Origin of the sequence: Streptomyces sp. NPDC002809 (assembly GCF_040295435.1) — a bacterium.
Taxonomy (GTDB): domain Bacteria; phylum Actinomycetota; class Actinomycetes; order Streptomycetales; family Streptomycetaceae; genus Streptomyces.
In genome coordinates this window covers 57672-112740 of sequence record NZ_JBEOVJ010000018.1, presented here as the reverse complement: position 1 = coordinate 112740, position 55069 = coordinate 57672, and the positions used below count along the sequence as shown (strand labels likewise).

Genomic DNA, 55069 nt, shown 5'->3' with positions numbered 1-55069 from the left:
GTCGAACACGCGCTGAGCGCGGCGATGCCGGACCTCTCGGACCTGTTCGAGGTCGGCGACTCCTCGAAGTTCGCCGTCGGCCAGTGGTGGGCCGTTCAGGTCGACCCGGTCGCCGGCGGCGGCGGTGACGAGCGCGAGCTGCAGAAGCTGGTCGAGATCACCGAGATCGTCGACGCCGGCCATATCCGGATCGGCTACCTCAACGGCTGGGAGCTCGCCGAGGGCCGCACCCTCACCTGGACCCTGATCGAGCCGGTCCGCGACACCCACATCCGCAACATGGTCTTCGAGGGCGCGGGACCCGACGAGTACACCGGCTCCCACCCCGTCAGCTTCGAGTACGCCGTCGGCTGCGACGTCTCCGGCATCCACGCCACCGGCACGTTCTGGCCGGTCATCATGCGCCGCTGGTGCACCCGTTTCCGCACCGAGGACTGCTCCCTGAAGAACCCGCCCACCGTCATGTACGGCGGCGCGGGCTACCTCACCCAGCAGATCTACTGCCTGTACGGGCGGGTCGCCGACTGCACGACCAGCAATGTGCGCCACCTCAACGACCTCACCGCCTCCGCCTACTGCACCGTCGTGAACTGCCACGGCGACGGCGACGACGCGGGCGGCAACCCCTTCACCACCCACGGCCAGTACGAGCACGACCTGCTCTTCGACGGCAACTCCGGACTGATGGACATCGCCAACTCCGGTGCCCAGTGGGGCATCTCCGCCAAGCGGATCACCGTGCGCAGACACGTGTGCTCGTGGTTCACCGCCAACACGAAGATCACCGATCTGACCCTGGAGGACATCACGGTGATCGCGCGTCCCACCTTCGACCAGGCAGGGACCCTATCGGTGAACGCCGACGGCGCCCAGGTGCGCGGCTGCACCGCGAAGACCTTCGCGGTCGCCCAGCGCTCCGCCCGCTCCACCCGGCCGACCACGATCAGCGACTGCTCCTTCGAACTGCCCGCCGGCGCCGTCCTCGTCCAGACGCCCGTCACCGCGCCGGTGCACTTCGTGCGCTGCACGTTCGAGGGCGTGGACGGTGCCATCCTGCGCGGTGCGGGCCCGGTCCACTTCACCGACTGCACGGTCACCGGCGCCGAGAACGCGGCCCCGCTCTCCGTCGGTTCCGCGGACCTGCGGATCGACGGCGGTACGTACGACAGCACAGGCATCGAGCTCAGCGGCGTGCGCGACCAGCGGATCACCGTGACCGGCGGGGCCAGGTTCACCGGCGGCAACAAGGCCGGGGCGCTGCTCGGCCGAGCGGACGGCCCGGGGAAGGCGACCTGGGACATCACCGGCCTCAGCAGCGCGGCCGCCGGACCGGACACCGCACACATCCGGATCGCCGACGGCACGAACCACTACGCGGCCACCGGCAGCCGCTTCACCGGCGGCACGCTGCATCTGGCCCCGGAGGCCCTCGCGTCGGTCCTGCACACGACGTGCGTGGAGGACGGCACGCGCCGCAGCGCGATGCCCCCCGCCGGCGACACGGTGCGCACGGACGGCAACCTCATCCTGTGAGCGCCCTCATCCGCACGGCGACCGCCGCCGACGATCCCGCCCTGGCCGCCTTGTGGCGTCGGTGCTTCGAGGCCCCGCACATCGCCGCCCTGCACGCACTCGACCCGGAACGCCACCGTCACACCTTCGTCGCCGAGAACGCCGAGGACGGCGGGATCGACGCCGCAGTCGTCTATGTGCCGCGGCTGATCCGTGACGCGGAGGGCACCCCGCAGCGCGTCGGCGGCATCGGCAGCGTCGCCACCCGCCCCGAAGCCCGGGGACAGGGCCTGGTCAGGCTGCTGCTCGCGGCGGCGGAGCGCACCATGACCGCCGAACAGTGCGCCTGGTCCCTGCTGTTCACCGGCACGCCCGGCGTCTACCGGAGCTCGGGATGGCAGGAGTTCGACAGTACGTACACCGAGGGGACACTCGCCCCCGCGGCCGTCCCCGGGGCCTTCCCGGTCCGCGCGGCCACCCCGGAGGACGCGGTGGAGGTGGCCGCGCTGCATCACGCGTACAACGCGAGCCGGCCGCTCAGCTCACTGCGGGCGCCCGAGGACTGGGCGGTGCGAGTGCCCGCGTGGTACGGCCCCGCCGAGGAGTCGCTCGTCGCGGTGGACCCCGTCTCCGGGGCCCTGACCGGCTGGATCGTGGCGCAGCACACGGGCGACTGCGTGGAGGTGCGCGAGTTCGCGGGCGCGGTCGAGTGCCTGAGCGCGCTGCTCGCTGCCGTCGGTTCACGCGGGCGGGCGGCGGGGCTGACCCGGGCCCGCGTCCGGATCCCCGGTGCCCCGGGAGTGGCTGCCGCCCTTCCCGCCCTCCTGCGGGATGCCCGGCAGGTGACGGAACGCGTGGGGATGGCGCGGCCGTTGCACGCCGCGCCGGCCTCCGTGCGGGCCACTGTCACGGCGCCCGGGGCCGTCCACTGGTACGGCGACTGCTTCTGATCGGCGGGGGATCGGGGCGGCGCGGCCGCGGCGACCTCCGGGACGGCGCACAGCTGACGCGGCAGGCGTCGTGCGTGTCCGCCCTGTACCAAAGGCCGATTGACCGGCGGGTTGGCCACCGGAAGGATCGTCCGGGCGGGGACGGGGAGCGGACACGCACGGCTCATCCGCCCACCGCAGACGCACGGGACGGGTGACGGGCGGCACGGAAGGAGGGGCTGTTGCGATGTCGATCCAGCTGATGAGCGAAGCGGGTGCGGTCGGCGGCCCCAACGAGGACTTCGTGGCCGCGGAAGGCACGACGGTCGTGGTGCTCGACGGCGTCAGCACCGTGCCGGGGAACGGGTCCGGGTGCCACCACGGCACGGCCTGGTTCGCGGGTGAGCTTGCGGGCCGCCTGCTGGAACATGCTCAGGCGCCGGAAGGCGGCCTCGACGACGCGCTGTACCGGGCCTTGACCGACGTCGTCGGGTCGCACGGTGATGCGTGCGACCTCTCGGTGCCCGATCCGCCGGCCGCGGCCCTGGCCGTGGTGCGGGAGCGCCGAGGGCGTATGGAGTACCTGGTCCTGTGCGACTGCACGATCGTGGCGGACGTGGCCGGGACCGTGCGGCGGATCACCGACGACCGTCTGTCGGGGCTCGACCTCCCGGAGCGCAGGGCCGTGCTGGAGGATCCGACGCCCGCCGCGTACGCCGCGTTGCTCGAGGCGAAGAGGCGGCGACGCAACACGCCCGGCGGCTACTGGGTGGCGGCAGGCGAACCGGCTGCCGCCTGGGCGGCGGTGAAGGGGAGCTTTCCGGTGGGTGACGTCCGGCGCATCGCGCTGATGACGGACGGGGTGTCGTGTGCCGTCGACCGCTACCGGCTCATGGACTGGGCTGGGCTGCTCGACACCCTGGAGGATGAACCCACCGCTCTCGTACGGAGGATCCGGGAGGCGGAGCAAAAGGCGTCCCGCGGCACGCGGAATAGTCTGACCAAGCTTCACGACGACGCGACGGCGGCGTATTGGCGCATTGCTTGATATTGCCTGTGGGTCTGCCTTGCGTGCGCCACGGGTCGCGGCGTGCTTGTAGGTACGGGATCGAGGAATCGGATGGCGATGAGTAACGTTCCTGAACTTGTTCTTGAGACCATGAAGTCCGCGGAGGCGCGCGGATTCGAGCTGTCCTGCGAGGAGACGGTGGGCAGACTCCTGGCCGCTCTCGCAAGTGCTGTTCCTCCCGGCGGGCGGGTCCTCGAGCTGGGCACCGGCGCCGGCGTGGGTGCGGCCTGGCTCGTCTCGGGGCTCGCGCACCGAAGTGACGCGACGGTGCTCACGCTGGAGCGGGATGAGGAACTCGCTGCATCGGCGCGGGAGTTCGCATGGCCCGAGTGGGTCGAGGTACGGGTCGCCGACGTGGAGAAGGAGCTCCCGGAGCTGGGACGCTTCGACTTGGTCTTCGCCGACGCCGAAGGCGGGAAGTGGTCCGGACTCGACCTGACCGTGGCGGCGTTGCGGCCCTCGGGAATGCTGGTCGTCGACGACATGGACCTGTCCCGCTACCGGTCCGCCGCGCACCGTGAATCGGTGACCCGTGTACGCGACTCGATTCTCTCCGATCCGCGTCTCGTGGCGGTGGATCTCCCCGTGAGCAGCGGGATCATGGTGGCTGCCAAGCGTCACGACTGAGACGCGACGACGGGCCGGTCCTCATCGCCGCCGATGTGTTCCACGGGCGACCCGGGGAATTCCGCCCGTTCTCCTCCACGGCGTCCTCCGCAAGGCCGTGCGCGATTCTCTTCCCTCACTCCAGGAGACGACTGATGAGTGATACCGGGCTGGTTGATGCCCCGGCCACGGACATGAGCTCTTCTCAGGACCTGCTGTCCTGCTACGAGAAGATGAGTCTCATCCGTGCGTACGAACACCGCATGATGGAACTGCGGACGGCGCGCGAGGTGGTCGGGCCGGTCCATCCGTACGTCGGCCAGGAGGCCGTCGCCGTCGGAGTCTGCGAGGCGCTGGAGCCGCGGGACCAGTTGGTGAGCCACTACCGCGGCCATGGGCACGCGCTGGCCCGGGGCACGTCACCGATCGCTCTGACCGCCGAACTGTTCGGCAGGAGCACGGGGTTGTGCGGCGGCAAGGCGGCGGCACTCATATCCGACCCGGCCAACAACATCCTGGTCTCCAGCGGCCTGGTGGGTGCGGGCGTTCCGATCGCGGCCGGTGCGGCGATGACGGAGCAGGTGCGCGGCACCGGCGGCGTGGCCGTGGTCTTCCTCGGCGACGGGGCACTCGGCAGCGGGGTGGTCCACGAGACCCTCAACATGGCCGTGGTGCAGCGCCTCCCGCTGATCATGGTGTGTGAGCACAACGGCTACCAGGGCGGCACGCGCACCGAGGAGGTGTACCCGGACGCCTCGCTGCTCAGGGTGGCCCGAGGACACCTGATGCGTGCCGTCTCGGTCGACGGCAACGACGTGACGGCCGTGTACCGCGCTGCGAGCGAGGCGGTCTCGGCGGCACGGGCCGGTGAGGGCCCCTCCTTCATCGAGGCCCGCACGTACCTGACGGAGTTCCATCTCCAGTTCGACAGGCCGTCGACGGAGAAGCGCCCGGAGGACGAGCTGCGTCACTGGCGGGCGCGCGATCCACTGACCCTGCTGGCCCGGCGGCTCCTGGACGGCGGCGTCGCCCAGGAGGAGCTGGACGACGCCCGGGCACGGTCAGGGGCCGTCGTCGCGGATGCCGTGGAGCGGTCCCGGACCGCGCCGTGGCCCGAGCGGCGCCAGGTCTTCACCCACATCCGGCCGGAGGCGTCGTGAACGAGTTGGCCGTGCTCGACCTCGTACTGGAGGAGGAGATGCGGCGGGACGAGCGCATCGTCCTTCTCGCAACCGGTACGTCCCCGTCCTGGCAGCGGGAGTTCGGGCCTGAGCGCATCCGCACCTGCCCCATATCCGAGCAGGCCATGACCGGCATGGCGGTCGGGGCCGCGATGACCGGACTGCGGCCCGTCCTCGACCTCAACCGCGCGTCCTTCACCTTCCTCGTCATGGATCAGCTGGTCAACCACGCCGCCAGGCTGCACTACATGTCCGACGGCGGATACCGGGTGCCCATGGTCGTCACGTCGGCCACCCGCGGCCGTCAGCAGCTCGGCCCGCAGAACGAGCAGTGCCCGTACGGGGTGTTCATGCAGCTTCCCGGGTTTCAGGTGGTGGTGCCGGGGTCGGCCGAGGACGCGTGCGGTCTGCTGCGCACAGCCGTCCGGGACGCCGGCCCGACGATGTTCTTCGTGGCGCCGGAGCTGGCGCGTGGCGTGCGCCTGGCGGCGGCGCTGGCCGCCGAGCCGATCCCCTTCGGCCGGGCCGCGACGCTGAGCTCCGGGTCGGACGTGACCCTGCTGGCCATCGGCGGTGCCGTGAAAGTCGGCGTGGAGGCGGCCGCGCTGCTCGCCTCGCAGGGGGTGCGCTGCGATCTGATCGACCCCAGGACCCTCGTTCCCCTGGATGTCGGCACGATCGCAGAGTCGGTGCGCCGCACCGGCCGCCTGGTGTTCGTCGACGACGGGCCGCGGTCGGGTGCACCCGCCCAGATCCTGTCCGCGCTGTACGACGTGGAGGGGGTGGCCGCGCGACTGGGCGGCAGGGTCGAGTTCGTGTGCTGCCCCGACGTGCCGGTGCCGTCGACCCCGGCGCTGGAACAGCACACGTGGCCGCTCGAGCAGGACGTGGTGGACGCCGCGCTGAAGCTGCTGAAGGCCGACCGGTGAGTTGGGCGGAGGTGGCCCCGACCGCCGCTCCGGCGGCCGCCGTCGTGGACACCCGGTCGCGGGCGGCGCCGGTGCACCGCCTGGAACGGGGCTCGGCGTTCGCCGTGCGGGCCGAGGCCGCGCGTCTTGAGAGGGCGGGCCAGGACGTGGTGCACCTGGAGCTGGGGGAGCCGGACTGGCAGCCACCGCCCGCAGTGATCGACGCGTTCCCGGCCGCCCTCGCCGATGGTGGCCGGCGGTACACGGAGGCGGCCGGAGAGCTTGACGTACGCCTGCAAGTCGCGGCCAGTTATTCGGAGTTGATGGGCTCGCGGGTCGACCCCGGTCGCGTCGTGCTGATGCCGGGCAGCAACATGGTGCTCTACCTCACGCTGCTGGCCGTCGCGGGGCACGGGGACGAGGTGCTGTTGCCGGATCCGGGATTCCCGCCGTACGCGGAACTGATCCGGCTCGCGGGCGCGGTTCCCGTGCCCTATCCGTTGCGTCGTGAGGCGGGCTTCCTGCCCGACGCGGACGAGATCGGTTCCCTGGTCACCAGGCGCACCCGGCTGATCATCGTCAACTCCCCGCACAATCCGACGGGTTCGGTGATTCCCGGCGCACTGGTCGAGGAGATCATGCAGGTCGTCGACCGCCACGGACTGTACGTGGTCTTCGACGAGGCCTACCGGGAGTTCAAACCCGGCGGCGGCCGGCCGTCCCTGCACGGGGACCGTGCGGAGCACCCGCGGGCGATCTTCATGGAGTCCCTGTCCAAGAGCCACTCCATGTGTGGCTGGCGGGCCGGGATCGCCATCACCGCGCCGGAGCTGGCCAAGGACCTGGCGGACCTGATGGTGAACACCACCTGCTGCATGCCGTCCGTGGTCCAGAGGATCATCCCGGCCGCGCTGAACAGCCGGGAGTGGGTCACCGGGCGTGTGGCCGAAGCGGCCCGGCGCAGACGCCTCGTGCACGGCGAACTCGCCACCATGCCCGGAATCCGGTCGGAGGCGGTGGGCGAGGGGTTCTATCTGTTCCCCGACATCAGGGGAACGGGACTGTCGGACCGGGAGTTCTCCCGCCGCCTGCTGGCCGGGGCGGCGGTGTCCGTGGTGCCGGGCGGCACCTATGGCCGGCAGGGCGCCGGGCATGTCCGGATCGCGTGCACGGAGTCGGTCGAGCGGTTGACCGAAGCGATGAGCCGAATGCGAGTCTTCCTGGAAGGAATGGCATGGACACGCTCAATCCCTTAGGTCATCGGAGCCTCAGCGGTCTGGACGAGAGCGGGGCGCTGGGTGAGCCGCATGTGCTTGTCGACGCCGACAACGCCACCCTCGTGCTCCGCGACACCAACGGCCGGGAGCGTACGTGCTCCGATTTCATGTCGGCCTACGCCTCCGTCAACTTCGGCCACCGCAACCGGGAGGTGGAGGAAGCTCTCACCCGCGGGTCGGACCTGGCGGCGCTCTTCTACCCGGAAGAGGCGGAACTTCTCTCCCGGCGGCTGTGCGCCGCGGTCGGCGGCGGCGCGCGAAAGGTTCTGTACCAGGTGGGCGGCAGTTTCGCGGTGTCCACCGCCTTCGCGCTGGCCCGCAGGCGCAGGCCGGGCCGGATCCTGGCCATCGAAGGGGCCTTTCACGGACTGGGCCTGGACGCGCTGGCCGCGACCACCGTGCAGCGGGACATCGCGCTGCAGGACACCGGGCTGTCCGCGCTGCTGTCCACGCAGATCGAGCACCTGCCCGTGGGCTCCTTTCCGGAGACCTGGCAGGACATCTCCGCGGTCATCTACGAACCGGTCCAGGGCGCGAACGGCTATGTGCCGCTCGATGCCGGCTGGCTCGCGGAGCTGGAGGGAAGGGCTCGGAAGAACGGTGTGCTCACCATTTCCGACGAGATCCAGTGCGGATTCCACCGGCACGGCTCGCTGAGTCCGTCACGGGCGTGGGGGCTCGCCCCGGACATCGTCCTGTTCGGGAAGTCCCTGACCAACGGGACGTACCCGCTCTCCGCCGTCGTCTATCAGGACGAGCTGGAGCGGTCCGTCGCCGGGCGGGTCCACCTGGCACACACCTTCCAGACGGCAACTCTCGGATTCCGCGCCGCACTCCGGGTCTTCGGGTACCTGGACAGCAACCCGGTGGCCGGCATGGGTGAGCGCATAGCGGAACTCTTCCGCGACCGGGCCGAGAAGTGGTCGGCCGACGGTCTGGTGCGCGACCTGCACGTCACGGGCCCGGCTCTGTCGTTCGAGCCGGCGAGGGTGGCCGGCAGTGAGGCCGTGCAGACGGCGTTCGACTGCGGAGTGCTGATGCTGTCGGGGGGCGCCCGAGGCCGGCGGATCCGGATTGCGCCCCCTTTGACCACGCCTCTGGAGCAGATCATCGCAGGTCTTGACGTGGTGGGCGGAGCGCTGGCAGGCCGTCGGGCGTGAACCGTCCCACCCCTTGGAGAACTCAGGAGGGCACATGGAAAGCGCCACATTCTACGACGAGCTACGGGGATCCCTGCTGTCGATGCAGCCGGACCAGGAGGACAAGCGGGTCGTACTGGAGGGGCTCGGGCACGATGACAATCTCTTCGATCTCGGTCTGGTCACCTCCTTCTCGGTCATCCGCATGATCGTTTTCATCGAGACGCTGACGGGCTGCTCCCTCGACCTGGCCGAGCACGACATCGAGAACTTCTACACCATGCGCGGCCTGTGGGATCTCGTCCAGGCGGAGGGGGCCACCCGATGACAACCGTGTCCTCGAAGTACAGCGAAGAGCAGATCGCCGCCTTCCGGCGCCGCTTCGCCGAGGTGTCCTGCGCACAACTCGCGGACAGCGCAGCCGAGTTCACCAACCCGCTCGCCCTGCCGCTGGTGGCACGCAACGGCCGGCCCCGGGTGTGCGGACCGGTCTTCCCCGTCACCACGTCGGACGACATGCTGCCCTGCCTCCAGGCCCTGGCCGCTGCCCCCGCGGGCTGGGTGATCTTCATCCACAACGAGATCAGCCCGTCCGAAGGGCTGGCCGGCGACATCTACGTCGCCTCCGCCGAAGTGCAGTGCCTGGGCGGAATCGTGGTGAACGGGGCGGTACGGGACCTCGAGGCCCTCGCCGACATCCCGGTGCCGGTCTTCTCCACCGAGGTGAACTTCGTGTCGGCGAGGACCACCTCCGTACTGGCCGAGGCCGTTCCCGACACGGTGGATGTGGCGGGATGCCGCTTGACCCCCGGGGACTGGATCTTCGGCGACGAGGACGGCTTCCTGCTCCTGCCGGAGAGCCATGTATCGGCCGTTCTCGCCTCGGGCACGGTACTGCGCGTACGGGAGGACCGGCTGCGCCGGACGATGCGCGAGCAGCAGCGGACACTGGCCGATCTCACGGGCCTCGACGAGTTCGTCGCGGGTTCCGGTCCACTCAAGTTCAACCCCTAGCCGAGGAGGCCGCACGTGTCCACCAGCACGAGGGACAGCCTGCGGGGGAACAGGCCCGTCGACGGCATCGACTTCGCGGCGACGGAATTCCAACGGGACCCCTGGCCGTCGTACGACTGGTACCGGGAGCACGAGCCCGTGCATCTGTCGCAGCGCTATGGCGCCTACTTCGTCTTCGGCTACGAACATGTGCGCCGGGTGATGACGTCGCCCGACTTCACCGCCTTCCACCCCTTCCGGGTCAGCCGCCGGGCCTTCGGGCCGACCATGCTCGACCAGGAGGGAGAGCACCACGCACGGCTGAGGTCGGCGGCGGCCGGTCCCTTCCGGCCTCGTACGGCCACGGAGTTCGGCCGCCGCGTGGTGGCGCCGCTGGCCGAACGGATGCTGGACGACCTCCTGAGGCAACGGCGTGGCGACTTCGTCGCCCGGCTCGCCGAGCGGCTGCCCATGGCGGTCGTCTGCCACGTCATGGGCCTCCCCGACGGCGACTCCGGCCGGCTGCGCGACCTGATGCGGCCCCTGGTGGAGTACGTGGATCACGGCACTGTGAGCCTGGAGCAAGTCGTCGCCGCGCGAGGCGAGTTGCGGGAGTACCTGCGTGACGCGCTGCCGGCGGACCCGGGCGCCGACGGCCTGCTGAACGCGCTGGCCGAGAACGGGACTCTCAGTGAGGCCGACGTCGTCAACACCTCCGTACTGCTGCTCGCGGCGGGTACGGAGACCACGGCGGCCGGCATCACCAATCTGCTCAGCCGGGTGGCCGCCGAGCCGGAGGTCTTCCAGCGACTGGGCGAGGACCGCTCCCTGGTCCCCGCGGTCGTGACCGAGACTCTGCGTCACGAGCCTCCTCTCCACGTCACCCTGCGCTTCGCCTCCCGGGATGTGGCACTCGGCGGCGTCGACATCCCCGAAGGCGCGCCGCTCCAAGTGGTGCTCGCCAGCGCGAACCGCGACCCTGCCGTGTACCCGAGTCCGCACGTGTGGGACCCGGAGCGGACGGCCAGGACGCCGCTCACCTTCGGCATGGGACGGCACGTCTGCCTGGGCATGGGACTGGCCCAGCAGGAGCTGGAGATCGTGCTCCACGGCGTGCTGGACCGGGTCGGGGAACTCGAGCTGTCCGGCGGGCCGTTGGCCACGGCTCAGGGCCGCACCTTCCGCGCGGTCCGCGACTCCGAATGCGTCTACCGGCTCCGCTCCGCGAGCGACGCGGGCGGGACGACATGAGTAATGCGGTGAGGGCGACATGAGCGACGTGGTGACCTGGCAGGCGCCGACGCCGCTGGCACCGTCCCAGCGCCGGGTGTTCGAGGATCTCCTGTCCTACTGCCTGCCCGGCGACGGAAGGTTCTGGCTGGAGCACACGGAACCCGGGGCGAGGGTGCGTTACGTCGCGGCGCCCGGTCACAGCACGGAGGCGACCGCCGCGCTGCTCGACGAGGCCCACGCGCGGGCGGCGCTGGAGACCGCGCGCGCACCGCACGTGCTGTACGAGTTCGACGGTTCCTCCGGTTCCGGTGGACCTGCGTCGGATGCGACGTGGGTGGGGCCCGGACTGCGCGTCGGCGGAACGGATTCGGCGCGGTTGGTACGTGCGCTGGACACCCTCCTCCTCGGACTGGCGGACGAGGTGGGGGCCATGGAGAGGCTCGTGCCGCACCTGGTGTCCTGGGAGACGCTCCGCCGCACCGGATACACGCGCAACTTCCCCCAGCACCTGACGGCCTGCGCGGTGGTACGGGAGGACTTGCGGGCGCTCGACCGGCTCGCCCAGGCACCGGACGTGGTGGCCGCGGCGGCCGAGCTGACGCCCGCTCCCGTGGCACTGGCACCCGCGGTGTGCATGAACCTGTTCGCCGGACTCGCGGACGGTACGTTGCCCGCCCCCATCACTCTCACCGCCCGCGGCATGTGCGGTCGGTACGAGGCGGGGGCGCGGGCCGTCGCCACTCGCCTGTGGTCCTTCGACATGAGGGAGCTGGTCTTCGTCGGGGACGCCGTCGGTGCCAAGTCGTTCCGCGACACCATGCTGAACGCGGTCGCGGACCTCGCCCGCGACCTGGGTCTGCCGAGCACGCTCACGACGGCCAGCGATCCCTTCTTCACCTCCGAGCGTGCCGACCTGCTGGGATTCCAGTCGGCGCTGAGCCTCAAGCACGAACTGCGCGGACTGCCGGCGGACGGCTCGTCGGCGGTGGCAGTCACCTCCGTCAATCTGCACAAGCAGCATTTCGGGGTCGAGTTCGGCATCACCCTGCCCGACGGCACACCGGCCCACTCCGCCTGTGTGGGGTTCGGCCTGGACCGCTGGGCGGAATGGATACACGGCCACCTCGGCGCCGATCCGGACAACTGGCCCGACGTCCTGCGGGCGGCGATCACCACTCCTGGCAGGCGCCGAACCGACGAAAGGCCCTAGGTGAACCCGTCCGACACGCTCACGGTCGACTTCGACGCCGGACCGGACAAGGAAGGCCCGACGAGCTGGGCCCAGCTCAAGACGTTCCACCGGCGCGCCCGGTACCCGCACGACCGGTACAGCTCCTTCCTCACCCATGCCGCCGAGCTTCCGGTCGCCACGTCACGGAGCGGGGTGGCCGGGGCGGTTGCCGCCCTCCTGGTGGCACACGAGTCCCTGCGCACGGTGTACGCCGACGACGGCCGACGCCAACACGTATCGGGAAAAGGCGTGTTGACGCTCGCGGTGCACGACGTGCCCGACGACGAGGAGGCGCGCGAACGCGTCGTCGAGTCGCTCACTCACAAGCCCTTCGACTTCGCCCGGGAATTCCCCCTCCGAGCGGCGGTCCTGGCGCCCGGAGGCCGCCCGGCCCGGCTGGTCGTCGTCTACTCGCACATCGCGGTGGACGGCGAAGGCCTCCGGATCGTCATCGAGGACCTGCACAACGCGCTGGCCGGACGAGGGGAACACGGCGGTTCCGAAGCCGCGCAGCCGCTCGAACTGGGCCTGGAGCAGCAGTCGCCGGCCTGGCAGGAGCGCAACGCCGCCGCCCTGCGCCACTGGGACAAGGCCATGGAGCGCGTCCCGCAGTCCATGCTCGCCGTGCCGGTGGCCGCCACGGGCGGTGACGCCGACCGCTACGTCTGCGGGGTGCTGGAGTCCCGCGCCGTCGCGGAGGCGCTCCCCGTGATCGCGGCCAGGACCAGGGCGAGCACCTCCGCCGTCATGCTGGCCGCCACCGCCGCAGTACTCGCGCACCGCGCCGGTCTGCCCCGGTGCGCGCTCACCGCGATCGCCGCGAATCGGAACACGCCGGGCACGGCGCGGTACGTCGGCACCATCTCCCAGGACGCGCTGATCCTGCTCACTCCCGGCGACGGGACGTTCGACGCGCTGGTACGGCGGGCCTGGGCGGGGAGTCTCGCGGCGTATCAGCACAGTCAGGTCCATCCGCTGGAGCTCTGGGACCGGATGGAGAAGGCGGGGTCCCGGCGGGGCATCCGCTTCGCCAGGGACTGCGTGTTCAACGACCGCAGCGTGCCGGGCGGCGTCGAGGTGGGTGACCAGGCCGCGCCCGGAGAGGGGTCGACCATCCGAGTGGACCGGGCCACGTTCATGCCGGTCCGGTTCTTTCTGCGCGTCGTGCGCACGGACGGCACGGCAGAGATCGCCCTGTGGTGCGACACCCGCTACCTCCCGGAGCCCGATCTGCGGGCGTTCCTGACCGGAATGGAGAGGCTCCTGGTGGCCGCGGCGAAGGAGGAGGTCCCCCTTGGCCGGCTCGAGGAGATCAGCGGAGTCGTGCCGGTCCCGCGCGGTCCGCAGTGGCAGCGGATCGCCGCCTCGCTGGTCGACGTGGACGCGGTCCGTGGACTCGTCGAGGCCGTGGCGCGCGGGCACGGCTCGGCGGTCTTCGTGACGGAGGCGGCGGACCCGGACGGGGGGGAACTGGTCGCGTACGTGGACGCCTCGGGAACCTCGCTGACACCGCAGGCTCTGCACCTGGCCTGTATGGCTGCCCTGCCCGGCTTCGACGGAGCCATCGCGCCGACCCGTTACGTGCTGTGCGACGGAGCGCCCAGGGACACCGCCGACGAGGCGGCCTGGCTCTCGGTGCCCGTCACGTCCACGGGGGACGGCCGGGCGCTCGCCCCGGCGAGTGAGACCGGAGAGTGAGACCGGCGAGTGCGACGCCGCGCCCCCGGGCGCACGGCAGCACCCACCGCGAACAGCACCCACCGCGATCAGCACCCGATGCGATCGTGGACGGCTCGTTCATCCGGGGGCGTCGACCCGTACGAGGTCGCGGACGGCGGGCACGGCCAACAGCGCCGCGCAGGTGCAGAGGGCCAGCCCGGAGCTCACCAGGAGCACATGGTGCGTTCCGACGACTCCGGAGACGGGGCCCGCGATCAGCTGGCCGACCGGCATCATGGCGACGGAACCGGCGACCTCGTAGGCGGAGATGCGGTTCAGGACGTCGTTGGGCAACTGGGTCTGGATGCTGGTGGCCCACATCACGCTCCAGAAGGCCATGGCGGCGCCTGCCACCGCCCATCCGAGCACGACCGCGGCGAAGGGGACGCGGGCCCCGACCGTCAGCGGCTCCAGGGCGAACCCGAACAACGCGATGGCCCCGGCGCGCAACGGGTGTACCGGCCGGATGCGCAGTGCGAGCAGCCCACCGACCGCCATACCGGCACCGAGACCGGAGTTCACGATGCCGTACGCGCGCTCGCCGTGCTCGGTGATCAGCTCCGCGGCCGCCAGCGGGATCGTCGGACCCCACACGGTGACCATGAAGACCATCCAGATGACGATGACCGACCAGATCCACGTGCGACTGCGGAACTCCTGCCAGCCGCCGGCCAGCCCGGCGAAGAACCCCTTCGGCCGGGTCTTGACGCGGGTGGGGGAGCGCAGGAGCCCCAGACACAGGGCGCTGACCAGGTAGGTGGCGGCGTGCACCGCGAACACCCAGCCCACGGAGGCGACTCCGATCAGCACGCCGGCGAACGCGGGCCCGAGGACGGCCATCACCGACTCCCCGGTGCGGATGACGCCGTTCGCCTTCTGCACGTCGTCGGTGATGCCGGGCACGGTACTGGCGATGCCCGGCTGGAAGAAGGCCGCGCACACGCCGTTGACCGCGCCGATCGCGCAGAGGTGCCACAGGGTGACGTTCCCGGAGAAGAAGAGTGCTGCTGCCGTGGACTGCGTACCGACCCGTACGAGGTCGGCACCGATCATGAGGCGCCGGGCGCCGAAGAGGTCCGCGATCACGCCGCCGAAGATGACGAATCCCGCGAAGCAGGCGGTGTACGCGGCCAGCGCGAGCCCGACTCCCCCCGCGGCGTAGCCGTGCCGGACGAGTCCGGCGGCGAGTGCGACCGGAAGCATCATGTCGCCGAGCCTGGCCATGGTGCGCGCGGTGAAGAACAACGCGAGGTCGGGAGTCCAGAAGCCCTTGGGCCCAAGGGTGTTGTCGGCCGCGCTCCTGGGCGGCCGAAGAGGGCGTGGCGGTGATGACGTCATGGCTCTGTCTTAACAGTGCCGTGGCGGGGCGGGCTGCCGGAGCGAAGGACAGGTGACCCGGGTCACGGAGCGAAGACCTTGCCGGGATTGAAGATGCCGGCCGGGTCCATGGCGTGTTTGACCCGCCGGTGGAGGTCGAGTGCGGCCGGTCCCAACTCATCGGCCAGTCCCCGCATCTTGAGCAGTCCGACACCGTGCTCGCCGGTGACGGTGCCGCCCATGACGATCGCCTCGTCGACGATCTCCGCCAGGGCTTCGTGGCCGCGGCGGCGGCCGTCCTCGTCGCCGCGCGCCACCACCACCATGGGATGCAGATTGCCGTCCCCCGCGTGCGCGAGGCCGGCGATGCGCACACCCCGGTCGCCGGCGATGCGCTCGATGCGCCCGAGCATGTCGGGCACGCGCATACGCGGTACGCAGACGTCCTCGGTGAGCACCGAGCCGAGGCGCTCAAGTGCCGGGTAGACCAGTCGCCGCGCCGCGAACAGGGCCTCGGCCTCGGTTTCGTCGGAAGACTGCGCACTCGACGTCGCGCCCGCCGAACGGAAGGCGCGCAGGACGGTGTCGGCCTCCTCGGCACCGGCCGTCCCCGGGGCGTCGGTCCGGGCGAGGAGCAGTACGTTGCCGCCGTCGGCCAGGCCCATGTTCTTCCACTCGTCCACCGCCTGGAGGCAGTAGCGGTCGACGAGTTCCAGTGCGCTGGGAACCACACCGGAGGCGGTCACGGCGGCGACCGCGCGTCCGGCGGCGGCCAGGTCGTCGAAGTAGCCGAGGACGGTGCGTTCCGGGGAGCGGGCCCCGCGCAGTCGCAGCGTGATTTCGGTGATCAGTCCCAGGGTTCCCTCGGAACCGACCATGAGAGAGGCGAGTTCGTACCCGGCGGAGCTCTTGGCCGTGCGGTGGCCGAGCCGGACCACCTCGCCGCGGCCCACCACGGCTTCCAGCGCCAGCACGTAGTCGCGCGTCACCCCGTACTTCACGCAGCACACGCCGCCCGCGTTGGTGGCGACATTGCCGCCGATGGTCGACCACGGAGAGCTGGCCGGATCGGGTGGATACCACAGTCCCCGCTGTGCGCAGGCGTCCCGCAGTCCGTCGTTGATGACACCGGGCTGCACGACCGCGACGCGTTCGTCCGGGTCGATGCTCAGGATCCCGTTCATCGCCTCGAACGAGACCACCACGCAGCCGGGCACCGCGTTGGCTCCGCCCGAAAGGCCGGTACCCGCACCGCGGGCCACGACGGTGACACCCCGCTCGGCGCAGCTGGAGACCACTGCCGCGACCTCGGCGGTCCCGTGCGGTCGTACGACGGCGGCGGGTACGGAGTAGGGGGCGCCTTCCGCTTCGTCCCGCGCATAGGAGGCGAGGAGGGCGGGGTCGGTGACGACGCGCCCGGGCGGAAGGGCATGCACGATTTCCAGGACCGTTTTCTCCAGGGCTGTTGTGTCCACGCGAGTACGGTATCCGCGGCCCCGGCAACCCTCAATTGTCCTTTGGTACGGCCGGACATGTATGCACCAAAGGCCAATTGAGTTGGTCTTGTCTTGCGGTGAGACTCGCCGGAGCGTCATCCACGAAGGGGGGATTCTCATGGCGGCAGTGATCGAGGGAATCGGGGGATGGCTTCCACCCCGGATTGTCACGAACGAAGATCTGTGCACGACGCTCGACACCACTCACGAATGGATAGAGACCCGGACCGGAATATCTGAGCGGCGCATGGTGTCGAATGGCCTGTCGACCCGTGATCTGGCGGTCGAGGCAGGCGCGAAGGCCTTGAAGTCGGCCGGTAAGGCGACGGTCGACGCCGTCGTTCTCGCGACCACGTCCTTCGACCGGTTGTGCCCCGCGGTGGCGCCGGAGGTCGCGCATCTGCTCGGACTCGGGACAGTTCCTGCCTTCGACCTGACCTCGGCGTGCAGCGGCTTTCTGTACGGGCTCGCAACCAGTAGCGGGCTGATCGCATCGGGCGTGGCCGACCGCGTGCTGTTCATCGGGGCGGAAGCCTTCACCACTCTGGTCAACCCCGAGGACCGCAGTACGGCGCCGATCTTCGGGGACGGCGCGGGTGCGGTGGTGCTCCGCCGGGGCGACGCGGACGAGCAGGGCGCGCTCGGGCCCTTCGACCTCGGCGCCGACGGCGCGCGCGCCGATCTGCTCGCCATCCCCGCAGGCGGTTCGCGCCAGCGCTCGGCTTCGGCGGGACTCGGCCACGCCGAGGTCCCGGCCGAGGACTGGTATCTGCGGATGGAGGGCCGGCCGCTCTTTCAGCAGGCCGTGGAGCGAATGGCCGAGTCGTCGCGGGGCGTGCTGGCCCGCAAGGGGTGGTCGGTCACGGACATCGACTGGTTCGTGGGCCACCAGGCCAACGTCCGCATCGTCAACGCCGTGGCGGACGAGCTGGAACTGGAGAGGAACCGCGTCGCGGTCAATATCGACCGGGTCGGAAACACGCTGTCCGCTTCGGTTCCGCTGTTGTTGAACGACATCGCGCATTCCGGCGCCCTCCGGCCCGGCCACCGCGTGCTGCTGTCCGCGTTCGGTGCCGGCCTTTCCTGGGGATCGACCGTGCTCACCTGGCCGGACATCACGGTCGAGGGTGTGCTGTAGCCCGATCACCGACATTCAAATCAAGCCATGTCTTCCGGGAGGAAAAGAATGAGCTCTGTCCAGGATTCTGTCATCGAGGTATTCGTCAGCAGGTTCGACATCGACAAGGATTCGATCTCGCCCAGCGCGACCTTCGACGATCTGGGCCTCGACTCGCTTTCTCAGCTCGAACTCGCGACCGCTGTGAAGAAGCGGCTCGGAGTGGAGATCTCGGACGAGGAACTCTCCGAGATCTCCGTGGTCGCCGACCTGGTCTCCCTGGTCGAGGAGAAGGGCGTGAATGCCCGATGACCCCTTTCGCCGCCGCGATCACAGGAATCGGCCTGGTGACGCCGGCCGGGACGGGGGTCGAGGAGAACTGGCGGAACGTCCTCACGGCGAAGAGGACGGCCGCCCGTGATCCCGGACTGACGGGCCTTCCCGTGGACATCGCATGCCGCGTACCGGACTTCTCCCCGGCGCGCAGCGGGCTGCGCAACGCCTGGCAGTTCGACAGGTACGCGCAGTTCGCCATCGTGGCCGCGCGCGAAGCCCTGGCGGATGCCGGGCACGAGCCGGGCGCTTGGGCGGACAGCGCCCGAGTGGCCGTGGTGATCGGATCGGGTGCAGGCGGTACGGCGACACTCGAGGCCCAGCACAGGATCCTGCTGCAGGAAGGACCTTCGGAGGTCTCGGCCCTGACGCTGCCCATGGGGCTGCTCAACATGGCGGCCGGCCAGCTGGCGATCGACGTCGGCGCCAACGGTCCGTGCCTGGCGCCTTGTTCGGCGTGCGCCTCCGGTGCCAGCGCCATCGGGATCGGGCGCGAGATGCTGCGGACCGGTGTCGCCGACATCGTCATCGCCGGTGGCGCGGAGGCTCCCGTCACGCCCTTGTACGCGTCGACGTTCGCCCGCATGCGCGCGCTTTCGCGCCGGACGGACACACCGGAGACGGCGTCACGGCCCTTCGACGGGACACGGGACGGGTTCGTCCTCGGGGAGGGTGCCGGAGTGGTCGTCCTGGAGTCCGAGGAGCACGCCCGGGCGCGCGGGGCGCGTACGTACGGCAAGGTGATCGGCTACGGCGCTTCGGCCGATGCGCATCACGTGACGTCCCCGCACCCTGAGGGGCGGGGCGCGGAACTGGCGGTGCGCGCGGCGCTCGCCGATGCCGCCGTGAGCGGATCCGACGTGCGGTACGTCAACGCGCACGGCACGTCCACTCCGCTCAACGACGTCATCGAGGCCGGTGTCATCCGCCGCGTGATCGGCCCCGGCGCCGCGGTCAGCTCCACGAAGGGCGTCACCGGCCACCCGCTCGGCGCGGCGGGCGCCATCGAGGCGGCCTTCGCCGCGCTCGCCGCGTACCACGGGCTCATGCCGCCGACGGCGAACCTCGAGGATCCGGACTCCCGTATCGACGTGGACCTCGTCCACAAGGAGCCACGCGCGGGCTCCGTCGACATCGCGCTGAGCAATTCCTTCGGCTTCGGCGGCCAGAACACGGCTCTGCTGATCGCCCCTTGACCTCGAAGCCCCCACCGACCACGCATATGAGGAGACCGAGACGCGATGACCAGCACCACAGTTTCGGGCCCGGCCGAATCCGGCGAGGACGACACCGCCCGGGCAGAGCTGACCCGGTTGCTCTTCGACGGCGCCTACGAGGACGTGCACGCCGACATCCGGGCGCTGTTGCTGGACCCGGTCTTCGACGCCCGTGACGGACTGAGCCTGCCCGAGGCGGGGCGCCTGAGCTACGAGCGCTCCCGCTTCGTCCACGGGCGCATCGAGCGGCCGCTGGAGATCCTGAAGAACCCACGCCGACTGTTCGCCCTGGCCGAATGGCCCGCCCTGCTGGACGTGTCGACGTTCTCCCTGCTGATGGTCCACTACAACCTCTGCCTGGGCACTGTGGCGGAGCACGGCGGCGACCGGGAGGACCTGAAGGACTACCTCGAGGAGCTCGACAGCCTGGAGTCCTTCGGCCCGTACATGGCCACGGAACTCGGCTACGGCAACAACGTGGCGGCCCTGCGCACGGAAGCGGTCTACGACCGCAATACCGAGACCTTCGTGATCGACACACCTGACCCGCTCGCACAGAAGTACATGTCGTACAGCGGTTTCCAGGATGTCCCGAAGGTCGCGGTGGTACTGGCCAGGCTGAAGGCCGAAGGAAAGGACCACGGCGTCTACCCCTTCGTCGTCCGCATCAGCGATGCGGCGGGCCTGTGCGAAGGCATCCACGCCGTGCCCTGCCCGGAGAAGCCCGTGCAGGGTCTCGACAACGGCCTGACCCGGTTCGAGCAGGTGCGCGTGGAGCGCCGCAACCTGCTCCTCGGCGACATGGGCGAGTTCACGCGGGACGGTGCCTTCAGGCCGGCCGCGGGCAATCAGCGCAAGCGGTTCCTGAAGGCGATGAGCCGTATACAGCCCGGCAGGCTCTGTGTGTCCGGCGCGGCCGTGGGAGCGGGCCGGGCGAGCGTGTACATCGCCCTGAGGTACGCCGCGCAGCGGCTCACCAACGCCCCCGGCCGCAACGACATGCCCGTCCTCGAATACCGAAGCCACCAGCTGTCCCTCTTCACACAGCTGGCCAAGGTCTACGCGATGACCTTCCTGCTCAACCACGCCAAGCGGCGTTACGTGAGCGAGGCCGGCGAGGTCTCGGCCGAGCTCAACGTGCTGATCGCCCTCACGAAGACCCTCACCACCTGGGAGATGACGGAGACCGTCGCCGTCTGCCGCGAACGCTGCGGAGCCCAGGGCATCTTCAGCGCCAACCGGATGGCGGACTACGGCTCCCTGCTCCAGGGCCTGGTCACCGCGGAGGGCGACAACCAGGTGCTGCTCGCGACCACCGCGGGCCAGATGCTCGCCCGACCGGCCGCCGGGACCGGGACCGCCGCGGAGCGCCGGGCCGAACGTGGTCCCGACGGCCTCCTGGACCTGGGCCTGCTGGCGGGGATCCTGGGCGAGAGGGAGCGGTCGCTGCACGAGGAGGGCCGCGCCCGGATGACGGACGGCGACGACCGCACGTACTTCGAAGCGTGGAACAGCACCATGAACTCCGCGCTGGCCATGGCCCGTACCCAGGCCGTACGGGTCACGCTCGGCTGCTTCACCGACGCCGTCGCCGAGGCGCACGAGCCGTCCGTCCGTGCCGCCCTGCACGAGCTGGCCCTGCTCTACGCACTGACCGAGCTCCAGCGCGATGCGGGCTGGTACCTGGCGCAAGGCGCGCTGACCGCTCACGAGGTGCGGGCGCTGCCCGCTCTGATCGACGAGACGTGCACACGCGTACTCCCGCACACGGCGCTGCTCATCGACGGCTTCCGGCTGTCGCCCGAGCTGCTCCGCTCCCCGATAGCCGCGGACGACTACGTCTCCGCCTTCCAGGCACTCACCGGGGCCGGCCCCTTCGCCGCCGCGACAGGAGAGAGGTGACCATGGCCCGGCACGTGTACCACTGCCCGCTGCGCTGGGCGGACATGGACGTCTACGGAATCGTCAACAACGTCAACTTCCTCCGGTATCTGGAGGAGGCCCGCGTCGACTTCGTCTTCCGCATGGCCCCGACCGAGGGCGACGCCTTCTTCAGGGACGGTTCCGTGGTGGTGAGCCACGAGATCTCGTACAAGCGGCAGCTGGTTCACCGGCACGAGCCGGTCGAGATCGAGATGTGGGTGTCGCGGCTCCAGTCGGCCACGGTCGCCGTCGACTACGACGTCAAGGACGGCGACACCGTGTACGCGTCCGCCTCGACGGTCATGGCTCCCTTCGACTACAAGGCAGGACGCCCACGCCGGCTCACCGAAGCGGAGTTCAACTTCTTCGCGAAGTTCCTCGAAGAGGAGGAGTGAATGCGCCTGCTGCGGATCGGACCGGCGGGGCAGGAGCGCCCGTGTGCCGTCCACACGGACGGCACGGTGCGCGATCTGTCGGCATGGGTTCCCGACTGGAGCGGCAGCGCACTCGACCCCTGCCGGCTGCGTGAACTCGGCGAACGCCTGGCACACGAGGGTCCGGGGCTGCCCGTCGCCGGGCCGGACGAGCGGGTCGGCCCGCCCGTGCGGCCCGGCGGACATGTGCTGTCCATCGGCCTGAACTACCGGGCGCACGCGCTGGAGGCCGGGATGGAGGTGCCGGATGAGCCCTACGTGTCCAGCAAGGCGCCTTCGACGGTGGTCGGGCCCTTCGACGGCCTCGTCATTCCGCCAGGCAGCCGCAAGACGGACTGGGAGGTGGAACTCGCCGTGATCATCGGGCGACGTGCCCAGTACCTTGCCGACCCGGACCGTGCCCTCGACCACGTCGCCGGATTCTGCACCGCCAACGACGTCTCGGAGCGTGGCTGGCTGCTGGAGCGGGGCGGGCAGTGGATCAAGGGCAAGTCGTTCGAGACCTTCACCCCGCTGGGGCCGCACCTGGTGACCCCGGACGAGGTGGGCGATCTGCGGTCGCTGAGGCTCACCTGTCATGTGAACGGCCGGCGGATGCAGGACGGCCACTCCGGTGACATGGTCTTCGACGTCGCCCATCTCATCTGGTACCTCAGTCAGTTCCTGGTGCTTCAGCCGGGAGACGTGGTGCTGACCGGTTCGCCCGCAGGCATCTCCCTGGCCCGGCCCGACGTGGACTTCCTGCGCCCCGGAGACCTCCTTGAGGTGGAGGTGGCAGGGCTCGGCGCACAACGCCAGCGATGCCGCGCCTTCGGCAGCGAGAAGAAGGCCGTCACCGTCCCCGGCACGCTGCCGGCCTCGGAAGGAGACAGCTGGTGATGCCCCCTCGGACCCGGACCCACGACGATCAGACGGTACCCGGTGACGCCCTGAGCCGCCTGGCCGAACTGCGGGAGATCAAGCGGTCGGCGCGTCGCGGACCGAGCGAGCGGGCCACCGAGGCCCAGCACGCCAAGGGCAAACTCACGGCGCGGGAGCGGATCGAGCTGCTGCTGGACCCAGGATCGTTCACCGAGGTGGAGGCCCTGCGCCGCCACCGCGCCACGGGATTCGGCCTTGAGGCGAAGAGGCCGCACACGGATGGCGTGGTCACGGGGTGGGGCTCCGTGGAGGGCCGGACCGTCTTCGTGTACGCCCACGACTTCCGCATCTTCGGCGGTGCGCTGGGTGAGGCGCACGCCGAGAAGATCCACAAGATCATGGACATGGCCGTGGCGGCCGGCGCGCCACTCGTCTCCCTCAACGACGGTGCGGGCGCCCGCATCCAGGAGGGCGTCGGCGCGCTCGCGGGCTACGGCGGAATCTTCCGCCGCAACGCCCGCGCCTCGGGCGTCATTCCGCAGATCTCGGTGATCCTGGGCCCGTGCGCCGGAGGGGCCGCGTACGCCCCGGCTCTGACCGACTTCGTCTTCATGGTCCGCGACACGTCGCAGATGTTCATCACCGGGCCCGACGTGGTCAGGGCGGTCACCGGCGAGGAGGTCACGCAGAACGGGCTCGGTGGCGCGGACGTGCACGCCGGGACATCGGGCGTCGCGCACTTCGCGTTCGCCGACGAGGCGACGTGCCTCGCCGAGGTGCGCTATCTGCTGTCGCTGCTGCCTTCCAACAACAGGGAGACACCCCCCGTCTGCCCGACGGCCGACCCTCCTGACCGTCGCTGCGAGGACCTGCTCCGCATCGTCCCGACCGACGGGAAGATGCCTTACGACATGCGGGAGGTCATCGAAGGGATCGTCGACGACGGCGAGTTCCTTGAGGTCCACGAGCGCTGGGCGCCCAACGTGATCTGCGCTCTGGCACGACTCGACGGCCGGACGGTCGGAATCGTGGCCAGTCAACCACTGCGCCTCGCCGGGGTGTTGGACATCAAGGCGTCGGAGAAGGCCGCACGCTTCGTGCAGATGTGTGACGCCTTCGACATTCCGCTCGTCACGTTGCTCGACGTGCCGGGCTTCCTGCCCGGTGTGGCCCAGGAGCACGACGGCATCATCCGGCACGGCGCCAAACTGCTCTACGCGTACTGCACCGCCACCGTGCCCCGCGTCCAGCTGATTCTGCGCAAGGCCTACGGAGGGGCGTACATCGTGATGGACTCCCGTTCCATCGGGGCCGACCTGTCCTTCGCCTGGCCGACCAACGAGATAGCCGTGATGGGCGCGGAAGGCGCCGCCAACGTCGTCTTCCGCCGGCGCATCGCCGAGGCCGAGGACCCCGAGGCGGTACGCGAGCAAGTCGTCAAGGAGTACAAGGCGGAGCTCATGCATCCGTACTACGCGGCGGAGCGCGGCCTCGTCGACGACGTCATCGATCCCGCCGACACCCGCGTCACCCTCGTGCGCGCGCTGACGATGCTGCGCGCCAAGTGCGGTGAGCAACCGGCGCGCAAGCACGGCAACCCACCCGTCTGAACCCCCAGCCCACCCCGTCCCCGAGGAGCCCCATGCCGGTCGAGTTCACCCACCAGCCCGCCGTCCCGACCCCGGACTCCGAGCGGGAGCGGCTGATGGCCGACCCCGCCTTCGGCGACGTGTTCACCGATCACATGGTGACGATCAAGTGGGCGGAGGAACGCGGCTGGTACGACGCCCGGGTCGAGCCGTACGGCCCGATCGCCCTCGAGCCCTCCGCCCAGGTCTTCCACTACGGACAGACGATCTTCGAGGGCATGAAGGCGTACCGCCGCCCGGACGCGTCGGTGGTGTCGTTCCGGCCCTACGAGAATGCCGCGCGGCTGAACTCCTCCTGCCGGCGGATGGCGATGCCGCCTCTCCCCGAGGACACCTACGTCGAAGCCCTGGAGCGGTTGGTCGCCGCCGACCAGAAGTGGGTTCCCCGCCGGGCCGGGCACAGCCTGTACCTGCGGCCCTTCGTGATCGCGACGCAACGGTCCATCGGCTTCTACCAGCCGTCCACCGAGTACCTGTTCGTGGTGATCGCGTCGCCGGCGGCCGCCTACTTCAAGGCCGGACCCCGGCCCGTCTCCGTGTGGGTGCCGAGCGAGCACGTCCGGGCGGCGCCGGGTGGCACGGGTGCCGCGAAGTGCGGCGGCAACTACGCGGGGACGCTGTTGGCCATGGAGGAGGCCAGGCAGCAGGGATGCGAACAGGTGGTGTGGCTGGACGCGGTGGAGCGCCGCTGGGTGGAGGAGATGGGTACCAGCAACCTCTTCTTCGTCTACGGAAGCCGGCTGGTCACACCCGAGCTGACCGGCACACTGCTGCCGGGCGTCACCAGGGACTCCCTGCTGACCCTGGCAGGAGATCTCGGGTACAGGGCGGAGGAGGGGCGGATCAGCATCGATCAGTGGCGCGCGGACGCGGAAGCCGGAGCGCTCACCGAGGTGTTCTCCTGCGGCACCTCGTCGATGATCACCCCCGTGAGCCGGGTCAGGAGCGCCGACGGCCAGTGGACGGTGGGCGACGGCGAGGCCGGGCCCGTCACCGTACGGCTGAGGGAAGAGCTCATGGGCATCCAGGCCGGCGAGCGCCCCGACCCGTACGGCTGGGTCCACAAGCTCGCCTGAGCACCGCTCCTGCCGCACGCAGACACGATCAGAGGGAGGGAATTCGGTGAGCCGATCGGTACTCGTCACCGGAGGGAATCGGGGCATCGGCCACGCGGTCGCGCGGGCCTTCGCGGAAGCCGGCGAGCGGGTGGCGGTCACCCACCGGTCCGGCGAGCCGCCTCGTGACCTCGTGGACGCGGGCTGTCTCGCGGTGCGCTGCGATGTCACGGACAGCGAGCAGGTCGAGATGGCGTTCAAGGACATCGAGGAGCGGCACGGTCCCGTCGACGTGCTGATCGCCAACGCCGGCATCACGCGGGACAACCTGCTGCTGCGCATGCCGGAGGCCGACCTCGGGGCAGTGCTCGAGACGAACCTCGTCGGAACCTTCCGTGTCCTCAAACGGGCCACGGCGGGCATGCTGCAGGCACGCAGGGGGCGGGTCGTCCTGGTCTCGTCCGTAGTCGGTCTGCACGGCTCCGCCGGGCAGACCAACTACGCGGCCTCCAAAGCGGGTTTGGTGGGCCTGGCTCGTTCCTACGCCCGCGAGATGGGCCCGCGCGGCATCACCTGCAACGTCGTCGCCCCCGGCTTCGTCGACACCGACATGACCCGGGCTCTGACGGCAAGGCAGCGCGACGCCGCTCTCGCGAAGATCCCGCTGGCGCGCCTGGCCACGCCGGAGGAGGTCGCGGCGACGATACGGTTCCTGACCTCGGACGAGGCCTCGTACATCACCGGGGCCGTCGTCCCCGTGGACGGCGGCATGGGGATGGGGCACTGAACCCTGCGGGCCCCTACACGTGCTCGCTGACCAGTACGGCCCAGGTGCCCGGCTCCAGCGCGCGGAACACATGGGGCAGATCGGCCGGGTAGGTGATGGCGTCACCGGGGCCCAGTTCCACGGCGTCGTCGGCGGGCCCCACCAGCGCTCGGCCGGCGCCCAGCACCACGTGCTCCATGACTCCCGGCATGTGCGGATCCGACGTGCGCTGGTGTCCCGGCTCGGCGGTGACGCGGTAGACGTCGCGTCGCGCGCCGGGCGGGCAGGCCGACAGAAGCACCGCGTGGTAGTCGGCCTGGGTGGAGGAGACGGCAGCGCCCTCTCCGGCCCTGATCACGTGGACCTGGGGCTGGCGGGGTTCGACCAGCCGGGAGAACGGCGTGTCCAGTGCGACGCACAGCGCCCAGAGAGTCTCCAGGCTGGGGTTTCCCGAGCCCGATTCCAGTTGGGAGAGGGTGGATTTGGCGATCCCGGCCCGCTGTGCGACCTCGCTGAGGCTCAGGCCGGCGCGGTTGCGTTCACGGCGCAGGGCGGCGGCGATGGCCTCCAGCGGGGGCTTCGTGGAGTCGGCTGCTGTCGGGGGTGTCTTCATTGTCGTTCGCTCCACCGGTCGAGTGTTCGCCTTGACGAACGACCGTCGTGGCGTTCATTATGAGTTCCATGCGTTCGTTATGGAGAACTCTAGAGCGCGAAGTGCTGCGGGACGTGGCATTGGTGTGTCTGGCGGTCGGTGTCATCGGTCTGTCCTACGGCGCGATCGCGGTGGCATCCGGGTTTCCTCTGTGGGCACCGGTCCTGCTGGGGGTGCTCGTCGTCGCCGCGTCCTCGGAGTTCCTGTTCATCGGGATCATCGCTGCCGGCGGCAGCCCCGTCGCGGCCGTTCTGGCGGGGCTGCTCGTCAACGCCCGGCACCTTCCCTTCGGACTGGCGATTCCGGAGGTCATCGGCCGCGGCTGGAGCCGGATCCTCAGCACCCACCTGATGAATGACGAGACAGTCGTCTTCGCCCTGGCGCAGAAGGACCTGCCCGCCAAGCGTGCCGCGTACCGGCTGTGCGGACTCGGCATCCTGGTGTGCTGGCCGCTCGGCGCCCTCCTGGGCGGCATGGCCGGCTCGGTGATCAAGGACACGGACTCCCTCGGCCTGGACGCCATGTTCCCGGCGGTCATCCTGGCGCTGATCCTGCCGGCCCTGCGAGACCGGAAGACCCGGCACGCGGCACTCGCCGGTTCCGCGCTCGCCCTGGTCGCGACACCGTTTCTGCCGGTCGGGCTGCCCGTCCTGCTGGCGCTGGCCGGTCTCGTCCTGGCGACCGGGCGGGTACGAGAGGAAGAAGGCGCGCGATGACGAACACTCCGTTGCTGGTGGGGGCGATGCTCGTGCTGGCCGTCGGTACGTACGCATTCCGTCTGGCGGGCCCGGCCCTGCGCTCCAGGGTCGCGTTCCCGCCAGCGGTGGAGAAGCTCATGGAGCGTTCCGCGGTGGTGCTGCTCGCCGCGCTCGTCGCCACCACCGCGCTGTTCGAGGCCCATGAGTGGGTGGGGGTGGCCCGCCCGATCGGAGTGCTGGTAGGAGGGCTTCTCGCCTGGCGCAAGGTGCCGTTCGTCGTGGTGGTCCTGGCAGCCGCCGCATCCACGGCCCTGCTGCGGCTGGTGGGCGTCGCCTGAGCGTGCACGGTGGCCGTCCGGGTGCGCGGAAGGCGGGCATCCGCCGGATCAGCCGTGTCCGCGGGTGTGCACGAGGGGCGTGGAGCACGGAGGCGAGGGCAGCACGGGCGAGGTGCGGTTGCTGATGTGCACCGCCCAGGCGAAGGCGACGATCCCCGCCTGCAGGCGGGACTCCACGTCGAGCTTGGCCAGCACCTGCGCCACGTGGGCCTTCACCGTCCGTTCGGTGACCTTCAGGAAATTCGAGATCGAACGGTTCGAAGCACCCTCGGCCAGGAGACAGAAGACCTCGAACTCACGTCGCGACAGGGCCGAGACCTTCTCGAACAAGGTCCCCCACATATGGTCGGGCTCCGCGGCGCACGGCCCTCGGCCGGTGCTGTGCGCAGGAATCAGGGCAGCTTGCGTGGCGATTACGGACTCCTGTCGTGTGAGTCGGCCGGGGCGGCCATGGCCGGACCGCACACCCTGGCGCGCACCGGTCCGGTGCTCCGGGGTGCCAGGGTGTTCGGTGCCGGGCCGGCGGCCGTGGTTCAGCTGGGCCTGAGCACGCGATGGATCTCGGCCCAGTTCTCGGCGAGCAGATCGAGGTAGGTCGTGAAGCCCTTCTCCAGTTGCCCGACGTCCTCCAGCGAGCCGCAGGCCCTGGCGGCGGTCGACAGGGAGTGGACCTTGTGTTCCTTCTCCGTGGCCCCTATGTGCAGATAGAAGAACTCACACTGTTCGTGGAACTCCTCGAACCCGTAGTGGCGGCGGTAGTTGCGCACGCCCTCGTACAGGCTGACCAGCTGCGGATACGCGTGCCACTCCTGGGCGAGCAGGGCGCCGCAGACCTCCTGCGGATACGAGCTGCTGAACACCTTCTCGCTCTCCTCGACGAGGCGCAGTGTCGACGGCAGCACCGGGGCCTTCACCGTGTCCAGGTCGACGGCGTGGCCGCGCATCCGGCTCAGCAGGTTCTCCAGGAAGTCGCGCAGTATCACCGAGTGCGCCTTGGCGGGATCTCCGTGACCCATCTCGTCATAGAGGTTCTCCACCGTCTCGGCACGTGCGGTGATGTCCTCCATGTGCAGAAAAGCCAGCGCGATGCGGATCGGGGTGCGTCGCACGCGCTCGTAGAAGTTCTTGGCGACGAGCTCCACCTCGTCGGCCGTGAGTTCTTCGGCGATCCACATGTCGTAGAAGGCGTTCTTCACGGCGGGGTGCTCGGCGCATCCGTGTGCCAGGGCCTGGATGCGGCTGTGCGCCTCGTCGAGCGAGAGCTGAGACGGCTGATCCGAAATGACGGTCACATCTGCTCCGTTACGTTGGGTGTCTGCGTTCCCTGAGTGGTGCGACGGGCTCCCGGTCTGTCGGTCCACGTCCCGGCAGCCCACGTCTCTTCAGTCCACGAGGTGGATGCACAAGGCAGGGCAGGCCTTGGCGCACTGCTCGGCGAGTGCCACCTGGTGCTCGGGCACTTCGGCCAGGCTGCCCTCGCCGCCGGGTTGGTCGAGGACTTCGCCGTCCTGGCGCACGTACGCCAGGAAGCCGTCCCCGATGGCGAACAGATCCGGTGCCTCCTCCTCGCACAGGCCGCTGTTCTGGCACTGGGACTGGTCGATCCACATGCGCATTGACGTCTCCTCTCGGACGGTGGCTTCGCCGATGCCTACGCGTCGTCCCTGCGGATGACCGCGCCGGCCCGGTAGGTCTCCTCCACCACGACCCGGATCCACTCGGCGTAGCGGATGGTGTGTTTGAGTTCGTCGACGGTGAACTCGTCGCGGTCGTCATGGCTCATCCGCACGACTCGGAAGTCGCCGACCATGGACGTCAGTACCTGCTCGGAGCCTTCTGCCAGGCGGTAGCCCAAGGCGAACGAGGCCCGGCCGCCGTGGGAGCAACCGATGCTTTGGTGGCCCCGGTAATGGGCGTCCTCGTTGCGGAACAGCATGTGGCCGCCGTGCTTCTCCACGAACTGGCCCTGCATGCAGCCGGGGCCGTACAGGCTGCGGATCGCCCCGCGCTTCAGCTTCAGCATGCGGGCGCGCACGGTACGCCGCAGTTGCTCGTCGGACGCGTGCCCCAACCGATCGGCGAGGGCGTTCAGTTCGATGCCGTCGCGCAACTGCGTCTCGGTGAAGAACGCCTGACTGGTCGTCATCTCGTGTGGCCGCTCCAGCATGTTGCCCATGGGGCAGGTGACAGTGACGTGGTCCGCGCGCAGCACAGGGTCCTTGAGAGCCGCCGCCATGATCGCGCGGAGCACGGAGGCGCTCTGCGCGTCCAGGGCGACGGCCTTGCGGGTCGCGGCGGTCAGGCGGTCGGAGGCTGACGTGACGTCTCCGGAGCCGGGCAGGGCGCCGAGTGCTTCCTCGACCGGCACCGGGAGCACGCTTCGATCGATGTCCCTGCCCGGGATCACTCCCTCGGTACGGAACCAGGCGCGCCCGTCGATGACCGAGTACAGCTCGTGCGTCTCCTCGACCGGCGCGCGCATGCGCGCCACCCGGAATGCCAGGTCGAGCAGGGCTTGCGGGGCTGACTCGTCCGGATCGAGGACGGACGCGTAGAGCGCGTGGCGCGCGAGCAGAGTGGCGCGCGCCGCCGCAGAGTCCGCCCGGTCCTCGAGCTCGTCGAGTCCGACGGCGGCGGCGTCCAGGGCGAACAGGGTCAGGGCGAGGTCCGCCTCCTCGTCGTCCCATTCCCCGGGGACGCGCTCGCTCAGCGACTCCAGGGCCGAGCGCAGGTCGGCGCGCACCCGGTACTCGCCCCGGTACACCAGCCAGTGGTGGCGGCTGTACACGAGCGGCCGCAGGCACGCGCCTAGGACGCCGGCCAGGCAGTTCGGATCCGGTGACGCACCCACGGCGGCGCGAAATGCCGCCGCCGTGTCGATACCGGCAAGGTGGGTGTTCGACAGGGACACAGACACGGGCATGGCTTCCCCTCGTGGATCTCGCCGTGACAGCAGTCGTGGTGCACAGGAGGGCGGTTCGTCCGGAGCGTCGGGCGGCGGATGCCTCAAGGGGTCCGTCGCCGCGTTGCATGGTCCAGGGCCCGGTGATCAGCTGCGCCGGCCGGCTCGCGCATCGTCACGCGCCGGGTTGGAGCGGCCTGTTGAAGCCGTGCGACGTGACCGTGCTCCGGGTGGGTGACGAAGAGCGCATCACTTCACCGGCCGACTTGCGCGCGCAGCCCCTGAGGCGTGAATCACGCCCACGGCCGACAAGAGAAGAAGTCGGCTTCCGGACCGGCAGTGCGGTGATGCATAACGGGATTTCAGTCCATCGCCACTTGTGGACAGATATGTCGAATCAGTGAGTCAGGGGGCGTTGAATCCATTAAGTAGACTTCACGGTACACGAGTCGCCCGTGGGGTCAGCAAGTGCCATCTCAGTTAATGAGACCGTCGAGTGCGATGTCGAGTTATTCAAGACCTCTAAAGAAACAGAAGTTGTTCGACATCGTTGCTAAAGTGCTTCTCATGAGTAGCGACCGGTCACTGGATGCCATAGACCGCGCAATATTGCTCCAACTGTCCAGAAATGGGCGTCTCACCAACGTTGAGCTTGCGCAGCGTGTGGGCTTGAGCCCCCCGCCCTGCCTGCGAAGGGTCAAGCGTCTGCGTGAGGCGGGTGTGATCGCCGGCTACCGCGCCCGTATCGACCCGGCGGTCATGGGGCGCAACGTCGAGGTCGTCATCGCCGTCGACGTCGGTGGCCGCGACCTCGCCTCACTGGAGGAGTTCGAGCGACAGGTGGCCGCGTACGACGAGGTCATCGAGGTGCGGCGGATGTTCGGGCAGCCCGATTTCTTCATCCGGGTCGCAGTTGAGGACCTTGTGGCATACGAGAAGTTCCTGACCGGCAGGCTCATCGTGCTGCCCGTCGTGACGAGGGTGAACTCGCACCTGACGATGAAGACCGTCAAGTCCGACGACTGAGACGTCAAAGGGATTCGACGGAGGCGGACGGCGCCGAAGGCCGTGGGATCCCGCGCTCGGGGTCGCCGCTGTTGTGGTGATGACGCCTTTGCGGACGGCGAAACAAATCAGCCACCATGGCTTACGCAATGGCTGGTGACCGTGTTGCCCGGAATGGGCGTCGGTTCCGGCGGGGCAGCCTCCGAACCCGCAACTGGGATCTCCGGTTCAGTCGGACCGGTGTTCCTTCCACGCCTATCTGCAATTGGCAATAGGCGTGGAAGCAAGAAATTGGTCTTTTCTGGCGGGGTGGTGCGGCACCCGGCCGGCCCATTCATAGGAATTCCACGGCCTTCGCACAGTTGGACCGGCAGCCTTCACGGCCGCCTCGGCCCCATGGCCCGCTTGAGTCGGGTGGCGCCCTCCTCGTCTCAGGGGGCCGAGCCTTCGGAGATCCCGGGACGCTCCGTCCGGGTGCTCCCATGTCGCTGGGCGAGCCGTTCGAGCAAGCGGGCCTCGACGCCGGCCCACTCCGCGCTCACGACGGAGTACATGGCGGAGTCCCTGAGCCGCCCCTCCTCGCCGGCGGCCCATGACGCCGACCAGTTGCGCAGCACACCCTCGCAGGTGGCGCCGGTCGCCTCGATGGCCCGGCGGGATCGACGGTTGCGGGCGTCGGTCTTGAGATCCACCCGGACCACCCGCAGTTCCTCGAAGGCGTACCGCATCAACAGCAGCTTCGCCTCGGCGTTGATCCCGCTGCCCTGCGCGGAGGCGCCGAGCCAGGTGAATCCGATCTCGACGGCCTGCAGGTCCTTTCGGCCGGGCCAGTACCGCGGCTCCCAGTACGCCGTGCAGCCCACGGCGCGACCGTCGCTCCGCCGGACCAGTGCGAACGGGACGAGTCCGTCCGCCATCCGGCCGAACTGAGCTGCCAGGTAGTCGACCACCTCCCCGGCCCGGGGGACGAGCGTGAAGGTGTAGTTGCTGCGGTCCTCCTCGGCGGCCAGGGCGAGGTCGGCCGCGTGATCGGCTGACAACGGCTCCAACCGGACGAGGGAGCCGGTGAGTACGGGGACATGGAACCACGGCTGCATCACGTCACTCCTCGTCGCTTCCGGCGTCAGGACACCTGGGACCGGCCGACGGGAGTCCACGAGCCGGTGCGTCGGGACGGCGTGGCGTCGGCGGGGCGGTCACCATTCGTTGAGGTGGGACACCGAGCCGAAGTCGACCTCGCCACCGTACCGACCGAGCGCCTCGGACATGCGATCCCCGGCGGCGCGCCCGACGGGGGAGTCGACGCCCAGTTCCGCCGCCAGACCGAAGGCGTGCCTCAGGTCCTTGACCATGTAGTCCAGCTTGAAGCCCGCGGTGAAGTCGCCCACCATGACCCGCTTCGGGTACAGGTTGGCCAGCTGGGCGTTGGCGCCGCCACCGCCGGACGTGATGGCGTCGATGGCCACGGAGACATCGAGCCCGGCTTCGCGCACCATCGCCAGGGCCTCGCCGGAGGCCACCGCGTTCACCGCGACCAGGTAGTTGTTGACCAGCTTGACGGTGAGGCCGGAGCCGACGGGCCCGCAGTGCCGCAGACGTTCCCCGTCGCCCATCGCGGTGAGGACGGGCCGCGCCCGCTCGAGCGCCTCCAGCGGTCCGCCGACCCAGAACGCCAGTGTCCCCTCGCGTACCGCAGCGACTCCGCCTCCGGCCGGGCTGTCCAGGTAGCTCACCCCGTGCCGCTCGGCGCGGGCAGCGAGCCGACGGGCCACCCGGGGCGAGTGCGTCGTCATTTCCAGGAGGACCGAACCCGGCTCGGCCACGGTCAGCACCGCGTCCACCACCGACTCGACCTCGGCGGAGTCCGGCAGGATCGAGCAGATCACCTCCGCGCCTTCGGCCGCCGCTTCGGGCGTGCCGACGGCGTTCCAGCCGGCCGGCAGTCGACCGGGGGCCCGCGAGGAGACCACGACCTCGTGCTCCGCGGCGAGGAGCCGCTCCACCAGGGGTGCCCCCATCAGACCGGGGCCGATGAATCCAACCTTCATGACGAAGTCCCTTCCGTCGGACCGAGCGGTGTCAACGCGGGAAGACGAACGCGTAGGTGCTGCGCAGCGTCGCGATCGTGTCGAAGTCGAGCGAGTCGATCTCGACCTCCGCACCGCGCTGCTGTTCGAGGAAGTCGAGGAAGGCGAGCGTTCCCAGGGAGTCCAGCAAGCCTGCCTCGAAGAGATGGGTGTCGGCGGTCACCAGCGACGTGTCGGCGCCGATCTCCTGCAGGAACTCAAGGGCGTTCTGGACGAATGCGTCCTCGGACGGCATGGACATTCCCCTCAGGTGGTGGCCGGCGCCTCGGTTCGGCGGGTCCGGCCGGAGTTCCGGCCGAGCTTGGTGCGCAGCACTTCGTGGTGCTCACGTCGGGCCCGTAGCGAGAGCGACGCCGTGGAAAGAGTGTCGAAGGCGTGGAACGCACCGGCGAAACAGTGCAGTTCGGTGGGGACACCGGCATCCGCCAACGCCTGCGCGTAGTGCGCGCCCTCGTCCCTCAACGGGTCGAGTTCCGCGGTCATCACATAGGCGTCCGGCAGTTGGGACAGGTCGGTGGCGCGACCGGGAGCGGCATACGGGGACACGGCACCCCGGTGCTCCGCCGGCCCCAGGTAGTGGTTCCACATATGCGTGCAGTTGGGTGCGTCCCATGCGGGCGTATCGGTGAACACCCGCACGGAAGAGGTCCGGAGCCGGTCGTCCATCACGGGGTAGAACAGCATCTGCAGTGCGGGTGCCGGCAGTCCGCCGTCCCGGGCGCGCAGGCACAGAGCCGCTGCGAGGGCACCGCCCGCGCTGGCCCCGGCGATCGCGATCCGTGTGGTCTCCACACCGATCGACGCACCGTCGGAGCACAGCCACCGGTAGGCGGCAACGCAGTCGTCGAGGGCGGCGGGATAGGGATGCTCCGGCGCCAGGCGGTAGTCCACGGCCACCACGGTGCACCCCGTCTCCCGACAGGTCTCCAGGCAGCGAGGGTGCTCGAAGTCGAGGTCGCCCGAGATGAAGGCACCACCGTGCAGGTACATCACGGCGGGTCGAGGGCCCGATTCGGCCTTGGCCCGGTAGGTCCGTACCGCCACCTCGTGGCCCGTGTCGTCGCGCACGACGTGGTCCTCGACGTGGACGGCGGGGTCGGTCGCCGTCCACAGGCCCGCCAGCTGCGCCACTCTGACCCGGCGGGCGGCTTCGCGACGTGCGGCCTGCGCGTCGGCATGGTCGACGCGCCTGTACAGCCGGGCGACCCGGTGCAGGTCGGGGTCGATGCGGTACGCCGTGGACGGCTGCTTGTCCGCGACCGGGCCGCTCGGCAGCCGGGCGGCCGCAGGTTCGCGCAACCCCGCGGGGCCGTTGCCTCGCTCCGGCGTACTCACAACGCCACCTCCGGATCGACGGGGACCGCGCTGATCCTGCCCCCGAGCTCTCCGCGCGGGCCGTCCACGGCCACGGCGGACCCCACGCCGATGTCCGGGCGTACGAACGCGAACCCCAGGCCGCGGTGCAACCGAGGGGCGTAGTTCCCACTGGTGACACGGCCCACCGCGTGGCCGTGCCGGAGCAGTGCGCCGCCTGCGGGCGGGGCCTCGCGGGTGTCCATCACCACGGCACGCAGGACACGATCGAGCCCGCGGCGGGTGCGCGCGATCAGGGCGGCGCGGCCCACGAACTCTGTCCCGAGCGCGACCAACCGTGAACCGCCCGCCTCCATGGGGGAGATGGACGGGCCCAGTTCGTACCCCGGCCTGGGGATGCCGGCCTCCAGACGGTGGGTCTCGCGCATCGCCAGGCCCGCCGGTGTGACCCCCGCGTCGACCAGTCGCCGGTACACGGAGCGTGCGACGGCCACCGGCAGGTCCAGCTCGAAGCCGACCTGCCGCCCGAATCCGGTGGTGGCGATTCGGGCGGGATGCCCGTCCAGCACCACCTCGCACACCGCGGAATGGGGCAGCCCGGCCGGGTCCACCCCCAGAGCGGCCAACTCGTCGGTTGCGCAGGCCCCTTGTAGCGCAAGCAGAACGCGACCGGCTGACACGTCCTCGATGTCGCACGGTCCCGCGGTTCCTTCGGCGTGCGTGTTGCGCAGCGCGTCGAGCACGGCATCGGGCCGGCTCGGCGTGAGGACGAACTCCTCGTCGCGCACCCACCACACCATCAGGTCGTCGACCACGCCGCCGGTGTCGGGTGACAGCAGGAACGTGTACTGGCTGCGGCCCGGCCGAGTGCGCCGCAGGTCATTGGTGAAGGTGCGCTGGACCGCTTCGAAGGCGCCGGCGCCCGATACCCGGACACGCCCCAGACTGGACGAGTCCCACACCACGGACCGTCTGCGGTGGGCCTGGTACTCCTTGAACGCGCCGCCGAACTCGAGCGGAAGCAGCCAGCCGTCGGACTCGGCCATGCGGGCACCGAGCCGCGTGTGCTCGTCGTGCAGCGGAAGCCGGTGAAGGGTCATGGCGCTCCCTGCGGGTGAGGGCCGCGGACGGCGGGCCGAGGGCCGCTCCGGTCCTGATCAGGCCATGTCCGGACCGTTTCGGCCAACAGGGCCGCCGCGGGTGGCAGCAGGGGGTACTCCTGGCCGAGTTGTGTCCGTGCACGGGTGGCTCGCAGCCCCGGGCGGTTGTCGAAGACGAGCGGTTCCTCGGGCAGGGACGCGGCGAGCCGAGCGGTCGATGTGTCCTCGCGCCCCGCTCGGTACACCAGGGAACGCCACTTCGCGTAAGGGACCTCGTCCAGTTCGTACCCGGCCGCGCGCAGCACGTCGACCGCGTCCCGCCAGGGCAGTGCCTCTTCGGACACCAGGTGGTACGCACGGCCGCAGGAGTCCGTGCGGCCGGACAGGGCCACGATGAGCGACGCGACCCAGTCGACGGGACTGAGCCGGACGGAACCGGTCAGATCCGGGACCGCCCCGAGGTGCACACAGCGGCGGAGGATCTGCTCCAGCAGGTCGCTGGGGTTCGAACGGCCCGTGCGGGTGTCCGTCGTGACCCGGCCCGGCCGGAAGACGGTCGCGTTCACACGCGTCTCCTGATGGGCGGTGCTGACGAGACGGTCGGCCGCCCACTTCGACTGTGCGTATCCACCCGCGACCGGATCGACGAGTTCGAAGGGTTCGCCGGTCACGGTGTGCGCCACTGCCGCGAGACTGCCGATGTGGCAGAAGCGGGCGCCCCGGGATTCGCAGAGTGCCAACAGGCTTTCCGTGGCGGCGACATTGGACGGATGGAGCGAGGCGTAGGGGAGGGACATGTTGACCCGGGCACCGCAGTGCACGACCCGCGTCACGTCCTGCCCGAGGTGCTCGTACTCCGCGTTCGACAGCCCCAGACCCGGCTCGTCGAGATCGCCGGAAGCCACCTCCAGTCGCTCGTGGTCGCCTGGCGGCAGCTGGCCGACGGCGGAGCGGAGCCTCCCGGTTCGCTCGTCGCTCGTCGCGCCCCGCACGACGCACCGCACCCGGTCCCCGGCCGCCAGGAAGCGTCCCACCAGCGCTGAGCCGAGGAACCCGGTCGCCCCGGTGAGCAGCGTCACGGACGGAGTGCCGGTCATACGGCGCTCCGAGGGACCGCGGCCGGCCCGGTCATTTCGGTGTGTACGCGTACGGTCGCGTCGGTCTTCTCGGTGTGCACCTGCACGGTCGCGCCGATCCTCTCGGCGTACGCCTGTACGGTCGCTGCGTCCGATGACGGGACCGGAACCTCGTGGCCCAGTTCCCTTCCGATGCGCGCGGCGACATTGACGGCGGCCAGGGAATCACCGCCCAGCGCGTAGAAGCTGTCGTGCAGACCGATCTCGTCGATGTCCAGGACGTCGCTGTACGCCCCCGCCACGATGCGATGCGTCCGGCTCCAGCGGTTCGGCCCGCCCGAGGGGTGTGGCGAGCCGGCGCCCAGGGGCAGCGGCTCGGGGAGGGCCTGGGTGTCCACCTTGCCGTTGGCGTTCACCGGGAAGGCGGACAGGACCGCCCAGTGCGTGGGCACCCATTGCGGCGGATAGAGGGCCTCCACCGCGGACTTCGCCGCATGTGGCTCAGGAGCGGCCTGCGGGCCGTGGAGCAGGAACGCCTCCAGCGTCATCCGGCCGTCCCGCGTCCGGGGCAGTACCAGTGCCTCCTCGACCCCCGGCACCCCCCGCAGAACCTGCTCCACAGCGCTGGGCTCGACGCGATGGCCGCGGATCTTGACCTGGCGGTCGGCGCGGCCGAGGACCGTGGTCACACCATCGGCGTCCATGCGTGCCAGATCACCGGTCCGCAGGAGCCGGGAGCCGTCCGACGCCCATGGATCGGGTATCCAGCGCTGAGCCGTCAGCCCGGGACGGTTGCGGTATCCGCGCCCCAACGACGGCCCGGCCACCAGGAGTTCGCCGACCTCGCCGATCCCGACCGGCTCACCGTCGCTGTCGACGACGTACGCGTCCACATTGTCGATCGGCCGTCCGACGGGCACCCTGCTTCCGACCGTCTCGCTGCCGCCGAGCCAGTGACAGAAGCAGCCGTGCGTCTCGGTGAGCCCGTAGTGGTTGACGACCACTCGCTCGGGCGATCCGGCCATCCACTCCCTGAGCTCACCGGTGAATGTCAACGCCTCGCTGCCCACCATGAGCTGGCGTGCGAGCCCGGTGATCGGGACCCCGCGCGCCGTCATCATGCGGACGTGCGTCGGAGTGAGCTTGAGCAGACCGCCCTGCACCGTCGTCGACAGTTCCAGCAGGGCGTCGGTGGTCGCGCCTTCGGGGACGACGGTGAGGGGCCAGCCCTTCAGGAGGGGCGTGAAAATCGTGGTCAGGGAGCCCAGGAAGAACAGGGACGCGCTCAGGAACGTCGATTCGGCAGGGCGGTGATCGAACGCGTTCCCGCACCACAGCGCGTAGTTGACCAGCTGCCGATGGGTGCCTTCGACGCCCTTGGGCTCGCCGGTCGTGCCTGACGTGTAGAAGACAAAGGCCAGATCGTCCGCGCCGGCCGTGGTCGGCGCGGCCACGGAGGACGGCGCGGTTGCGCGCAGTTGCCGAACCGTCAGCGTGGTGCGGCCCGGGGCCGCGAGCCGATCCGCGAGCTCCTCGGTGGCGATGACGATGCGGGTGCCGGAGTCCCGCAGAATCGCCTCGGTGCGCTCCAGGGGCAGTTCGCACGACAGAGGCAGGTAGGCGCCCCCGGAGTCCAGGACCGAGAGGACGGCGGTCAGCGCGTCCAGGCCGCGGGGCAGCAGAACCGCCACCGGTACCTCACGGTGGCACCCCGCCTCAGCGAGGACGTGAGCCCATGCGGCGGCGGTGTTCAGGAGTTCCCCGCGGGTGATGCGGTCCTTGCCGTGCGTCGCGGCGAGGCGGTCGGCGGGAATGTCCTGCGCCCTCACCAGTGCGGTGACGGAGGTCCCGGGCACCGAGCGGCGTGCCCCGTACGCGACCGCCGTGCCGTCGGGCGGTGCGATGCGGGGCGGGCCGGCAGGGGCCGGGAGGGCAGAAGACGGGGTCTCGGTGCCCGTCCCGTCGATGTGCGCGAGGCACGCCTCGCGGGGCCCGGAGAAATCCGTCGGCCGCCAGCCGCCGGGGAGGTGGCGACCGGCCGGCCAGAGCGAGCGCTGTCCCGCCGAGTTGACCACGACATTGAAAACGGCGTCGTTGAGATTGTCCCAAAGGACCATGCGCACCTCGACTCATGATGGTGCCACCACGGTGACGAGCAAGCGTTCGGCCACGTGGTGGCTCAGGAGGGCCTGCGACGGCGGTCACCATACACGTGCATCCGGACGAATCGGAATGTCGGGAACGCGGTACGGAGACAGAACGCACTTTTCTTCGATGCCGGTCGCACGGATGGGCAACAACATGTTGCGGCCGATGGCTGCGGGGACAGAAAGGTGCGCTCGGCGGACCGGCCGGAGAGGTGTCGACTGTGCATTTCACATTTTGAGATGCTGATTGACGGCGGTTGCGATGTTCTGCATGCTCTACCGGGCCTCCATCGAGCCTGAATCCATGGCCCCGAGGCCGCTGAGTCGTGTGTGGCCTGTTTTGGATATCCTTCGGTCGATTTCACTGGGAGTTCGACATGTCAGTCTCGCGATATCGCTCGGGATCGTATGTCTGCGGGTCTCGCGTATCGGCACTCCGTGACCGGTCTTCTGCGCGTCGGGGCAGAAGCTGACGTGTGTCGCGGGGCCCCGGATCGCGGAGGGCCTCACCGCGAGCCGCCCGCCGGCCGGCGAGATCGCGCCCCGTCTGCACTCTGCCCGCCGACCGGCGAGAACGCCCCCGTCTGCACTCTGCCCGCGACCCCGTCCGTGCGTCCGCCCTTCTGCCCAGCAGCCCTCAGGGCAGCGCGAGCCCGGCGGCGGCTTCATCAGGCAGTGCGGGCTCTGCCTCCACGGCATGGAACAGGCCGGGGCCACCGGAGGCCGGCACTCCGCGACGGGATCCACGCCGAACTTGCACGACTCATCACGCAGGAGGGTCGAAACCTGATGGCCGGGACGGAACGGACCGCGGAACGCGGTGGGGACTGGCGTATCGCCGAGGCGGAGACGGAGCGGGAAATCCGCAGATGTTGGCCCGTGTTCCGTGAGCTGCGCCAGAACATTCCGGACGAAGAGCTGTATGTGGACCGGTGGAGACAGCAGCGGGCCGAGGGGTACAGAATTTCATTCCTGGAGAGAGAAGGGGAGGTTCTGGGAATCGCCGGGTACCGCTTGGTCAACTCCATGGCGTGGGGGCGCATCATCTATCTGGATGACCTCGGAGTCCTGGAGGAGAAGCGGGGTGAAGGCCTGGGGGCGGCACTTCTCGGACATGTAAAGAAAGAGGCGTACGGACTGGGCTGTGAAGCAGTCCATCTGGATACCGGATATCACCGGAAGCGGGCACACAGAACCTATCTCCGCAATGGGTTCGAGCTGGATAGTCACCACCTCACATGGGAGGTTGCCGGAACGTGAGGGAATTACTCAGGCGTCACGAGTACCTTGCCGAGACCCGCCCCGACGACCCCGCCATCAGCTATCGCAACGAGCCGCATGCCGGGCCGACGCTCACCTGGGCCGACCTGTGCGCGCGGGCCGAGAAACTGCGGGAGGTCCTGCTGGACAACGGTGTGCGACGGCACCGGGTCTGTGCCCTGGTCCTGCGCGACCACCCGGACCTCGTCCCCATCCTGCTGGCTCTGTGGCAGCTCGACTCCCCTCCGGTGCTGCTCGACCCCAAGTGGGGACCCCGGCTCAGTGAAGCCGTACTCGCCCACAGCACGCCCGGCCTCCTCATCGAGCCCGGACCCGAGCCGCGCATCCGCCGCATCGGCCCCGACTCCGGTGAACACGCCCCGGCGGACGCGATGTTCATCGGCTACACGTCCGGCAGCACCGGCGATCCGAAGGCCATCGTGTTCACGCACGAACGCCTTCACGAAGGCACGCTCGGCAATGCTTCCGCGTCGGAACGTCTGCACGGCTCCCGTCCACGGCGCATCGGCCGGTCGATGCGGATGTCCGGCTCCGGAGTCATCAACCTGCACCACACCTGGGGCGCCGTACTGGGCGCGTGCGTGGTGGTGCTGCCCGAACTGACCGTCAGGAACGCACGGGACCACTGGGCCCGGCTGGCGGCGCACGACATCGATCAGACCTTCCTCGTCCCGCAGCTGATCGATGTGATCAACCGATTCGCCGCCGACCGTGACACATCCGGTGCCGGTCCGCTCTGCTTCACGGGCAGCGCACCGCTGTCCGCGCGGATACAGGACCGATTCCAGCAACGGTTCGGACTTCCCCTGTTCAATGCGTACGGGCTCTCCGAGACCTCGTCCGCGGCGTTCTTCGGCCGGCGGGGAGGGGACGGACTCGCGACCAACAGCATCGGGGTCCCCGAACGGGCCGAAGCGCGGCTGCGTGACGCGACGGGACGGGTCGTCGAAGGAACGGGGGAGGGCGAGATCGAACTGCGCGGCGCGCAGGTCTTCGGCGGCTACTACCGCAACGAGTCGGCGACGCGGGAGACGCTGGTCGACGGCTGGCTGCGCACCGGCGACATCGCTCGCCGTGACACGGACGGCTTCTACCACCTGGTCGGGCGGAGCAAGGACGTGGTGATGAAGGGCAGTTACGCCATCCACCTGAACGAGGTGGAGGAGGTGGCGTCGGCTCACCCCGATGTCCTGGAGGCCGCCGGAGTGCCCCTGCGCCTTGCCGACAGCAGTGAGGACATCGGTGTCCTGGCCCGGCTCGTGGACGGCGGCGAGGCGAGTGCCGCAACCTTGCTGACCTGGCTCCGAGATGCCCTGGGCGTGCAACGGGCGCCATGCCGTGTGGTGCTGACCACCGAGCCGCTGCCCCGGGGCGGCCAGGACAAGCTGGACCGTCCGCACATTGTCGCGCGCTGGGACGCCCTGCCCGGAGTGCCGCGCAGTCTGCGCAGCTCGTGGCAGGGCACGCACACCACCGGAACGCCCGGCGAAGGGCAGCGATGATCGCCGGGATCACGCACCTGACGATGGAGGCGGACCTGGATCGGGGCGTGGACGCCGCCACGGCATGGGGCCTGGGTCTCCGGTTCCGTGACGAAGTCGCACTGCCGGCCTCCTTCGAGCAGGTCGAGGACGACGCCCACATGCTGCCGCTGGCCCTTCTGGCCGGCCCCGGTCTCCAACTGGAGGTCGTGCAGCACCGCCGGACGTCCGGCGGTCCGGGCGCGTACACCGGCGTCTTCGCGTGCCGTCCCCCGGCCGGTCCGCCGGTACGGGACCGCCCGCGTACCGGTGAACTGCTGCGCCGAGCAGGCCTGGTGAAGGACCCGGTGTGCGTGGCGGTACCCGTGCCGCGCGGCGAGGCCTGGTTCGACGCCTCGGCGGCCGCCGACGGGCTCGCGGGCATCCTGTGTTCCGTGCGGGACGTGCCGCGCGAGGCGGAGTTCTGGAGCGACTTCGCGAGGGCCAAGTGGGTGCGTGTCACGGCCGACGAGGCGTGGGGGCGCCTTCCCTCGCCCCTCCCCGGGAGTTCCGGCGCCATCGTCCTGGAGTCGCGGACCGCCGGCGCGCCCACCCGGGCAGGCGCGGGTCACGCGATGAACGATCGGGGCTTCCCTTCGATGGGTGTCCTGAGCACCGCCGTCGACGCCGACTGTGCCCGGGCGGTCGACGCCGGCGGGGCTCTGCTCGCTGCTCCGATCACCACGGCCGTCGACGGCCGATCGGTCCGCATGGCCCTGTTCGAGACACCGGGAGGCGCTCCGGTCGAACTCCTCTCCGTGGCAGCCGGTCCCCGCCGGCTGAGAAGCGCGGATGCCCCCGGAGCCCTCGGGGGCTCCGACAACGAGTAGCGCGCCGTCCTGTTGAGCCACCACTGACTGGATCGTCCATGGTTCATGCCCTGCGCATCAGAAACCCCCAGGCTGTGACGGGCTTGTGGACTCGGGATTTCCTGCTGTTCTTCGTCGCTCGTTTCGCGTCACTCCTCGGAGACGTGATGCTGCCCGTCGCCATCACGGCCGCCGTGATCGAGTCGGGGTACGGTGCGGAAGGCGTCGGCTACGCGCTCGCGGCGCAGGTGGCACCGTTTGCGGCCCTTCTGATCCTCGGCGGGGTGCTGTCGGACAGGTTCGGCGCCCGCAGGCTGATGGTGATCGCGGACGCGGCCCGGCTGGTGTGCCAGGGGGCGCTTGCCCTGCTGTTCCTCACGGGCCGGCCGGAACTGTGGCAGATCCTTGCGCTGATGGCGCTCACCGGTGCCGGCGGAGCGGTCTTCCAGCCCGGTGTCGCGAGCGTCACGCCGCGGATCGCCCGGGATGTGCAGAAGGCGAACGCCACCCTCGGTGTCGCACAGTCGGTCACCACGGTGGTCGGCCCTTCGCTCGCCGGGCTGCTGCTGGCGTTCGCGTCGCCCGGGTGGGTGGTCGCCTGCGACGGTGCGACCTTCGCGGTGAGCGGGGTGTGCCTGCTCATGGTCCGCTCGGTGTCGATGGCCGGTGCGGGCGGCGGCGCGGCGAAGTCGTTCCGTCTGGACCTGGTCGAGGGGTGGCACGAGTTCCGGGCCAGGACGTGGCTGTGGAGCGTCATCGTGCTCTGGATGGTCCTGCAACTCAGCTCCTGGGGGCCCACGCTCACCCTCGGGTACAGCACGCTGGTGACCGACCACGGGGCTTCGGTGTTCGGTCTGATCATGTCGGCGTTCGGAGTCGGCAACGTGCTCGGCGGCCTGGTGGCGCTGAGGCTTCGCCCCGAGTACCCGCTCAGGGCCGCCACTCTCGCGGTGAGCGTGTACGTCCTGATGCCGCCGGCGGTCGCCTTCGGTCTCTCCGCATCGCTCGTCGCGGTGTGCTTCGCCATCGGTGGCGCAGGCCTGGCGTTCTGGAGCGTCATGTTCCACACGAGCGTGCAGACCCTCATCCCTCAGCACGTCCTGGGACGGGTCCACGCCTACGACGCAGCCGGGTCACTGGTCATGCTGCCGGTCGGGCAGGCGATAGCCGCCCCGGTCGCGGTGGTCCTGGGGACGGTCCCCGTGCTGGTCACGGCCGCGGGCATGGGGCTGGTCGTCTGCGCCCTCCTGCTGGCCGTCCCGGCGGTACGCGATCTCCGAAGAGCCGATGGCTGAAGCCGGCGGACGAGTGTCGAACCCAACGCCGACGACGGGATTTCCGGAACGAGACGAGGAGGATCATGGGCGACGAGCGGACCTTGCTGGAGCTCAATCCGTCGCAGCTGCGCAACCTGCGTAACTGGGCTGCTGCCGACCTGCCGCACAGGGCTCTCAACCTGGAGCTGCGCGTGCGCCACGAAGCGACCGCGGCCGAGGCCCTGGAGGCGCTCGGGGAGCTGATACGCGCACACGAGGGGCTCCGCAGCAGGCTCGCCCGGGACGAGGCGGGCAGGCTGGTCCAAGAGGTCCTGCCGCCCGAGGCGGCCACGTCTGCGACGCGTCTCGCGGAGCTGGTGGAGACGGCCGAGCATCGGGACGACGCCGGGGACGACTGGCAACCCGTCCCGGTGCCGCCCGGACAAGGCGCTCTGAAGGCGGTGCTCTTCACCCGGGCCGCCCACGTCGTCGCGATCAAGCTCACCCTCTCGCACGTCTTCGTGGACGCGCTGGGAGCACAGGTCGTCGCCCGGCATCTGCGGCAGCTCCTCGCCGGGGACGTCGACCCCGGGTTCCGGGCTCCGCGTCAGGCCGGCGCGTTCGCCAGATCGCCCGAGGACCCCGTGATCATGAGGAATACGGAGCATTGGCGGAAGACTCTCGCCAACGCTCCGAGATCGTGCACGTACGGCGCGGTGAGACGGGAGAAGGAAGAGCTCTGCCAGGAGGCGCACGAGCCGCTCGGCCCCCAAGAGGCCGACGGAATGGAACACGCCTGCAAGGAGCTCGGCATCAGCCCGCACACCGCCTGGGTCACCGCCATGAGCGTTGTCGCGAGCCGGCTGTCCGGGAGCCATCGCCAGGTATTCAAAGCCACCTTCGCGAACCGCCTCTGGCCCGCCGACTTCCGAGCCGTCGCGCAACTGGCCCAGCCGGTCTTCGCCTTGATCGACGGGAGCGAGGACGACTCCGTGCGAGAGAGGGCCACGAAGGCCGCTCGCAGCCTGGCGTCGGCGTTTCAGCACGGTATGTACGACGCGAACGCACTCCTGGACTGGCTGAACTCGGAGACGATGTTCAACGGTGCCGCATTCCAGCCGGCCTTCGAGGTCAACTACCTCCCTGCTTTGGGCCACGAGGAGGCGGGAGCCCTCCGTCTGCCGGAGACCGAAGAGGTCCACCTGGCCACCACCGGTGTCGACCCCCACTCGGGGAAACCGGAACTGGTCCTGGTGATACGTCATCTGCCGGAGCCCCATCTGTGGCTCACCGCACGCCGGCCGGTGATCGCGCACCGAGACGCCCCCACCGTGCTGCGGCACTGCCTGGCCGTCATCCGCGCGCTCCGCGATCGCCCGGACGCCGCGCTCTCGGACCTCCCCGTCCCCGCCTTTCCCGAGTCCGGCGGCCTCCTGCGAGGTCACCGCAGCCAGGTGGCGATCGATCTGGGGATGACCCGCTCGCTCGTGGAGTCCGCTCCGGGGGTCGACGCCTGCGAGCTGGACCCCGTGCGCGGCGCCGACGGCACCGTACGGATACGGGCGCGGGTCCGTACGGCGGGACAGCGGGAGCCCGCCCGGCTGCTGGCCTGGCTGCGCGCGGAACAGCCATGGTTCGCAGGGTCCGTGATACCGGACGACCTGGTGATCTGAGTACGTCTCGTTGTTGTTGACAGGGAGAGTGGATGCGGACACGCACATTGATCACCGGTGGTGGCGGATACGTGGGATCAGCCCTGGTGAAGAGGCTTGCCGAGGGCGGCGATCACGACGTCGTCGTCGTGGACAGCGGCCTCACGTCGGGCCGTACGGAGCGGGAGCCCGGTGTCTCGTACGTTCGTGCCGACATCCGTGACTGCGCAGGATGGACCCACGAACTGACCGGAGTGGACAGCGTGGTGCACCTCGCGGCCGTGGTGGGTGACCCGGCGTGCGGCCTGGCACCGCAACTTGCCTGGGAAGTGAACTACTTGGGGACCGTCCGCCTGGCGGAGGCGTGCCGCCGAGCGGGTGTCGGGCGATTCGTGTTCGCCTCGACCTGCAGCAACTACGGGATATCCGGAAGCGATCCGGCCGAAGTCACATCGCCGCTCTATCCGCAGTCGGTGTACGCGGCCTCGAAGGTCCAGGCCGAGCACCATCTCCTGGTGAACCGGGACGAACATTTCACCCCGTTCATCCTGCGCTTCGCCACGCTGTACGGGCTCGCGCCGAGAATGCGGTTCGACCTGGCCGTCAACGTCATGACCGGCGACGCCGTGCACAAGGGAAAGGTGACCGTGCACGGGGGGCGTCAATGGCGGCCGTTCCTGCATGTCCAGGACGCGGCGAGGGCCATCCACCTGGCGCTGGGGGCGGATCGCACGACGATCACCCCGCAGGTCTACAACTGCGGGCCGCTCGCGGACGGACACCGGATCATCGATGTCGCGCGCCTGATCGCCGCAGAGGTGCCCGGAACCGAACTGGTCATGCAGGACACCGTGACCGACCACCGTGACTACCGGGTCGACTTCAGCCGCATCCGCCGCGACCTCGGCTTCCGCGCCGGAATGCGGGTGGTGGACGGAATCCGGGAGATCAAGGGCCGGCTCGACGCAGGGGATTTCAAGGACTACGCGGACGCCCCCTACAGCGACCTCCTGGCGCTGACGGATTCCCTGCACCGCAAGGATCCCGCCAGCGGCTGTCGTACCGACCGGACCTGGCCCCACCTCACCCGGGCCACCACGGCCTGACCGTCTACGGAAGCTGACATGGACTACATCAGGGAATTGCGCAACCGCGTCGGAACACGACCGCTCCTGCTGCCCGGAGCGCTGGTCGTCCTCATCGACGACAAAGGAAGGATCTTGCTCACGCGGCGCACGGACACCGGCGAATGGAGTCTGCCAGGAGGCCATATGGAACCCGGGGAGACCATCACGGACACGGCCTGCCGTGAAGTCCGGGAGGAGATCGGACTCGTCGTGGAAGACCTGACCCTTCTGGGTGTCTTCTCCGGCCCGGAGTTCTACTACCGCTATCCGAACGGCGACGAGATCTACAAGGTCACCCTGGTGTACTCGGCACCGTGTCCGCCAGGCTCCCTCGCGCTCGACGCGGCGGAGGTCAAGGAGGCGGCCTTCTTCCCCGTCGACGCACTGCCGCGGGACATGTTCATTCAGGAACGCCGCATCCTTGCTCGCGTCCTTCCCGTATCGGCAGCCGCAGTTGTCGTTCGCTGACATGTCGTCGGCGGTCCTCGGCGCGACGACGTCGCGTCCGACAGGCACCCCCGCCGCGAGGAAGGAGCGGAGCCATGCGCATCGAACTGGCCTGTGTGCCCGGAGCGCCGGATGTCCCCAACGAAGACCTGGTCGCCGTCTCCCTTCCCTCCTCCGGCGGCGGCGGCTCACTCGTCGTGCTGGACGGCGTGACCCCGCCGGCCGACGGCGACACGGGGTGCGTGCACTCGGTGCCCTGGTTCACCGCCCGCTTCGGCGCCGCGCTGCACGGACTGGTGGGGACGCGGCACGAGCTGCCCCTGGCCGAGTGCCTGGCCGAGGCGATCGAGCAGACAGCGGGCGCACACCGTACGACCTGCGACCTGACGCACGTACACACGCCGCAGACCACCGTCGTCGCGGTGCGCTGGGACCGGGACCGAGTGGAACACCTGGTCCTGTCCGACTCGACGCTGCTGCTCAAGGCGCCGGGCGGAGCGCTGCGCGTGGTGTTCGACAGGCCCGTGCTCGAACTGCCGCCGCCGCTGAGGGCGCTGCGCGACCGGGTGCGGGAGCTGCCGCTCGATTCCCCGGAACAGGAGGTGGCGAGGTGGGAGTACGGGCGGGCGGTGGAGGAACTGCGCAACGTCGAGGGCGGGTTCTTCACCGCAGCGGCCGACCCGGACGTCGCCCGGCGCGCGGTGACCGGAAGCACGCCGCGCGCCGAGGTCGCCACGCTGGCGGCGCTCACCGACGGTGCGACTCGCTGGACGGAGGTCTTCGGGTTCGGCGACTGGGAGGCCCTGCTCGGCCTGCTCCGCAAGGAGGGCCCGCACGAACTCGTCGGGCAGGTGCGGGCGGCGGAGTCGGCCGACCCGCTGAGCCGCCAACACCGGCGCGGCAAAACGCATGACGACGCTTCGGCGATCTATGTGGAGCTGTAGCGACGAGCCCGCTGCCGTTCGGTGCCGGGCGGCGGGTGCGGCCTGTCGCGGGCGCTCCGGGCAGGAGGAGCACCGCCGGGCAGCCCGGCGATGCATGCGACACGGCGAGGCGGCTTGGAGCCGTGCCGTCCTCGACGACGTCCCGGGCCGGTACGGCCCAGGACAGCCGTCCTGACGACGGGAGCCGCTACGGCACGTACTCCGGATCGCCCGATTCCGTGAGTGGCGGCTCGGCCTTCATGTGGGCAGGTGCCAGGGCCCGAAGGGCGTGGTAGCCGACGACGACGATCAATGTCCCCAGTGCGATGCCGCTGAGCTCGAAGTTGTCGGTGAGCGTCAGCCCGACGTTGCCGATTCCCACGATGAGTCCCGCGGCCACGGGCACGAGGTGGAGCGGGTTGGACAGGTCGACGCGGGAGCGGACCCAGATCTGGGCGCCCAGCAGGCCGATCATGCCGTAGAGGATGACGGTGATTCCGCCGAGGACACCGCCGGGGATGGCGGCCACGACGGCACCGAACTTGGGGCAGAGCCCGAAGAGGATCGCGAAGCCGGCGGCGCACCAGTAGGCGGCGGTCGAGTAGACGCGGGTGGCGGCCATGACGCCGATGTTCTCGGCGTACGTGGTCGTGGCGGGGCCGCCGACCGACGTCGACAGCACGGTGGCCGCACCGTCGGCCATGATCGCCGTGCCGAGCTTGTCGTCCAGCGGGTCGCCGGTCATCTCGCCCACGGCCTTGACGTGTCCGGCGTTCTCGGCGATGAGTGCGATGACGACGGGCAGGGCGACGAGAACCGCGGAGAGGGAGAAGCTCGGAGCGTGGAAGGTGGGAAGACCGATCCAGTCGGCCTTGGCCACCCCTGAGAGGTCGAGGCGCCAGTGGTCGACCGATTCGGTGCCTCCGGCGGGGGAGTGGATCTTGCCGAAGACGCGGTCGAGGACCCAGGAGATCAGGTAGCCGAAGGCCAGGCCGAGGAAGATCGCGATGCGGGACCAGAAGCCACGCAGCACGACGAGCGCGAAGCCCGTGAAGAGCATGGTGAGCAGCGCGGTCCACTGGTCCTGGGGCCAGTAGGTGCCCGCGGTGACGGGAGCCAGGTTGAACCCGATGAGCATGACCACCGCGCCGGTGACCACCGGCGGCAGGACGGTGTGGATGACGCGGGCGCCCAGAGCACGAACGGCTGCCCCGCAGAGGAAGAGGACCGCGCCGACGACCAGCAGCGCGCCGGTGAGGGTCGCCGCGTCGCCGCCCTGAGTCTTGATGACGGCGGCCACGCCGATGAACGACAGGCTGCTGCCGAGATAGCTGGGGATGCGGCCACGGGTGATGAGCAGGAAGAGGATGGTGGCCACACCGGATGCCATGACGGCGAGGTTGGCGTCCAGACCCATCAGGATCGGGGCGACGAAACAGGCTCCGATCATGGAGACCACGTGCTGAGCGCCGAGGCCGGCGGTGCGTCCCCAGGTAAGCCGCTCATCCGGTTTCACGACCTCGCCCGGTGCGAGGCTCTTGCCGTCGCCGTGCAGCTTCCAGCCGAAGCCCGCCATGGTCTTGCTCCTTGATGTGTTGCTGGGTGGTGATGAGGCCCGGCCGGTGAGGCCGGACGGCTTCGATCATCGGCGGCACATACGGTCCAGCGGCACGACGCCAGGGCCTGCCGTGAGGTGGGCACCTGCCGGGCGCACCCCCTGCCCCGCGGGGAGGCGCCGCCTGTCCGTCGTCATCATGGGTGTGACGGCGCGACGTACGGGGCACCGGACACCGCGACCGCGTGCCGGGCGCCGAGCCCGAAGGCCCGACGCACGCCGAGGCCGCCCATGGTGCTCCCTGTGTGAAGGTGCGGAGTCCGGTGCTTCGGCGGGCACGGTGCCACCGCGGAAATGATCAGAGCCATGTTAATGCCTCTCGTTTGGATCATGCCGGGCTCGCGGGCCCGGGCTCCCGGGCCCGGGCTCCCTGATCCGGGCTCACGGGCCCGGGCTCCCTGATCCGGCCTGATCCAAACGAAAGACCCCGGACCGGCCGCCGGCGCACTGGACCGCGGAGACCGCTGCGTCCGGGCACCGGAGCGCCCCCACGGCGTCGGTGAGCAGCCCCGGGCGGGACCGGGGCCGCACGCCTCAGGTGCGCGGCCCGGCCGGTGCCGCGCTCGGGGCGCCGACGTCCGAGGCAGTCACGGTCTTGCGGTCGCCGGCCCGCAGCACCCCGGCGCCGAGCACCAGTCCGAACGCCAGCACCGACACCACGCCGAACGAGACGACCAGCGAGGTGGCCTCGGCCAGGGACCCGATGGCCGACGGAGCGATGAGTCCCGAGGTGTACGTGATCGTCGCGACACCGGCGATCGCCTGGCTCGGGTTCGGGCCGCTGCGCCCGGCCGCCGCGAAGGCCAGCGGGACGACCACGGCGATGCCGAGCCCCAGCAGTCCGAAACCGGACATCGCCAGGGCCGCGTTCGGGGCGGTGACCACCATGATGCCGCCGGCCGTCGCGAGAACGCCGCCGGTCCGAACGGTCCGTACAGCGCCGAAGCGGTCGACGATCCGGTCGCCGGCGATCCGGGCGACCGCCATGGTCAGGGCGAAGGCGGTCGTCGACGCGGCCGCCAGTCCGGCCGAACTGTCCAGGACGTCGCGGAGGTAGACCGCCGACCAGTCCAGGCTGGCCCCTTCTGCGAACACCGCGCAGAAGCCGACCGCGCCGATGATCAGGGCCGACTTCGGCGGCAGGGCGAAACGAGGCGGCGGTTCCTCGTCCGGTTCGCTGCGCAGATCAAGCACGCGCTGACAGGCGATCAGACCCAGGGCGGTCAGGACGAGCGCGACGATCGTGTGGTGCAGCCGCGCGTCCGCCCCCACGTGGGCGGCCACCGTGCCCGCCGCCGAACCGATCAGGGCGCCGACGCTCCACATACCGTGCAGCCCGGACATGATCGACTTGTCGAGGCGGTTCTCCACCTCGACACCGAGCGCGTTCATCGCCACGTCGGACATGCCGGCCGACGCCCCGTACACGAAGAGAGCCGCGCACAGCGTGAGCAGGTTGGGGGCCAGGGCGGGCAGGATCAGGGCCAGCGTCCACAGGGCCAGCAGCCCGCGCAACGCGGTTCTGGCGCCGAAGCGGTGGCTGACGGCACCGGCGAGCGGCATCGCGAGCGAGGCGCCGATCGCCGGGAAGGCCAGGGCGATGCCGAGCTGCCCGGCGCTGACCCCGGCGTGGTCCTGGATCCAGGGCACCCGGGTGGCGAAACTGCCGGTCACCGCGCCGTGCACGGTGAAGACCGCGGCGACGGCGTACCTGGCCCGTCTCACCTCTTGCGCTCCGAAGACCGGAACCGTGGAATTCGTCGTCATACCGCTGTGCCCTCCCCTGGAAATGCTCTGTCCGCGTGGTTCGCGGCGCTCCTCTGCGCCCTGCTCCACGATGCGGGCAGTAAACTATCAGGAACCCTGCCTGATAAATAGACTGCCGGGATCGCGGCAGTGATCTGGAAGGATCCCGGCATGCCCGCATCACCGAGTACCGCCCGGGCCATCAACGACCGGCTCGCCCTGCGCCTCCTCCAGCAGGACGGCCCGCTGACGGCCACGCAGTTGAAGACCCTGACCGGGCTCTCCCGGCCCACGGTCGCCGACCTGGTCGAACGGCTGCAGGGCGCGGGGCTGATCCAGGTGGTCGGAGAGGCCGGGGCCGACCGCCGCGGCCCCAACGCCCGGCTCTACGGCATCGTCGCCGACCGCGCCCATCTGGCCGCCCTCGACGTACGTACGGACAGCGTCGCCGTGGTCGTCGCCGACCTCCTCGGCGTGACCCTGGCCGAGGCCACCCTGCCGATCGGCAGCGACACCCCGGCCGACGACGCCGTCGAACAGGCCGTCGCCCTCCTGGAGCGCACGGCGCGCACGGCCGGCACGGCGCCGCTCCACAGCGTCGGCATCGGCGCGCCCGGCCTCGTCGACCCGGTCACCGGCGAGCTGCGGGACACCACCGGACTGCCCGCCTGGCACCGCCGACTGGTCCGGGCGCTCCAGCAGCGCCTGCCCGCGACGGTGCTCGTGGAGAACGAGACCAACCTTGCCGCCGTCGCCGAACACCGCGTCGGAGCCGCCCGCGACCACGACACCTTCGTCCTGCTCTGGCTCGGCCACGGTGTCGGGGCGGCCGTGATGCTGGACGGGAAGCTGCGCCGCGGCGCCTCGGGCGGTGCGGGCGAAATCGGCTTCCTGCCGGTTCCCGGCACGATCGGGTTCCCCTCGGCCGTCAACTGCGACGGCGGCTTCCACTCCCTGGTGGGCTCGGCGCCGCTCTGCGAACTGGCAGCCGCCCACGGCATCACCGCACCGGCTGCGGGACAGGAGCCCGGAGCCGCGGGCGCCGTGCGTGCGGCGCTTGCGGGGGAGGGGGACAGCGAAGCCTTCCTCGACATCCTCGCGGACCGCCTCGCGCTGGGCGTCGCCGCGGTCGCCTCGGTCCTCGACCCGGGCTGTGTCCTGCTGGCGGGCGAGGTCGGCCATGCGGGGGGCGACGCGCTGGCCGCACGCGTCGAGGAACGGCTGGCCACGATGTCCCCGCTGCGCACCGAGGTCAGGGCCGGCCTGCTCGGCGGCACCGCGGTCCTGCGCGGCGCGCTGCTCGCGGCCCGCGAGGCGGCTCAGGACGTGTTGTTCGCCCCGGCGGTGTGAGCGTGCGCCGGATCCTCGGTGCGGGTGCTCCGTGTGGTGCGGGTGCTCCCGCGTGGTGCAGGGTTCGCCGCTACTCGGTGGGTGGGGTCCGGGGCCCCTCCGGGGCGTCTCCTCAAACGACGAACGTTCCGCCGGTACGCGAAGTGGCCCGGGTATGTGTTCGTCGTCCTGCGGGGACTCCCCTGCACGGCCCCGGACCGGCCGTCCTGCGTCTGCGACGGTCGTGTGGCCGGTGTGCAGACGCACGTGATGCAGGGTGGGGACGTGCAGGGGAGTCCCCGCAGGAAATGGCGTACGACCCGGGTTCATCACGGGCTTGGGTGCACACGCCATTTCTGAGGAGACGCCCCGGAGGGGCCACACCCCCACCCACCGGGTAGCGGCGAACCCCGCACCACGCGAGGGCACCCGTACCCAAGCCCGTCCGGCGATTGAGGACGGAACCCCGCCCCGGGACCGGGCAAGCACACCCGGTCCCGGGGCGGGGGGAAGCGTCAGCAGGCCCCGAGGTCCTGCCAGACACCCCATTCGCCGGTGGATCCGGGCGTGTCACCCTTCGTCCACCACTTGGCCTTCCACTGGTGCGAACCGTGGCTGACCGTCGCACCGGCGCCGTACTCGGCGCTCGCGCTCCAGGCCGTCGCGGCGCACGTGCCGCCGGTGGGGTCGGGGCTCGGCCCGGTGGTGCCGGTCGGGTCCGGCGACGGTGTGGGGCCGCCGGGCTCGACGACGGTCGTGCCGCGGGCCAGGTCGGCGGCCAGCGCGTACGACTTGCCGCCGAAGGACACCGTCCAGTTGGACGGTGTGGATGTCGGCAGGTAGTAGGTGAAGTCCACCTGTACCGAGGCGCCGGGCGCCAGGGTCTGCCAGGCCGGGACCTTCAGGGAGACACGGTTGTAGTCGCCCTTCAGCCCGCCGATGTTGTTGGTGGCGGTGTGGTCGCTGCGCACGATCGTGGTGCCGAAGCCAGACTGGTCCTTGGCGTTGGCGGGCGCCGAGGTCGCGTAGTCGAACTGGAACTCCGTGCCGCCGGGCAGCGTCGCCTTCGTGTTGTTGGTGATCTTCAGCTTGGGGCTGATCGGGTAGTTGGAGTCGCCGAGCGGGAACTGGTCGAAGGAGACGTCGATGTCCAGCGCCTGGATGGGCAGAGCGATGGTGGAGCGCTTGGCTCCGTACGGCGTGGCCGACCTGAAGGTGTCGTACATCGTCGAGGTGAGAGTGGAGCCGGGCTCGTACTGGCCCTTCGCGGCGTTCCAGCCGTAGTCGCCCGCGAGTTCCCAGATCATCGTGCCGCCGATGCCCTTGTCGGCCACGTAGTCCGCCTTGGCCTTCACCGACTGCTCGTCCTCGGTCGAGAGGAAGACCTTCTTCTCGGCGTTCCACAGCCAGGGAGCGACCAGCGTGGAGTCGTACTTGCGGACGTAGGTGCCCGACAGCTTCGTGTCCGCGGGGAATCCGTAGTCCGTGACGTAGTCGCCGACGACGCCCTTCTCCAGGTTCTTCGCGTGCCACATCGGGTTGGAGCCGGCCGGGGCCTCCTTGCCGTTGGTGTCCAGGTCGTGCCAGAGGTTGTCGATGCCGACGGCGCCGTCCCCGCACTTGGTCAGCCCCGCACCGGCCGGGCAGTCGGTCGTGGCCGCCTTGCCCCACAGGCCGTCGGTGCCGCCCTGCACGTTCTTGAAGCCGCGGGTGTAGTACGGCAGGCCGATGTTGATCCGGCCGGACGGCATCGAGCCGCGGAAGTAGTGGTAGGCCCAGTCCGTGTTGAGGTAGCCGGTCCCGCCGTACTGCGACGTCGAGTAGACGCTCGCCTGGGCGAGTTCGACGTCCTTGCCGTCGTCGAACAGTGCGGCGTTCGGGCCGACGTACTCGTTCCAGGCGCCGTGCAGGTCGTACGACATGATGTTGACGTAGTCCAGGTACTTCTGGACCTGGAAGGTCTCCATGCCGCGCAGCAGGTAGCCGGATGAGGGCGCGGCGACGCTGAGCAGGTAGTGCTTGCCGTCGGCGGCGGAGGCGCGGTCGAGCTTCTCGCGCAGCGTCTTCATCAGCGCGGCGT

The 55069-nt window shown here is 70.1% G+C and carries 51 protein-coding genes (1 of these 51 running past the window's edge); 34 read left to right on the top strand and 17 right to left on the bottom strand.

Annotation, left to right across the window (positions count from 1 at the left end):
- From ABT025_RS14325 to ABT025_RS14265, 13 genes are all read left to right on the top strand, one after another.
- On the top strand, positions 1-1533 hold a 1533-nt coding region (locus tag ABT025_RS14325; RefSeq protein ID WP_350993647.1), incomplete at its 5' end, for a peptidase C14.
- Entirely contained in the window at positions 1530-2462 is a 933-nt protein-coding gene (locus ABT025_RS14320) for a GNAT family N-acetyltransferase (RefSeq protein WP_350993645.1), read from the top strand. The genes ABT025_RS14325 and ABT025_RS14320, both read left to right, overlap by 4 nt.
- A gap of 226 nt (positions 2463-2688) precedes the next feature.
- Positions 2689-3489 carry a protein phosphatase 2C domain-containing protein gene (locus ABT025_RS14315; RefSeq protein ID WP_350993643.1) on the top strand — a complete coding sequence of 267 codons (801 nt, stop codon included), beginning with the start codon at positions 2689-2691 and terminating at the stop codon, positions 3487-3489.
- Between the two features lie 78 nt (positions 3490-3567).
- Positions 3568-4137, top strand: a complete 570-nt coding sequence (locus ABT025_RS14310; protein WP_350993641.1) for an O-methyltransferase — start codon at positions 3568-3570, stop codon at positions 4135-4137.
- A 134-nt stretch (positions 4138-4271) separates the two neighbouring features.
- The gene (locus ABT025_RS14305; protein ID WP_350993640.1) at positions 4272-5276 is read left to right on the top strand and encodes a thiamine pyrophosphate-dependent dehydrogenase E1 component subunit alpha; all 1005 of its coding nucleotides are present in this window, start codon (positions 4272-4274) and stop codon (positions 5274-5276) included.
- Complete coding sequence (locus tag ABT025_RS14300; RefSeq protein WP_350993638.1) at positions 5273-6226, top strand: alpha-ketoacid dehydrogenase subunit beta; 954 nt, start codon at positions 5273-5275, stop codon at positions 6224-6226. Before ABT025_RS14305 ends, ABT025_RS14300 begins: the two co-directional genes overlap by 4 nt.
- Positions 6223-7461 carry a pyridoxal phosphate-dependent aminotransferase gene (locus ABT025_RS14295; protein WP_350993636.1) on the top strand — a complete coding sequence of 413 codons (1239 nt, stop codon included), beginning with the start codon at positions 6223-6225 and terminating at the stop codon, positions 7459-7461. Before ABT025_RS14300 ends, ABT025_RS14295 begins: the two co-directional genes overlap by 4 nt.
- Positions 7440-8642 (top strand): aminotransferase class III-fold pyridoxal phosphate-dependent enzyme, encoded by a 1203-nt coding sequence (locus tag ABT025_RS14290; protein WP_350993634.1) that lies wholly within the window; start codon positions 7440-7442, stop codon positions 8640-8642. The genes ABT025_RS14295 and ABT025_RS14290 overlap by 22 nt, the downstream gene beginning before the upstream one ends.
- 34 nt (positions 8643-8676) lie before the next feature.
- Positions 8677-8949 carry a hypothetical protein gene (locus ABT025_RS14285; protein WP_350993632.1) on the top strand — a complete coding sequence of 91 codons (273 nt, stop codon included), beginning with the start codon at positions 8677-8679 and terminating at the stop codon, positions 8947-8949.
- A complete protein-coding gene (locus ABT025_RS14280; protein WP_350993630.1) occupies positions 8946-9635 on the top strand; it encodes an RraA family protein in 690 nt (229 codons plus the stop codon). Before ABT025_RS14285 ends, ABT025_RS14280 begins: the two co-directional genes overlap by 4 nt.
- A gap of 15 nt (positions 9636-9650) precedes the next feature.
- On the top strand, positions 9651-10865 hold the full coding sequence (locus ABT025_RS14275; RefSeq protein WP_350993628.1) for a cytochrome P450: 1215 nt from the start codon (positions 9651-9653) through the stop codon (positions 10863-10865).
- Positions 10866-10884: 19 nt separating this feature from the next.
- Entirely contained in the window at positions 10885-12057 is a 1173-nt protein-coding gene (locus tag ABT025_RS14270; RefSeq protein WP_350993626.1) for a class-II aminoacyl-tRNA synthetase family protein, read from the top strand.
- Entirely contained in the window at positions 12058-13776 is a 1719-nt protein-coding gene (locus ABT025_RS14265; RefSeq protein WP_350993624.1) for a condensation domain-containing protein, read from the top strand.
- Between the two features lie 99 nt (positions 13777-13875).
- Here ABT025_RS14265 and ABT025_RS14260 read toward each other — a convergent pair whose 3' ends face one another.
- Both ABT025_RS14260 and ABT025_RS14255 read right to left on the bottom strand, forming a co-directional pair.
- Positions 13876-15135, bottom strand: a complete 1260-nt coding sequence (locus tag ABT025_RS14260; RefSeq protein WP_502971945.1) for an MFS transporter — start codon at positions 15133-15135, stop codon at positions 13876-13878.
- Between the two features lie 62 nt (positions 15136-15197).
- A complete protein-coding gene (locus ABT025_RS14255) occupies positions 15198-16589 on the bottom strand; it encodes an FAD-binding oxidoreductase (RefSeq protein ID WP_350993622.1) in 1392 nt (463 codons plus the stop codon).
- A 139-nt stretch (positions 16590-16728) separates the two neighbouring features.
- On the opposite strand from ABT025_RS14255, the gene ABT025_RS14250 reads away from it, so the two are divergent.
- From ABT025_RS14250 to fabG, 9 genes are read left to right on the top strand one after another with little or no spacing between them, the layout of a single operon-like run.
- Positions 16729-17748, top strand: a complete 1020-nt coding sequence (locus tag ABT025_RS14250; protein WP_350993620.1) for a beta-ketoacyl-ACP synthase III — start codon at positions 16729-16731, stop codon at positions 17746-17748.
- A gap of 48 nt (positions 17749-17796) precedes the next feature.
- The gene (locus ABT025_RS14245; RefSeq protein ID WP_350993618.1) at positions 17797-18039 is read left to right on the top strand and encodes an acyl carrier protein; all 243 of its coding nucleotides are present in this window, start codon (positions 17797-17799) and stop codon (positions 18037-18039) included.
- Positions 18036-19256, top strand: coding sequence for a beta-ketoacyl-[acyl-carrier-protein] synthase family protein (locus ABT025_RS14240; protein ID WP_350993616.1), 1221 nt, complete (start codon positions 18036-18038; stop codon positions 19254-19256). The genes ABT025_RS14245 and ABT025_RS14240 overlap by 4 nt, the downstream gene beginning before the upstream one ends.
- A 45-nt stretch (positions 19257-19301) precedes the next feature.
- On the top strand, positions 19302-21179 hold the full coding sequence (locus ABT025_RS14235; protein ID WP_350993614.1) for an acyl-CoA dehydrogenase family protein: 1878 nt from the start codon (positions 19302-19304) through the stop codon (positions 21177-21179).
- Between the two features lie 2 nt (positions 21180-21181).
- Positions 21182-21595, top strand: coding sequence for an acyl-CoA thioesterase (locus tag ABT025_RS14230; protein ID WP_350993609.1), 414 nt, complete (start codon positions 21182-21184; stop codon positions 21593-21595).
- Complete coding sequence (locus tag ABT025_RS14225; protein WP_350993607.1) at positions 21596-22513, top strand: fumarylacetoacetate hydrolase family protein; 918 nt, start codon at positions 21596-21598, stop codon at positions 22511-22513.
- The gene (locus ABT025_RS14220) at positions 22513-24105 is read left to right on the top strand and encodes an acyl-CoA carboxylase subunit beta (protein ID WP_350993605.1); all 1593 of its coding nucleotides are present in this window, start codon (positions 22513-22515) and stop codon (positions 24103-24105) included. Before ABT025_RS14225 ends, ABT025_RS14220 begins: the two co-directional genes overlap by 1 nt.
- Positions 24106-24137: 32 nt before the next feature.
- Positions 24138-25220: a branched-chain amino acid aminotransferase gene (locus tag ABT025_RS14215; protein WP_350993600.1), complete on the top strand. Its 1083-nt coding sequence runs from the start codon at positions 24138-24140 to the stop codon at positions 25218-25220.
- Positions 25221-25266: 46 nt separating this feature from the next.
- Positions 25267-25986, top strand: coding sequence for a 3-oxoacyl-[acyl-carrier-protein] reductase (fabG, locus tag ABT025_RS14210; RefSeq protein WP_350993598.1), 720 nt, complete (start codon positions 25267-25269; stop codon positions 25984-25986).
- Positions 25987-25999: 13 nt separating this feature from the next.
- Here the strand turns inward: fabG and ABT025_RS14205 are convergent, their stop codons facing one another.
- The gene (locus tag ABT025_RS14205; RefSeq protein WP_350993651.1) at positions 26000-26578 is read right to left on the bottom strand and encodes a helix-turn-helix domain-containing protein; all 579 of its coding nucleotides are present in this window, start codon (positions 26576-26578) and stop codon (positions 26000-26002) included.
- Positions 26579-26646: 68 nt separating this feature from the next.
- Between ABT025_RS14205 and ABT025_RS14200 the strand changes: the two genes are divergently transcribed.
- A complete protein-coding gene (locus ABT025_RS14200) occupies positions 26647-27333 on the top strand; it encodes an AzlC family ABC transporter permease (protein ID WP_350993596.1) in 687 nt (228 codons plus the stop codon).
- Positions 27330-27653, top strand: coding sequence for an AzlD domain-containing protein (locus ABT025_RS14195; protein WP_350993594.1), 324 nt, complete (start codon positions 27330-27332; stop codon positions 27651-27653). The genes ABT025_RS14200 and ABT025_RS14195 overlap by 4 nt, the downstream gene beginning before the upstream one ends.
- A gap of 48 nt (positions 27654-27701) precedes the next feature.
- Here ABT025_RS14195 and ABT025_RS14190 read toward each other — a convergent pair whose 3' ends face one another.
- The 4 genes from ABT025_RS14190 to ABT025_RS14175 form a co-directional block, all read right to left on the bottom strand.
- Positions 27702-27995, bottom strand: coding sequence for a helix-turn-helix domain-containing protein (locus ABT025_RS14190; protein ID WP_350993592.1), 294 nt, complete (start codon positions 27993-27995; stop codon positions 27702-27704).
- Positions 27996-28186: 191 nt separating this feature from the next.
- The gene (locus ABT025_RS14185) at positions 28187-28945 is read right to left on the bottom strand and encodes an iron-containing redox enzyme family protein (protein ID WP_350993590.1); all 759 of its coding nucleotides are present in this window, start codon (positions 28943-28945) and stop codon (positions 28187-28189) included.
- Positions 28946-29035: 90 nt separating this feature from the next.
- Entirely contained in the window at positions 29036-29269 is a 234-nt protein-coding gene (locus ABT025_RS14180; protein ID WP_350993588.1) for a ferredoxin, read from the bottom strand.
- Positions 29270-29304: 35 nt separating this feature from the next.
- Positions 29305-30576 (bottom strand): hypothetical protein, encoded by a 1272-nt coding sequence (locus ABT025_RS14175; protein ID WP_350993586.1) that lies wholly within the window; start codon positions 30574-30576, stop codon positions 29305-29307.
- 546 nt (positions 30577-31122) lie between these two features.
- Here ABT025_RS14175 and ABT025_RS14170 point away from each other — a divergent pair.
- A complete protein-coding gene (locus ABT025_RS14170; protein WP_350993584.1) occupies positions 31123-31581 on the top strand; it encodes an Lrp/AsnC family transcriptional regulator in 459 nt (152 codons plus the stop codon).
- 410 nt (positions 31582-31991) lie between these two features.
- Here the strand turns inward: ABT025_RS14170 and ABT025_RS14165 are convergent, their stop codons facing one another.
- From ABT025_RS14165 to ABT025_RS14135, 7 genes are all read right to left on the bottom strand, one after another.
- Positions 31992-32657, bottom strand: coding sequence for a GNAT family N-acetyltransferase (locus tag ABT025_RS14165; RefSeq protein WP_350993582.1), 666 nt, complete (start codon positions 32655-32657; stop codon positions 31992-31994).
- Between the two features lie 99 nt (positions 32658-32756).
- The gene (locus tag ABT025_RS14160) at positions 32757-33608 is read right to left on the bottom strand and encodes an NAD(P)-dependent oxidoreductase (protein ID WP_350993580.1); all 852 of its coding nucleotides are present in this window, start codon (positions 33606-33608) and stop codon (positions 32757-32759) included.
- 31 nt (positions 33609-33639) lie between these two features.
- A complete protein-coding gene (locus ABT025_RS14155; protein WP_350993578.1) occupies positions 33640-33882 on the bottom strand; it encodes a phosphopantetheine-binding protein in 243 nt (80 codons plus the stop codon).
- Positions 33883-33893: 11 nt separating this feature from the next.
- Positions 33894-34982, bottom strand: coding sequence for an alpha/beta hydrolase (locus tag ABT025_RS14150; protein ID WP_350993576.1), 1089 nt, complete (start codon positions 34980-34982; stop codon positions 33894-33896).
- Positions 34979-36061 (bottom strand): glycine cleavage T C-terminal barrel domain-containing protein, encoded by a 1083-nt coding sequence (locus ABT025_RS14145; protein ID WP_350993574.1) that lies wholly within the window; start codon positions 36059-36061, stop codon positions 34979-34981. Before ABT025_RS14145 ends, ABT025_RS14150 begins: the two co-directional genes overlap by 4 nt.
- Positions 36058-37158, bottom strand: a complete 1101-nt coding sequence (locus ABT025_RS14140; protein ID WP_350993572.1) for an SDR family oxidoreductase — start codon at positions 37156-37158, stop codon at positions 36058-36060. The genes ABT025_RS14145 and ABT025_RS14140 overlap by 4 nt, the downstream gene beginning before the upstream one ends.
- Positions 37155-39254: an amino acid adenylation domain-containing protein gene (locus ABT025_RS14135; protein WP_350993649.1), complete on the bottom strand. Its 2100-nt coding sequence runs from the start codon at positions 39252-39254 to the stop codon at positions 37155-37157. Before ABT025_RS14135 ends, ABT025_RS14140 begins: the two co-directional genes overlap by 4 nt.
- Positions 39255-40073: 819 nt before the next feature.
- Here ABT025_RS14135 and ABT025_RS14130 point away from each other — a divergent pair.
- The 8 genes from ABT025_RS14130 to ABT025_RS14095 all read left to right on the top strand — a co-directional run bounded on the left by ABT025_RS14130 (position 40074) and on the right by ABT025_RS14095 (position 48320).
- A complete protein-coding gene (locus ABT025_RS14130) occupies positions 40074-40544 on the top strand; it encodes a GNAT family N-acetyltransferase (protein ID WP_350993570.1) in 471 nt (156 codons plus the stop codon).
- Complete coding sequence (locus ABT025_RS14125; RefSeq protein WP_350993568.1) at positions 40541-42067, top strand: class I adenylate-forming enzyme family protein; 1527 nt, start codon at positions 40541-40543, stop codon at positions 42065-42067. Before ABT025_RS14130 ends, ABT025_RS14125 begins: the two co-directional genes overlap by 4 nt.
- Positions 42064-42915 (top strand): hypothetical protein, encoded by an 852-nt coding sequence (locus ABT025_RS14120; protein WP_350993566.1) that lies wholly within the window; start codon positions 42064-42066, stop codon positions 42913-42915. Before ABT025_RS14125 ends, ABT025_RS14120 begins: the two co-directional genes overlap by 4 nt.
- Positions 42916-42989: 74 nt before the next feature.
- Entirely contained in the window at positions 42990-44189 is a 1200-nt protein-coding gene (locus ABT025_RS14115; protein ID WP_350993564.1) for an MFS transporter, read from the top strand.
- A gap of 65 nt (positions 44190-44254) precedes the next feature.
- Positions 44255-45823, top strand: coding sequence for a condensation domain-containing protein (locus ABT025_RS14110; RefSeq protein ID WP_350993562.1), 1569 nt, complete (start codon positions 44255-44257; stop codon positions 45821-45823).
- Between the two features lie 32 nt (positions 45824-45855).
- Positions 45856-46908, top strand: a complete 1053-nt coding sequence (locus ABT025_RS14105; RefSeq protein ID WP_350993560.1) for an NAD-dependent epimerase/dehydratase family protein — start codon at positions 45856-45858, stop codon at positions 46906-46908.
- A gap of 18 nt (positions 46909-46926) precedes the next feature.
- Positions 46927-47397 carry an NUDIX hydrolase gene (locus tag ABT025_RS14100; RefSeq protein WP_350993558.1) on the top strand — a complete coding sequence of 157 codons (471 nt, stop codon included), beginning with the start codon at positions 46927-46929 and terminating at the stop codon, positions 47395-47397.
- Between the two features lie 74 nt (positions 47398-47471).
- On the top strand, positions 47472-48320 hold the full coding sequence (locus ABT025_RS14095) for a hypothetical protein (RefSeq protein ID WP_350993556.1): 849 nt from the start codon (positions 47472-47474) through the stop codon (positions 48318-48320).
- Positions 48321-48507: 187 nt separating this feature from the next.
- Here ABT025_RS14095 and ABT025_RS14090 read toward each other — a convergent pair whose 3' ends face one another.
- Positions 48508-49875 (bottom strand): uracil-xanthine permease family protein, encoded by a 1368-nt coding sequence (locus ABT025_RS14090; RefSeq protein WP_350993554.1) that lies wholly within the window; start codon positions 49873-49875, stop codon positions 48508-48510.
- A gap of 573 nt (positions 49876-50448) precedes the next feature.
- A complete protein-coding gene (locus ABT025_RS14085; protein ID WP_350993552.1) occupies positions 50449-51681 on the bottom strand; it encodes an MFS transporter in 1233 nt (410 codons plus the stop codon).
- A gap of 150 nt (positions 51682-51831) precedes the next feature.
- On the opposite strand from ABT025_RS14085, the gene ABT025_RS14080 reads away from it, so the two are divergent.
- Complete coding sequence (locus ABT025_RS14080) at positions 51832-53010, top strand: ROK family transcriptional regulator (protein ID WP_350993550.1); 1179 nt, start codon at positions 51832-51834, stop codon at positions 53008-53010.
- A 494-nt stretch (positions 53011-53504) separates the two neighbouring features.
- On the opposite strand, the gene ABT025_RS14075 is transcribed toward ABT025_RS14080, so the two are convergent.
- Positions 53505-55069: the 3' portion of a chitinase C-terminal domain-containing protein gene (locus ABT025_RS14075; RefSeq protein WP_350993548.1), read on the bottom strand. It continues 778 nt past the right edge of the window; the window shows 1565 of its 2343 coding nt (coding positions 779-2343); its start codon lies off the right edge, out of view; its stop codon occupies positions 53505-53507.

Excerpts from the sequence above, each read along its gene's own strand:
- ABT025_RS14315 (WP_350993643.1), top strand. The coding sequence starts at position 2,689 with ATGTCGATCCAGCTGATGAGCGAAGCGGGTGCGGTCGGCGGCCCCAAC.
- ABT025_RS14310 (WP_350993641.1), top strand. The coding sequence starts at position 3,568 with ATGAGTAACGTTCCTGAACTTGTTCTTGAGACCATGAAGTCCGCGGAG.
- ABT025_RS14305 (WP_350993640.1), top strand. The coding sequence starts at position 4,272 with ATGAGTGATACCGGGCTGGTTGATGCCCCGGCCACGGACATGAGCTCT.
- ABT025_RS14290 (WP_350993634.1), top strand. The coding sequence starts at position 7,440 with ATGGACACGCTCAATCCCTTAGGTCATCGGAGCCTCAGCGGTCTGGAC.
- ABT025_RS14285 (WP_350993632.1), top strand. The coding sequence starts at position 8,677 with ATGGAAAGCGCCACATTCTACGACGAGCTACGGGGATCCCTGCTGTCG.
- ABT025_RS14280 (WP_350993630.1), top strand. The coding sequence starts at position 8,946 with ATGACAACCGTGTCCTCGAAGTACAGCGAAGAGCAGATCGCCGCCTTC.
- ABT025_RS14270 (WP_350993626.1), top strand. The coding sequence starts at position 10,885 with ATGAGCGACGTGGTGACCTGGCAGGCGCCGACGCCGCTGGCACCGTCC.
- ABT025_RS14260 (WP_502971945.1), bottom strand. The coding sequence starts at position 15,135 with ATGACGTCATCACCGCCACGCCCTCTTCGGCCGCCCAGGAGCGCGGCC.
- ABT025_RS14250 (WP_350993620.1), top strand. The coding sequence starts at position 16,729 with ATGGCGGCAGTGATCGAGGGAATCGGGGGATGGCTTCCACCCCGGATT.
- ABT025_RS14245 (WP_350993618.1), top strand. The coding sequence starts at position 17,797 with ATGAGCTCTGTCCAGGATTCTGTCATCGAGGTATTCGTCAGCAGGTTC.
- ABT025_RS14240 (WP_350993616.1), top strand. The coding sequence starts at position 18,036 with ATGACCCCTTTCGCCGCCGCGATCACAGGAATCGGCCTGGTGACGCCG.
- ABT025_RS14235 (WP_350993614.1), top strand. The coding sequence starts at position 19,302 with ATGACCAGCACCACAGTTTCGGGCCCGGCCGAATCCGGCGAGGACGAC.
- ABT025_RS14230 (WP_350993609.1), top strand. The coding sequence starts at position 21,182 with ATGGCCCGGCACGTGTACCACTGCCCGCTGCGCTGGGCGGACATGGAC.
- ABT025_RS14225 (WP_350993607.1), top strand. The coding sequence starts at position 21,596 with ATGCGCCTGCTGCGGATCGGACCGGCGGGGCAGGAGCGCCCGTGTGCC.
- ABT025_RS14220 (WP_350993605.1), top strand. The coding sequence starts at position 22,513 with ATGCCCCCTCGGACCCGGACCCACGACGATCAGACGGTACCCGGTGAC.
- ABT025_RS14215 (WP_350993600.1), top strand. The coding sequence starts at position 24,138 with ATGCCGGTCGAGTTCACCCACCAGCCCGCCGTCCCGACCCCGGACTCC.
- ABT025_RS14205 (WP_350993651.1), bottom strand. The coding sequence starts at position 26,578 with ATGAAGACACCCCCGACAGCAGCCGACTCCACGAAGCCCCCGCTGGAG.
- ABT025_RS14200 (WP_350993596.1), top strand. The coding sequence starts at position 26,647 with ATGCGTTCGTTATGGAGAACTCTAGAGCGCGAAGTGCTGCGGGACGTG.
- ABT025_RS14195 (WP_350993594.1), top strand. The coding sequence starts at position 27,330 with ATGACGAACACTCCGTTGCTGGTGGGGGCGATGCTCGTGCTGGCCGTC.
- ABT025_RS14190 (WP_350993592.1), bottom strand. The coding sequence starts at position 27,995 with ATGTGGGGGACCTTGTTCGAGAAGGTCTCGGCCCTGTCGCGACGTGAG.
- ABT025_RS14180 (WP_350993588.1), bottom strand. The coding sequence starts at position 29,269 with ATGCGCATGTGGATCGACCAGTCCCAGTGCCAGAACAGCGGCCTGTGC.
- ABT025_RS14175 (WP_350993586.1), bottom strand. The coding sequence starts at position 30,576 with ATGCCCGTGTCTGTGTCCCTGTCGAACACCCACCTTGCCGGTATCGAC.
- ABT025_RS14170 (WP_350993584.1), top strand. The coding sequence starts at position 31,123 with ATGAGTAGCGACCGGTCACTGGATGCCATAGACCGCGCAATATTGCTC.
- ABT025_RS14165 (WP_350993582.1), bottom strand. The coding sequence starts at position 32,657 with ATGCAGCCGTGGTTCCATGTCCCCGTACTCACCGGCTCCCTCGTCCGG.
- ABT025_RS14160 (WP_350993580.1), bottom strand. The coding sequence starts at position 33,608 with ATGAAGGTTGGATTCATCGGCCCCGGTCTGATGGGGGCACCCCTGGTG.
- ABT025_RS14155 (WP_350993578.1), bottom strand. The coding sequence starts at position 33,882 with ATGCCGTCCGAGGACGCATTCGTCCAGAACGCCCTTGAGTTCCTGCAG.
- ABT025_RS14145 (WP_350993574.1), bottom strand. The coding sequence starts at position 36,061 with ATGACCCTTCACCGGCTTCCGCTGCACGACGAGCACACGCGGCTCGGT.
- ABT025_RS14140 (WP_350993572.1), bottom strand. The coding sequence starts at position 37,158 with ATGACCGGCACTCCGTCCGTGACGCTGCTCACCGGGGCGACCGGGTTC.
- ABT025_RS14135 (WP_350993649.1), bottom strand. The coding sequence starts at position 39,254 with ATGGTCCTTTGGGACAATCTCAACGACGCCGTTTTCAATGTCGTGGTC.
- ABT025_RS14130 (WP_350993570.1), top strand. The coding sequence starts at position 40,074 with ATGGCCGGGACGGAACGGACCGCGGAACGCGGTGGGGACTGGCGTATC.
- ABT025_RS14120 (WP_350993566.1), top strand. The coding sequence starts at position 42,064 with ATGATCGCCGGGATCACGCACCTGACGATGGAGGCGGACCTGGATCGG.
- ABT025_RS14110 (WP_350993562.1), top strand. The coding sequence starts at position 44,255 with ATGGGCGACGAGCGGACCTTGCTGGAGCTCAATCCGTCGCAGCTGCGC.
- ABT025_RS14105 (WP_350993560.1), top strand. The coding sequence starts at position 45,856 with ATGCGGACACGCACATTGATCACCGGTGGTGGCGGATACGTGGGATCA.
- ABT025_RS14100 (WP_350993558.1), top strand. The coding sequence starts at position 46,927 with ATGGACTACATCAGGGAATTGCGCAACCGCGTCGGAACACGACCGCTC.
- ABT025_RS14095 (WP_350993556.1), top strand. The coding sequence starts at position 47,472 with ATGCGCATCGAACTGGCCTGTGTGCCCGGAGCGCCGGATGTCCCCAAC.
- ABT025_RS14090 (WP_350993554.1), bottom strand. The coding sequence starts at position 49,875 with ATGGCGGGCTTCGGCTGGAAGCTGCACGGCGACGGCAAGAGCCTCGCA.
- ABT025_RS14085 (WP_350993552.1), bottom strand. The coding sequence starts at position 51,681 with ATGACGACGAATTCCACGGTTCCGGTCTTCGGAGCGCAAGAGGTGAGA.
- ABT025_RS14080 (WP_350993550.1), top strand. The coding sequence starts at position 51,832 with ATGCCCGCATCACCGAGTACCGCCCGGGCCATCAACGACCGGCTCGCC.